The organism is Halomonas campaniensis (genome assembly GCF_002211105.1).
GTDB lineage: Bacteria > Pseudomonadota > Gammaproteobacteria > Pseudomonadales > Halomonadaceae > Vreelandella > Vreelandella campaniensis_A.
Map to the genome: position 1 here is coordinate 1 of NZ_JPUA01000051.1, position 53,696 is coordinate 53,696.

At 52.7% G+C, this 53,696-nt stretch carries 45 protein-coding genes and 1 rRNA gene; 5 read left to right on the forward strand and 41 right to left on the reverse strand.

Annotated elements, in window-relative coordinates:
* The 7 genes from JI62_RS22175 to rluD all read right to left on the reverse strand — a co-directional run.
* Positions 1 to 64: ribosomal RNA gene (locus tag JI62_RS22175) — 16S ribosomal RNA — on the reverse strand; the annotation flags it as partial.
* Positions 65 to 562: 498 nt separating this feature from the next.
* Positions 563 to 1,465, reverse strand: coding sequence for a CDP-diacylglycerol--serine O-phosphatidyltransferase (gene pssA, locus JI62_RS22180; protein ID WP_088702232.1), 903 nt, complete (start codon positions 1,463 to 1,465; stop codon positions 563 to 565).
* A gap of 204 nt (positions 1,466 to 1,669) precedes the next feature.
* A complete protein-coding gene (gene ilvN, locus JI62_RS22185) occupies positions 1,670 to 2,161 on the reverse strand; it encodes an acetolactate synthase small subunit (protein ID WP_007113940.1) in 492 nt (163 codons plus the stop codon).
* Positions 2,161 to 3,885: an acetolactate synthase 3 large subunit gene (locus JI62_RS22190; protein WP_088702233.1), complete on the reverse strand. Its 1,725-nt coding sequence runs from the start codon at positions 3,883 to 3,885 to the stop codon at positions 2,161 to 2,163. Before JI62_RS22190 ends, ilvN begins: the two co-directional genes overlap by 1 nt.
* Before the next feature lie 431 nt (positions 3,886 to 4,316).
* Positions 4,317 to 6,899 (reverse strand): ATP-dependent chaperone ClpB, encoded by a 2,583-nt coding sequence (clpB, locus tag JI62_RS22195; RefSeq protein WP_088702234.1) that lies wholly within the window; start codon positions 6,897 to 6,899, stop codon positions 4,317 to 4,319.
* A gap of 166 nt (positions 6,900 to 7,065) precedes the next feature.
* Positions 7,066 to 7,821 (reverse strand): peptidoglycan editing factor PgeF, encoded by a 756-nt coding sequence (gene pgeF, locus JI62_RS22200; protein WP_088702235.1) that lies wholly within the window; start codon positions 7,819 to 7,821, stop codon positions 7,066 to 7,068.
* On the reverse strand, positions 7,818 to 8,777 hold the full coding sequence (rluD, locus tag JI62_RS22205) for a 23S rRNA pseudouridine(1911/1915/1917) synthase RluD (protein ID WP_088702236.1): 960 nt from the start codon (positions 8,775 to 8,777) through the stop codon (positions 7,818 to 7,820). The genes pgeF and rluD overlap by 4 nt, the downstream gene beginning before the upstream one ends.
* Before the next feature lie 186 nt (positions 8,778 to 8,963).
* Between rluD and JI62_RS22210 the strand changes: the two genes are divergently transcribed.
* Both JI62_RS22210 and JI62_RS22215 read left to right on the forward strand, forming a co-directional pair.
* Positions 8,964 to 9,779 carry an outer membrane protein assembly factor BamD gene (locus JI62_RS22210; RefSeq protein ID WP_088702237.1) on the forward strand — a complete coding sequence of 272 codons (816 nt, stop codon included), beginning with the start codon at positions 8,964 to 8,966 and terminating at the stop codon, positions 9,777 to 9,779.
* A 234-nt stretch (positions 9,780 to 10,013) separates the two neighbouring features.
* A complete protein-coding gene (locus JI62_RS22215) occupies positions 10,014 to 11,717 on the forward strand; it encodes a methyl-accepting chemotaxis protein (protein WP_088702238.1) in 1,704 nt (567 codons plus the stop codon).
* Positions 11,718 to 11,825: 108 nt separating this feature from the next.
* On the opposite strand, the gene JI62_RS22220 is transcribed toward JI62_RS22215, so the two are convergent.
* Positions 11,826 to 13,460, reverse strand: coding sequence for an NAD+ synthase (locus JI62_RS22220; RefSeq protein ID WP_088702239.1), 1,635 nt, complete (start codon positions 13,458 to 13,460; stop codon positions 11,826 to 11,828).
* Positions 13,461 to 13,603: 143 nt separating this feature from the next.
* Here JI62_RS22220 and JI62_RS22225 point away from each other — a divergent pair, with 143 nt between their 5' ends.
* Positions 13,604 to 13,876 carry a PP0621 family protein gene (locus JI62_RS22225; protein ID WP_088702240.1) on the forward strand — a complete coding sequence of 91 codons (273 nt, stop codon included), beginning with the start codon at positions 13,604 to 13,606 and terminating at the stop codon, positions 13,874 to 13,876.
* A 13-nt stretch (positions 13,877 to 13,889) separates the two neighbouring features.
* Here JI62_RS22225 and thiO read toward each other — a convergent pair whose 3' ends face one another.
* Positions 13,890 to 14,993, reverse strand: a complete 1,104-nt coding sequence (gene thiO / locus JI62_RS22230; protein ID WP_088702241.1) for a glycine oxidase ThiO — start codon at positions 14,991 to 14,993, stop codon at positions 13,890 to 13,892.
* A gap of 140 nt (positions 14,994 to 15,133) precedes the next feature.
* Here thiO and JI62_RS22235 point away from each other — a divergent pair, with 140 nt between their 5' ends.
* Positions 15,134 to 15,670 carry a GspH/FimT family pseudopilin gene (locus JI62_RS22235; RefSeq protein ID WP_088702242.1) on the forward strand — a complete coding sequence of 179 codons (537 nt, stop codon included), beginning with the start codon at positions 15,134 to 15,136 and terminating at the stop codon, positions 15,668 to 15,670.
* A gap of 21 nt (positions 15,671 to 15,691) precedes the next feature.
* Here the strand turns inward: JI62_RS22235 and trxB are convergent, their stop codons facing one another.
* Positions 15,692 to 16,645, reverse strand: coding sequence for a thioredoxin-disulfide reductase (gene trxB / locus JI62_RS22240; protein ID WP_088702243.1), 954 nt, complete (start codon positions 16,643 to 16,645; stop codon positions 15,692 to 15,694).
* A 254-nt stretch (positions 16,646 to 16,899) separates the two neighbouring features.
* Here trxB and acnA point away from each other — a divergent pair, with 254 nt between their 5' ends.
* The gene (acnA, locus tag JI62_RS22245; protein ID WP_088702244.1) at positions 16,900 to 19,632 is read left to right on the forward strand and encodes an aconitate hydratase AcnA; all 2,733 of its coding nucleotides are present in this window, start codon (positions 16,900 to 16,902) and stop codon (positions 19,630 to 19,632) included.
* A 63-nt stretch (positions 19,633 to 19,695) separates the two neighbouring features.
* Here the strand turns inward: acnA and JI62_RS22250 are convergent, their stop codons facing one another.
* The 31 genes from JI62_RS22250 to JI62_RS22400 all read right to left on the reverse strand — a co-directional run bounded on the left by JI62_RS22250 (position 19,696) and on the right by JI62_RS22400 (position 53,656).
* Entirely contained in the window at positions 19,696 to 21,375 is a 1,680-nt protein-coding gene (locus JI62_RS22250; RefSeq protein ID WP_088702245.1) for an NAD-dependent malic enzyme, read from the reverse strand.
* A 203-nt stretch (positions 21,376 to 21,578) separates the two neighbouring features.
* Complete coding sequence (locus JI62_RS22255) at positions 21,579 to 22,790, reverse strand: YeeE/YedE family protein (protein ID WP_088702246.1); 1,212 nt, start codon at positions 22,788 to 22,790, stop codon at positions 21,579 to 21,581.
* Between the two features lie 140 nt (positions 22,791 to 22,930).
* Positions 22,931 to 23,953 carry a tryptophan--tRNA ligase gene (locus JI62_RS22260; protein WP_088702247.1) on the reverse strand — a complete coding sequence of 341 codons (1,023 nt, stop codon included), beginning with the start codon at positions 23,951 to 23,953 and terminating at the stop codon, positions 22,931 to 22,933.
* A 72-nt stretch (positions 23,954 to 24,025) separates the two neighbouring features.
* The gene (locus JI62_RS22265) at positions 24,026 to 25,819 is read right to left on the reverse strand and encodes a DUF7305 domain-containing protein (RefSeq protein WP_088702248.1); all 1,794 of its coding nucleotides are present in this window, start codon (positions 25,817 to 25,819) and stop codon (positions 24,026 to 24,028) included.
* Positions 25,816 to 26,301 carry a PilW family protein gene (locus JI62_RS22270; RefSeq protein ID WP_088702249.1) on the reverse strand — a complete coding sequence of 162 codons (486 nt, stop codon included), beginning with the start codon at positions 26,299 to 26,301 and terminating at the stop codon, positions 25,816 to 25,818. The genes JI62_RS22265 and JI62_RS22270 overlap by 4 nt, the downstream gene beginning before the upstream one ends.
* Positions 26,301 to 26,729 (reverse strand): type IV pilus modification protein PilV, encoded by a 429-nt coding sequence (gene pilV / locus JI62_RS22275; protein ID WP_088702250.1) that lies wholly within the window; start codon positions 26,727 to 26,729, stop codon positions 26,301 to 26,303. The genes JI62_RS22270 and pilV overlap by 1 nt, the downstream gene beginning before the upstream one ends.
* Positions 26,726 to 27,292, reverse strand: a complete 567-nt coding sequence (locus JI62_RS22280) for a GspH/FimT family pseudopilin (RefSeq protein ID WP_240513334.1) — start codon at positions 27,290 to 27,292, stop codon at positions 26,726 to 26,728. Before JI62_RS22280 ends, pilV begins: the two co-directional genes overlap by 4 nt.
* Before the next feature lie 4 nt (positions 27,293 to 27,296).
* Positions 27,297 to 27,707 (reverse strand): type IV pilin protein, encoded by a 411-nt coding sequence (locus JI62_RS22285; RefSeq protein ID WP_240513335.1) that lies wholly within the window; start codon positions 27,705 to 27,707, stop codon positions 27,297 to 27,299.
* An 82-nt stretch (positions 27,708 to 27,789) separates the two neighbouring features.
* Complete coding sequence (gene ispH / locus JI62_RS22290; RefSeq protein WP_088702253.1) at positions 27,790 to 28,806, reverse strand: 4-hydroxy-3-methylbut-2-enyl diphosphate reductase; 1,017 nt, start codon at positions 28,804 to 28,806, stop codon at positions 27,790 to 27,792.
* 69 nt (positions 28,807 to 28,875) lie between these two features.
* Positions 28,876 to 29,322, reverse strand: coding sequence for an FKBP-type peptidyl-prolyl cis-trans isomerase (fkpB, locus tag JI62_RS22295; protein WP_088702254.1), 447 nt, complete (start codon positions 29,320 to 29,322; stop codon positions 28,876 to 28,878).
* 36 nt (positions 29,323 to 29,358) lie between these two features.
* On the reverse strand, positions 29,359 to 29,907 hold the full coding sequence (gene lspA, locus JI62_RS22300) for a signal peptidase II (protein ID WP_240513336.1): 549 nt from the start codon (positions 29,905 to 29,907) through the stop codon (positions 29,359 to 29,361).
* On the reverse strand, positions 29,900 to 32,731 hold the full coding sequence (gene ileS, locus JI62_RS22305) for an isoleucine--tRNA ligase (protein ID WP_088702255.1): 2,832 nt from the start codon (positions 32,729 to 32,731) through the stop codon (positions 29,900 to 29,902). Before ileS ends, lspA begins: the two co-directional genes overlap by 8 nt.
* A 6-nt stretch (positions 32,732 to 32,737) precedes the next feature.
* A complete protein-coding gene (ribF, locus tag JI62_RS22310) occupies positions 32,738 to 33,775 on the reverse strand; it encodes a bifunctional riboflavin kinase/FAD synthetase (protein WP_088702256.1) in 1,038 nt (345 codons plus the stop codon).
* Positions 33,776 to 33,839: 64 nt separating this feature from the next.
* Entirely contained in the window at positions 33,840 to 35,423 is a 1,584-nt protein-coding gene (gene murJ / locus JI62_RS22315) for a murein biosynthesis integral membrane protein MurJ (RefSeq protein WP_088702257.1), read from the reverse strand.
* Positions 35,424 to 35,521: 98 nt separating this feature from the next.
* Positions 35,522 to 35,788: a 30S ribosomal protein S20 gene (rpsT, locus tag JI62_RS22320; RefSeq protein ID WP_008959243.1), complete on the reverse strand. Its 267-nt coding sequence runs from the start codon at positions 35,786 to 35,788 to the stop codon at positions 35,522 to 35,524.
* A gap of 269 nt (positions 35,789 to 36,057) precedes the next feature.
* Positions 36,058 to 36,813, reverse strand: coding sequence for an amino acid ABC transporter ATP-binding protein (locus JI62_RS22325; protein WP_088702258.1), 756 nt, complete (start codon positions 36,811 to 36,813; stop codon positions 36,058 to 36,060).
* The gene (locus tag JI62_RS22330) at positions 36,810 to 37,478 is read right to left on the reverse strand and encodes an amino acid ABC transporter permease (RefSeq protein ID WP_088702274.1); all 669 of its coding nucleotides are present in this window, start codon (positions 37,476 to 37,478) and stop codon (positions 36,810 to 36,812) included. The genes JI62_RS22325 and JI62_RS22330 overlap by 4 nt, the downstream gene beginning before the upstream one ends.
* Positions 37,479 to 37,572: 94 nt before the next feature.
* Positions 37,573 to 38,343: an amino acid ABC transporter substrate-binding protein gene (locus JI62_RS22335; protein ID WP_088702259.1), complete on the reverse strand. Its 771-nt coding sequence runs from the start codon at positions 38,341 to 38,343 to the stop codon at positions 37,573 to 37,575.
* A gap of 166 nt (positions 38,344 to 38,509) precedes the next feature.
* On the reverse strand, positions 38,510 to 39,187 hold the full coding sequence (locus JI62_RS22340) for a cell division protein ZipA C-terminal FtsZ-binding domain-containing protein (protein WP_088702260.1): 678 nt from the start codon (positions 39,185 to 39,187) through the stop codon (positions 38,510 to 38,512).
* Positions 39,188 to 39,382: 195 nt separating this feature from the next.
* A complete protein-coding gene (locus JI62_RS23065) occupies positions 39,383 to 40,834 on the reverse strand; it encodes a flagellin (protein WP_088702261.1) in 1,452 nt (483 codons plus the stop codon).
* A 341-nt stretch (positions 40,835 to 41,175) separates the two neighbouring features.
* Positions 41,176 to 41,847 carry a PIG-L deacetylase family protein gene (locus tag JI62_RS22350; RefSeq protein ID WP_088702262.1) on the reverse strand — a complete coding sequence of 224 codons (672 nt, stop codon included), beginning with the start codon at positions 41,845 to 41,847 and terminating at the stop codon, positions 41,176 to 41,178.
* The gene (gene pseI, locus JI62_RS22355; protein WP_088702263.1) at positions 41,840 to 42,886 is read right to left on the reverse strand and encodes a pseudaminic acid synthase; all 1,047 of its coding nucleotides are present in this window, start codon (positions 42,884 to 42,886) and stop codon (positions 41,840 to 41,842) included. Before pseI ends, JI62_RS22350 begins: the two co-directional genes overlap by 8 nt.
* Positions 42,883 to 43,578, reverse strand: coding sequence for a methionyl-tRNA formyltransferase (locus tag JI62_RS22360; protein WP_088702264.1), 696 nt, complete (start codon positions 43,576 to 43,578; stop codon positions 42,883 to 42,885). The genes pseI and JI62_RS22360 overlap by 4 nt, the downstream gene beginning before the upstream one ends.
* A 5-nt stretch (positions 43,579 to 43,583) precedes the next feature.
* Positions 43,584 to 44,129, reverse strand: a complete 546-nt coding sequence (pseH, locus tag JI62_RS22365) for a UDP-4-amino-4,6-dideoxy-N-acetyl-beta-L-altrosamine N-acetyltransferase (protein ID WP_088702265.1) — start codon at positions 44,127 to 44,129, stop codon at positions 43,584 to 43,586.
* Complete coding sequence (gene pseG, locus JI62_RS22370) at positions 44,116 to 45,228, reverse strand: UDP-2,4-diacetamido-2,4,6-trideoxy-beta-L-altropyranose hydrolase (protein ID WP_088702266.1); 1,113 nt, start codon at positions 45,226 to 45,228, stop codon at positions 44,116 to 44,118. Before pseG ends, pseH begins: the two co-directional genes overlap by 14 nt.
* Complete coding sequence (gene pseF, locus JI62_RS22375) at positions 45,225 to 45,929, reverse strand: pseudaminic acid cytidylyltransferase (RefSeq protein WP_088702267.1); 705 nt, start codon at positions 45,927 to 45,929, stop codon at positions 45,225 to 45,227. Before pseF ends, pseG begins: the two co-directional genes overlap by 4 nt.
* The gene (gene pseC / locus JI62_RS22380) at positions 45,926 to 47,098 is read right to left on the reverse strand and encodes a UDP-4-amino-4,6-dideoxy-N-acetyl-beta-L-altrosamine transaminase (protein ID WP_088702268.1); all 1,173 of its coding nucleotides are present in this window, start codon (positions 47,096 to 47,098) and stop codon (positions 45,926 to 45,928) included. Before pseC ends, pseF begins: the two co-directional genes overlap by 4 nt.
* Complete coding sequence (pseB, locus tag JI62_RS22385) at positions 47,098 to 48,096, reverse strand: UDP-N-acetylglucosamine 4,6-dehydratase (inverting) (RefSeq protein WP_088702269.1); 999 nt, start codon at positions 48,094 to 48,096, stop codon at positions 47,098 to 47,100. The genes pseC and pseB overlap by 1 nt, the downstream gene beginning before the upstream one ends.
* Before the next feature lie 15 nt (positions 48,097 to 48,111).
* Positions 48,112 to 50,271: a hypothetical protein gene (locus tag JI62_RS22390; protein ID WP_088702270.1), complete on the reverse strand. Its 2,160-nt coding sequence runs from the start codon at positions 50,269 to 50,271 to the stop codon at positions 48,112 to 48,114.
* A gap of 23 nt (positions 50,272 to 50,294) precedes the next feature.
* A complete protein-coding gene (locus JI62_RS22395) occupies positions 50,295 to 52,502 on the reverse strand; it encodes a glycosyltransferase (protein ID WP_205737560.1) in 2,208 nt (735 codons plus the stop codon).
* 287 nt (positions 52,503 to 52,789) lie between these two features.
* The gene (locus tag JI62_RS22400; protein WP_088702272.1) at positions 52,790 to 53,656 is read right to left on the reverse strand and encodes a flagellin; all 867 of its coding nucleotides are present in this window, start codon (positions 53,654 to 53,656) and stop codon (positions 52,790 to 52,792) included.
* Between the last annotated feature and the right edge of the window lie 40 nt (positions 53,657 to 53,696).

Sequence of the window (53,696 nt, forward strand, 5' to 3'; positions counted from 1 at the left end):
CGACTTGCATGTGTTAGGCCTGCCGCCAGCGTTCAATCTGAGCCATGATCAAACTCTTCAGTTTAAAATCATTGTGATCCTTACTCGCTTACTTACGGACTAGCCGAAAGCAGCAAAAGCGGATCAAACTTGGCTCAAGGTTCAAACGAATTCATTCAAAACAGGTTCCGAAAAACCTTTATTGCTTGAGTCGCTTGCCTTGATATTTGGTGATTTGTCACCAACATCAGCAAGCGCCCACATGAATTACCTGATCAAATTGTTAAAGAGCTGTTTCGCTGCGGTGGCTAACTTACTGAGCCACTTGACTTACCGTTGAACTGGCTTGCCTCAGCGAGGAAGGCGTATTCTACGCATTTCCTGGTGATTGTCAATCGCTGTTTTTTTAGCGACTGAGGCGAGCGATACAACTTGCTCTAACCTCCTGACAAACCAAGGCTTTTACACCTTATGCACCGCTGGTAACGCTTGGCGTCCCCGGCAGCGGATGCGTACTTTACGGATTCGCTGCCGGGTTGGCAAGGGCTTTTTGAAAGAACTGTCAAAAAAGTGGCATAAAGTCCTAGCGGCTAGGTTTTGCCTTGCGCATAACGGCTAAAACAGGCCCTGAAGCCACATAGGCTCCAAACAGCAGTAACAGCATTACCGAAGGTTCAACCGAGATCATAACGAAAGCCAGAACGATAGCCAGCAGTACAACAAACGGTACTGGCTTTTTAAAGTCGAGATCCTTGAAGCTGTAGTAGCGGATATTACTCACCATCAGCACGCCTGCCGCCGCCACCACAACCAGCATCAGTAACTTGAAGCCAAAGGCATCGGCATCAAAGCTATGGAAGGTCCAGACACTGGCCGCTACTAGCGCTGCGGCAGAAGGGCTTGGCAATCCAATAAACCACTTTTTGTCGACGCTACCGATCTGTACATTAAAACGTGCAAGGCGCAGTGCCGCGCAGGCCACGTAAAGAAAGGCCACCACCCAGCCGGTTTTACCTATGTCCTGAAGAATCCAGGTAAAGGCAACTAAAGCAGGTGCCATACCAAAGGAGATCATGTCAGACAAGCTGTCGTACTCAGCGCCGAATTCACTTTGCGTATTGGTCATACGTGCGACACGGCCATCCAAGCCATCCAGCACCATGGCAATAAAGATCGCGACGGCGGCCGAGGTGAACTCGCCATTAATACCAGCAACGACCGCAAAGAAACCTGCAAACAGCGCCGAGGTGGTAAATAAGTTAGGTAGTAAGTAGATACCTCGACGGCGGATCTTTTTACCATCCTCTACGGTTTCCTCAACCACCTCCGTTTCACGCAAGAAGGCGGTCGCCAAATCCTCGTTGCCACCTACCTCTGACGGATCAGTGTCGTTTGGCTGCTCAGTGCCTATCGGGCCTGGTTTAGCCTGATCTGAATTTGCCTGACCTGAGCCTGAGTGCTCTTGATCGCGAGCGTCCTGCGTCATAGGTTTCATCCATTAAAAGTGAAGTCACGGGAACAGTAGTCGCTTTCATTCTACACGGTGAGTGCTACTCAGCCAGCCAATTGCTGTATTGATGCTCCCTGCGCCTCTGTCAGCGAGCGACAATTAAGTGGTCATGAAAAAGCGCCACCCCTGGGAGGGAGCAGCGCTCTATATTTAGCAGTTAATCCTTAACGCTTTTAATGCCTAAAGCGACAACACCTTATCGCCCCGAGCAATCCCAGAGACCCCGGTACGGGCGACCTCTAGAATACCGACTGGCGCCATGGCCTGAAGGAAAGCATCCAGCTTGCCCGCATCGCCGGTGATCTGCACGGTATAGAGGCTCGGCGTTACGTCGACGATCTGGGCGCGGAAGATATCCACCGTGCGCTTCACCTCATCACGCGCCGCACCCAATGCCTTCACTTTCACCAGCATCAGCTCGCGCTCGATATGATTGCCCTCGGTGAGATCCACCAGCTTGACCACATCGATCAGCTTATTGAGGTGCTTGGTGATCTGCTCGATGACCCGGTCATCGCCCACGGTGGTGACCGTTAAGCGCGAGAGCGACGGGTCTTCAGTCGGCGCCACGTTAAGCGTTTCGATGTTGAAGTTACGCTGGGAGAACAACCCGACTACACGTGACAGCGCACCCGGTTCATTTTCTAACAGAATCGAGATGATATGACGCATCAGGTACGCTCCGTTTTAGACAGCAGCATGTCGCGCATAGCGCCTAACGGCACCTGCATCGGATAGACGTGCTCAAAAGGGTCGACCTTCACGTCAAGGAACACCAGCTCATGCTTATCAGCAAAGGCACGCTCTAGCGCAGGTTCCAACTCGTCAAGGGTATTGACGGTAATCGCGGTAAATCCATACGCCTCAATCAGCATATGAAAGTCCGGCAGCGACTCCATATAGGAGTGCGCGTGACGCGATTTATAGTTCAAGTCCTGCCACTGACGCACCATACCCAGCGACGCATTGTTAAGATTGACGATCTTAACGCCCACCCCGTACTGCTTACAGGTGGAGAGCTCCTGCATCATCATCTGGAAGCTGCCTTCACCGGTGACACACACCACGTCATCATCCGGGTAGTTCTGCTTGATACCCATGGCGGCGGGGAAGCCAAAGCCCATGGTGCCCAAACCACCTGAGGTGATCAGTCGGTTGGGTTTATCAAACTTGTAATACTGAGCGGCAAACATCTGATGCTGGCCAACATCAGTGGTCACGTAGGCTTCGCCTCGGGTTACCCGACAAAGCGCTTCGATCACTTCCTGTGGTTTAAGCGCTTCACCCGCCTTGGAAGGCTCATAAAGCTTGCCTTCACGGTCGGCACGCCAGCCATCAATCTTCTCCCACCACTCGGTGAGTGCTTCAGGATGGGCAATTTTATGCCCCTGCACCAAGCTGATCATCTCATTGATAACGCTGGAGGCCGGGCCCACGATCGGCACATCGGCACGCACCGTTTTAGAGATCGAACTTGGGTCTACATCCACATGGATGATTTTGGCGGTGGGGCAGAATTTCGACGTGCTGTTAGTCACCCGGTCATCAAAGCGCGCCCCAATGGCAATAATCAGGTCGGCGTGGTGCATGGCCATGTTGGATTCATAGGAGCCGTGCATACCCAGCCAGCCCAAGCACTGCCGATCACTTTGCGGATACGCCCCAATCCCCATCAGCGTAGTGGTGATCGGGTAGCCCAGCTGCTTGACCAGATCGGTCAGGCCTTCGCTGGCTTTGCCCGTGACCACGCCACCGCCGGTATAAAACACCGGACGTTTGGCCTTTAGCATCATCTCAACGGCTTTTTTGATCTGCCCCGTGTGGCCGCGCGTTACCGGGTTGTAGGAGCGCAGCTTGACCTTTTTCGGGTAGATGTACTCGTAACGCTCGGTGGGCGCGGTCATATCCTTAGGGATATCCACCACCACCGGGCCCGGGCGACCGGTTGAGGCTAAATAGAACGCCTTTTTGAGCACTTCCGGGATTTCCGATGGGTGACGGATCGAGAAGCTGTGCTTCACAATTGGGCGCGTCACACCGACGATATCGGTTTCCTGGAAGGCGTCTTCACCGATCAGATGGCTCGCCACTTGGCCGCACAGCACTACCATGGGGATAGAGTCCATGTAGGCGGTGGCAATACCAGTGACAGCGTTGGTGGCACCGGGGCCTGAGGTGACCAGCACACAGCCGGGCTTGCCTGAGGCACGGGCATAGCCGTCGGCTGCGTGGGTAGCCGCTTGTTCGTGACGCACTAGAATGTGCTTCACTTTGTCCTGACGGAAGAGCGCATCATAGATATGCAGCGCTGCCCCACCGGGATAACCATAAATGTATTCGATGCCCTCATCTTGCAAGAAGCGGGCGATCATATCTGCGCCGGAAAGCAGTTCCACTGTATTTCTCCCCTGGAGGTCTCGAGTGCGATCCGTACCCACCTGGGCACGGTGTCGAGTGCGGCGGTGTGCCGCTGTCGGCCCATGCCGACACCTGATGCCAAACCCTGGCAGGAGGCCCGGTTAGGGCCTGCACTCTTATCACAGCAGTTCGCCGTGTCGGGGCGTTGGCCAGGTTGGGCGGTTAGCCCAAGCCCGGAAGTCCTTCGGCGGGTAGAGGCTTTCGCCTACCCTTCGCGCGGGAATAAGGGGTTGCCCGTTGAGTCCGCGCCCGCAAATCAGGAACCGACAAGATTCCATTAGCGCCCTCAGCCTGTCAACCTCCGATCAGACCAAACGCAACAAAGGTCGCAAGAAGTCATAAAAAAAGCCCCGCCAGCAAAGCTAACGGGGACTTTTCCTTATTCAATTGCGCGAAGTAGCGACATCAATTACGAGCTAAACACCAGCTTGCCGTCTTCCGCGTTGATATGAATGGTATCACCTGGGGAGAATTTGCCCCCCAGCAGATCCTGCGCCAACGGGTTTTCGATACGGCTCTGAATCGCCCGCTTGAGTGGCCGCGCACCATATACTGGGTCGAAGCCAACGACTGCCAATTGCGCCATCGCTTCAGGACTCACCTCAAGTTTCAGGTCGTGTTCGGCAAGGCGCACTCTCAAGCGTTCGAGCTGAATACCCGCAATCGCCTGAATCTGCTCTTGGCCGAGGGCGTGGAACACCACCACTTCATCAATACGGTTGATGAGCTCAGGCCGGAAGTGGTTACCCACCACCTCCATGACCATGTTTTTCATCGTTTCATAATCGCTATCGTCCCCCCCCATACGCTGGATAATGTCCGAACCCATGTTAGAGGTCATCACGATCACGGTATTACGGAAATCCACCGTGCGCCCCTGGCCGTCGGTTAAGCGGCCATCCTCCAGCACCTGCAGCAGAATGTTGAAGACATCCGGGTGGGCTTTTTCCACCTCATCCAACAGCAGCACCGAGTAAGGCTTACGCCGTACGGCCTCTGTTAAGTAGCCGCCCTCTTCATAGCCGACGTAACCTGGGGGCGCACCGATCAAGCGGGCCACGGAGTGTTTCTCCATAAACTCCGACATATCGATACGTACCATGGCCTCTTCGGTATCGAATAGGAAGTTAGCCAGCGACTTACACAGCTCGGTTTTACCCACCCCGGTGGGGCCGAGGAATAGGAATGAGCCGTTGGGCCGATTGGGATCAGAAAGCCCTGCCCGTGAGCGGCGCACCGCGTTGGCGACCGCCTCGACGGCTTCATCCTGCCCAATCACCCGCTGATGCAGCGCTTCTTCCATCCGCAGCAGTTTATCGCGCTCGCCTTCGAGCATTTTGGAAACCGGAATGCCCGTCCAGCGAGAGACCACCTCGGCGATCTCCTCTTCGGTGACGTTGGAGCGCAGCAGTTGATGGCTTGAAGTATCAGCTTCACCTTCGCCACTTTCGGCAATCTTCTTCTCTAGCTCTGGAATTTTGCCGTACTGAATTTCCGACATCCGACCCAAATCACCCTGGCGGCGCGCCTGCTCAAGGTCAATGCGCGCCTGCTCAAGCTCCGCCTTAAACTGCGCGGCCCCCTGGATACTGGCTTTCTCGGCTTTCCAGATCTCATCAAGATCAGCGTACTCGCGCTCTAGCTCGTGAATCTGGGTATTGAGCGCCTCCAGGCGTTTTTTGGTGGCCTCGTCAGTCTCTTTCTTAAGCGCCTCGCGCTCCATTTTGAGCTGAATCAGACGGCGATCAAGGCGATCCATCGCTTCCGGCTTGGAGTCCAGCTCCATACGAATCCTTGATGCTGCCTCATCGATTAAATCAATGGCCTTATCAGGCAACTGACGATCAGTGATATAGCGGGTAGAGAGCTTCGCCGCGGCAATAATGGCGGAGTCGGTAATATCCACCCCGTGGTGCACTTCATAGCGCTCTTTCAGGCCGCGCAGAATGGCCACGGTGTCCTCTTCGGAAGGCTCATCAACCAGCACTTTCTGGAAGCGGCGCTCCAGGGCGGCGTCTTTCTCAATGTACTTGCGGTACTCATCAAGGGTGGTCGCACCCACGCAGTGCAGCTCGCCGCGGGCCAGGGCAGGCTTGAGCATATTGCCCGCGTCCATGGCGCCTTCGGCTTTGCCTGCGCCGACCATGGTGTGCAGCTCATCGATAAACAGAATTACCCGGCCCTCTTCCTGGGAGAGTTCCTTGAGTACCGCTTTCAAGCGCTCTTCAAACTCGCCGCGGAACTTGGCGCCTGCCAATAGCGAGCCCATATCCAGCGAAAGCACGCGCTTCTCTTTCAAGCCTTCCGGCACTTCGCCGTTAACAATGCGCTGGGCCAGCCCTTCGACAATGGCGGTTTTACCCACCCCCGGCTCGCCGATTAACACCGGGTTGTTTTTAGTACGCCGCTGCAGTACTTGAATGGTACGGCGAATTTCATCGTCGCGACCGATCACCGGGTCGAGCTTGCCGTCCAGCGCGCGCTGGGTAAGATCCATGGTGTATTTATTCAGCGCTTCACGCTGATCTTCGGCGTTGGCATCGTCCACGGTAGCACCACCGCGAAGGCTGTTAATGGCGGCTTCGAGAGATTTACGGTTAATCCCCGCGTCTTTAAGCAGCTTGGTAATCGCCGAATTCATTTCCAGCGCCGCCAGTAGTACCAGCTCACTGGCAATAAACTGGTCGCCGCGTTTTTGCGCTTCGCGATCGGTTAAGTTGAATAGCTTGATGAAATCCCGCGACGGCTGCACTTCGCCGTCGAACTGCCCCACCTTGGGCAAGTTATCCAACTGCTGCACCAACCCATCGCGCAGGCGTGAAGGGCTGCCCTCGGCTTTTTCAATCAGGGCTTTAATACCGGTATCTTTGGTGTCAAGCAGGGCCAGCAGCAAGTGCGCTGGGTCTAGCTGATTATGGCCGCGCCCAACGGCCAGCGACTGCGCCTCGGCAATCGCACTTTGAAGCTTGGCGGTAAATTTATCAAAACGCATGGAGTTCCTCCTGGGGTAGCCGTGCGTTTGGACGCACCGCGTGACCCGATAACGTGTCATTAGACGTGCTAAATCACTATTAGCTTGACAAGTTAAATGGCGTCAGTTCCATGCTTTTCAAGAGGTGGCGGTGCAAACCGCTGACTTATGGAAGCTTTAATTCACATTAATTGATCCAGATCACGCTGGCCATTCGTCCGGTTTTACCGCCATCACGGCGGAAGGAGTAGAAACGCGACTCGCAGGCAGTACAGAAGTGGCCGCCACTAATATGGTTGACCCCCAGCGCCTCTAAGCGAAAGCGTGCCAGCCGATAGAGATCGGCCATGTAATGGCCGAGTCGATAGGGACTGTGGTCGAAAGCGTCAGCGGTATCTGGATGAACGGCTACAAAGGCGCCGTAAACCTCCGGCCCAACCTCAAATTGCGCATTGGAAATAGCGGGCCCTAACCACACCAAGATTTCATCGGGATCCGTATTCATGGCGGCAATGGTTGCCTCCAGCACGCCGCCCGCCAGTCCGCGCCAACCAGCATGGGCCACCGCCACCTGGGTACCCGCGCGATTGCAGAACATCACCGGCAGGCAGTCTGCCGTCAGCACTACACAGGCGTACTCATTGGAAGTAGCAATGGATGCATCTGCATCGGCCGCATCAGGCTGATAAAATTGCTGCACGCGAGCCCCGTGGGTCTGGTTCAGCCATAGCAGAGGGCGCTCATCGCCAAGCTCCTTTTGCAGCAAACGCCGACACAACGCCACATGATCAGCATTATCGCCCACATGGGAAGCGGGGTTAAAAGCGGCGAAATCACCCTGGCTAGGCCCCGACTCCCGGGTTGTCACAAAGGCACGCACATTGGATGGCGCAGGCCAGTCGGGCACTAAAAGCGTTGGCCGTAAATTAATGGCATCGCTCATCGCATGGTCTCATTATCTTCCCGTAAGTAATCCAACAACATTAACAAATCATCGGGGAGGTCTGCTTGAAAAGTTAATGTTTCGCCACTCACCGGGTGCTTGAAAATCAACTTACGCGCATGCAGGGCCTGGCGGGGGAATTCGCGCAGAATCTCTTTCAGCGGTTCAGCGGCGCCCGGCGGCAGCTTCGCGCGACCGCCGTACATGGGGTCTCCAATGAGCGGATAGCGGGCATGGGCCATATGCACACGAATTTGGTGAGTGCGCCCGGTTTCCAGCTTGCAACGCACATGGGTGTGGGCACGGAAGCGCTCAACCACGCGGAAATGGGTAATGGCAGGCTTACCCGAAGCGGTAACGGCCTGGCGTTTACGGTCTTTGGGGTGGCGGCCAATGGGCGCATCGATAGTGCTCCCCGACACCGGCTTACCAATCACCACGGCGTCGTACTGGCGTGACACGCTGCGCGCCTGCAGCTGTTCGACCAGGGCCGTTTGGGCAGGCAGCGTTTTCGCCACCATCATCAAGCCTGTCGTGTCTTTATCCAAGCGGTGAACAATGCCTGCCCGAGGCACTTCGGCAAGTGTCGGCTGGTGATGCAGCAACGCATTTAATAGCGTGCCGTCCGGGTTACCGGCAGCGGGATGCACCACCATACCGGCAGCTTTGTTGATCACCATCACCGTGTCGTCTTCGTAAACGATATCCAGCGCGATATCCTGCGCCTCAAAACGGGTATCGTCCTCGATGGTCGCCTGAAGCGCCAACACTTCATGGCCATGTAACTTGGCTTTAGGCTTGGCTTGCGCGCCATCCACCGTCAATTCTCCAGCGTTAATCCACGCTTTTAAGCGCTCACGGGAGTAATCACTGAACAACTCAGCCGCCGCTTGGTCTAACCGTGCACCGGCTAACGTCGCGGGCACGCGCTGCGTGTCTTCAACTATTCGAGACATGAAAATCCTCTTTAAGACGCAAAAAACCTTAGCGGCCACCTTTGACGACACCTAACGAAACGTCGCTAAGCCTGCGTTTTGAGCCGAGGTGTTTTATAGTGGGCGGACTGAGACCTATTCTACCATTTCTACTTATGGCCATCGCCGCTTTTTGGTGATCGAGGCTTGTTTGCAACGAGGATGATGATGCGCGTTTTTTCAGCTGCCAACCGCTTTGGTGCTCTAGCCCTAAGCCTTGCCCTTCTAGCGGGCTGTGCGAGCAATAACTCTAGCGAAGAAGAAGACGATGAATTTGCTGGAGTGCAGGAGCGTGAGCTCTATGAGCTGGCCCGCACAGCCCTAGACAGCAACCGTTACCCGATTGCGATAGAGCGTTTGGAAGCACTCGACACCCGCTATCCGTTTGGTGCCCATGCAGAGCAGGCTCAGCTTGAGCTGATCTATGCCTACTATGAAAACAGCGACTGGGAAGAGGCTCGAGCCGCTGCCAGCCGCTTTATTCGCCTACATCCTGACCACCCGCAAGTGGACTACGCCTACTATTTGCGCGGCCTCTCCGCCTGGCAAGCGGGCCGCTTTAGTCTAGAGCGACTGCGCCTGATCGACATTTCCAAACGCGACTTAGGGGCTTCACGGGATGCTTACAACGACTTCCGCGAACTAATCCAGCGCTACCCCCAGAGCGAATACGCCGCTGACGCCCAGCAGCGAATCGTCTATCTGCGTGAGCTAATGGCTCGCCATGAGCTCCATGTCGCCGATTACTACCTGCGCCGTGGTGCTTACTTAGCAGCCGTTGAACGCGGCCGCTGGGTGATCGAAAACTACCCCGAATCCAGCGCCACCCGGGATGCCTTGGCCACCATGGTGGAAGGTTATCAAGGCCTTGACATGGAGGATCGCGCCAATGAAGTCCTCGCCGTACTGCGAGAAAACGCGCCTGATCACGAGCAGTTGCAGGGTAGTCGCTTTGTTCCTAAGCATCTAGGCCAAAATGATTAAACCACTGCGAGCTATCATTCGCTGAAAGCTGTACAACATGTACCTAGAAAACCACGCCACGGCGTGGTTTTTTTATTCAAAAATCAACAAGCACATGATTCCAAAAGAGAAACAAAAAGTAACCGAAAATACTATACATGTAGTCATTATTTCCTATACAAAAACTATACACACATATATGATGAGTCCGTCTAGCATAATAAAGTGCCTTAACGGCACCTAAGGGAGCACTCAATGTCACTTCTTAACGCCCGTTCCAGCAACACCAAAATTAGTACGCGTTTAACGCTCGGATTTTCTGCCCTGCTTGGGCTGCTGATTCTGTTAACTGCCGTCGGTATTTATCAGGTCAATCAAATTGACCGCGATTTATCGACAATCAACGACGTCAATGGAACCAAACAACGCTTTGCAGTGGACTGGCGAGGTAGCGTACATGATCGCGCTATCGTGCTTCGTGACATTGTGATCACCGCCGGGAATGGCAACCTCAGCTCCTTAGAGAGTGAAATGGAACGTCTGCGCAGCGCTTACAGCACAGCCACGACAGGCATGGAGCAAGTGTCCAACGAATACGCTGGCACTGCTCAAGAGCAAACTATTATTAACAGTATCAATGACCAAGCCATACTGACACGGGAACTAACAGAGCAAGTAATAGCCGCCCGTCAAGCAGACGAGTATGCAGAGGCGCAAACGCTGCTACTTGAACAGGCAGGCCCCGCTTACACCGAGTGGCTTAACCGCATAAATCAATTTATCAATCTTCAGCAGCAGTTGAACGACGCTACTACAGCGACAGCCCGCGATACCGCCTCGGGTTTTCAAATGCAAATGCTGGGGCTAACACTGTTTGCGTTGCTGGTAGGCGGTTTGATCGCGGTGTTTCTATCCCGCCAGCTGCTACGTGAATTGGGTGCCGAGCCCTACGAAGTCAAAGCCTTCGCAGAAGCCATTGGTCGCGGCGAATTAAACAGCCAGGGTAAGCTTAAGAAGGGAGATACCCGCAGCATTATGGCGTCACAGGTAGCCATGGCGCAGCAGTTACAAACCATTGTGACCCAGGTGCGCGCCTCGGCAGAAGCGGTGGCCAGCAACAGCGAGCAAATCGCTGAAGGCAATAACGACCTCTCCTCGCGTACTGAGCAGCAAGCCAGCGCACTAGCCGAAACCGCCTCGGCAATGGAGCAGCTTAACAGCACCGTCAAGCTCAACGCCGATAACTCCGAGCAGGCAAGCAAAGAGGCCTCCAGCGCCTCTAACACAGCCAAACAAGGCGGCGCAGCGGTCAATCAGGTGGTTGCCACCATGAACGATCTTAATAAGAGCTCTCAGGAAATTGCCGGTATTATCTCTACTATTGATGCAATTGCCTTTCAAACCAACATTCTGGCACTTAATGCCTCGGTCGAAGCTGCCCGGGCTGGGGAGCATGGCCGTGGCTTTGCGGTAGTCGCAGAAGAAGTGCGTAAACTTGCCCAGCGCAGTGCCGATGCCGCAAAAGAGATCAACGACCTTATCTCTAGCAACCTGGAACGGGTCACCCATGGCAACGAGCGCGCCGAAGAAGCCAGCAAGTCGACCGAGCAGATCGTCGCGGCTATCGAGCGGGTAACCAGCATTATGCAGGAGATCAGCCACGCCAGCGCCGAGCAGAGCACCGGTGTGCAGGAAGTGGGTCGAGCAGTGACCGAGATGGATCAGGTCACCCAGCAGAACGCAGCCCTAGTTCATGAAAGCGCTACCGCAGCTAACAGTCTGCGTCAAAACGCTCACTCGTTGCTGCACTCCATGGAGGTCTTCAAATTACCCAACGGTGCCAAAAACGCCCAGCCGTCGCAGGCTCCCTTGGCACCGGCAAGCAGTCATTCTGCCAACACCCACGCCCTCCCCGCCGTTAAACGTCAGCAGGAAGCTCCCGAGTGGGAAAGCTTCTAAACTAAAACGGCCAGGGTTTGACTACCGTGGATGCACAATGAAAAAAACTCCCCTTTTCAGGGGAGTTTTTTTATCTGGCCGTCAAAGCAGCGTTAAGAGATGTTCCGCTTACTCGCCGGGCTGCCAACCATTGACGATGGGGTAGCGGCGGTCGCGGCCAAAACCCCGCGGCGTCACCCGCACACCAATGGGCGCCTGGCGGCGCTTATACTCGCAGCGGTCGACCAGCTTCACTACTTTGTAAACGTCTTCAGCGTCAAAGCCACCGGCAATGATCGCTTCAGCGCTCATATCGCCCTCGATATAGCTTAATAGGATTGCATCGAGCACGTCGTAATCAGGCAGCGAGTCGCTATCCTGCTGATCAGGCGCCAGCTCCGCGCTGGGTGGCCGCTCAATGACACGCTCGGGTATTGCCGGCGATTGGGTATTGCGCCAGCGAGCCAAGCGGTACACCCAGGTTTTATACACATCTTTAATGGCATTAAACCCGCCCACCATATCGCCATACAGCGTGGCATAGCCCACCGCCATTTCGCTCTTGTTACCGGTCGTCAGTACCATTAAGCCTTTTTTATTGGAGATCGCCATTAGCAGTACACCGCGACAGCGGGACTGCAGATTCTCTTCGGTAGTATCTCGCTCAGTGCCCGCGAAACTCTCAGCCAGTGTGCCCATAAAGGCTTCTACCATGGGCTCGATCGGCATGATTTCGTAATGCACACCGAGCATCTTGGCCTGCTCCGCAGCGTCCTGTTTGGAAATATCCGCGGTGTAGTGGTAAGGCATCATCACCGCCTGCACCCGCTGGGGGCCCAGTGCGTCAACCGCAATGGCCAGCGAAAGCGCCGAATCGATACCGCCGGAAAGCCCCAACACCACGCCCTCAAAACCGCTCTTGTTGACGTAATCGCGCAGTCCGGTGACTAATGCACAATACAGGCTCTCTTCCGGTTCTACCTCGGGGTCAATCTCGCCGGGCTGGGGCTCCCAAACCGTGGCGCTGGTTTGGAGTAGCTGAACTGGCATCAGGCCCGCCTGCCAATACGGCGCCAGCACCTGCAACTCACCGCTGGCGTTAACGCAGCAAGAGCCGCCATCAAACACCAGCTCATCCTGACCACCGATAGTGTTCACATACACAATCGGACGATTGACGTCTTGGGCGTGCTGCTCCAATAAGCTCAGTCGCTCAGTGGGTTTATCCTGGTGATAGGGCGAGGCGTTCAAGGTGATCAGCACTTCAGCCCCCGCTTCCTTGGCAGCCCTAACCGGCGCGCCATCCCATAGATCCTCACAGATCACGATGCCCAGCTTGGCGCCCTTATGCTCATAAACGAGTGTCTCTGTGCCTGGCGTAAAGTAGCGCTGCTCGTCAAACACTTGGTAGTTAGGCAACGCCTGCTTGGCGTACTCAGCTTCCCACTGACCGTTGTAGAGTAGGCCTGCTAAGTTGTAACAGCGGCCTTCACGCACGCCGGGATAGCCAATGATCACCAGCACATCACTGGCGACCTTCGATGCCATTAGCCCCCGGGCTTCGCGCAGGCGGGTTTCCATTGAGGGGCGCAACAGCAGATCTTCAGGCGGGTAGCCCGACAAAAAAAGCTCAGGAAAGACAACAATATCCGCCCCATGCTCAATCCGGGCTTCGCGCACGGCTTCAATCGCGCGTGCGGCGTTGCCGGGAATATCCCCGACCAGAGGATCGAGTTGGGCCATTACCAGCGTTAAGTCTTGCATGGGCGTCAAAATCTCTTGAGAATCTTTAAAATCGGATTACACCGTCATAGTCGTATTGTCCCGCAAGGGCCGCCAACTGGCAAAGGCTGCGGGTCTATCCTAACGCCTTGTGCCTAGATTCCCACTTTGGGAGACACAAAAGGATGAACCTCTTGATCATTCGGCTGATTATCTTCGCCGTTGTATTCTATGCCGGTTTAAAACTCTACGGCATCTACCGGCAACGTAAGCTTGAGCATGAAGCGCAGCATAGCAAAGTGAACCGTCACGAGGGTGGCAAAATGGTGCGCTGCCGCTGGTGTGAAGTACACGTTCCTGAAGACGAAGCACTGCGTGACCAGGAGCAGTGGTTCTGCTCTAGCGCCCATCGTGACCGCTTTCTGCAGGAGCAGCAGGACAAGGGCGGCACACCTTAACCTTGTACTGGTCTTAAGCGTGTATTAGCCGCTCTGGCGTAAGTTGGTATGGCGCGGGGTCAATCAGAGGCTCGCGCCCCAATAGTTGATCTACCAGCAAATGGGTCGAGGCAGGCGCCAACACCAAGCCGTTGCGATAGTGCCCGGCATTGACGAATACATTAGGCCATTCAGGCAGCGCGCCGATAAAGGGGAGGCCCGTTGGGGATCCAGGCCGCAGGCCGGCCCATTGGTGCGCTACCGGGCACGTTGCCAATGCGGGCAGGATGGCTTCAGCACTCTGTTTTAGTGACGCCAATGCCACCTCATCGGTGCGCTTGTCAAAACCCACCTCTTCCAGCGTAGAACCCACCAATAGCAGGCCATCTGCACGCGGAATAATATAGCGCCCATCTTTCAATACCACGCGCTGCACCAACCCTTTGGGTGCTTGGTAAGCGATCATCTGCCCTTTTACGGGCCTTACCGGCAACTGCACATTCAACAGCGACAAGAGCTGTGCCGCCCAGGCACCGCCGCAAACAATAATGCGTTCAGCCGTCAACGGCCCTTGAGAGGTCTCTACGCCTTTTACTTGTCCACTCTGTTGAATAAAACCACTGACCTCGCACTGCTCTTTCATCTTGACCTGGGACATCGCGGCTAACCGCGCCTTAAGCGCCTTGGCTAAGCGCGGATTGCGCACGCTACCCAGTGTCGGCATCCACAGTGCGCTGTCGTCCGCCATGGCCACACCAGGCTCTTTAGCATGGACAAAGTCTGCCCCCACCCGCTCCAGGGGTTTACCCAACTGGCGCGCCCATTGCAGCGCTTTGTCGGCATCGTCCACATTTAGGTAGAGCAGCCCCTTTTGGCGATATTCGGGGTCGATACCGGTCTCTTCCAGCAAGCGCAGAGCCAAAGAGGGGTAAACGCCTTCCGACCAGCGGGAGAGTTGCGACACTGCGGTGTCGTAGCGCCAGGGATAGAGCGGCGAAACGATTCCACCCCCCGCCCAGGAGGCCTCTTTACCGCACTCACCACGATCAACCAGCGTGACCTGCTGGCCAGCATCGGCCAGTTGCAGCGCGGTCATCATACCGATCACGCCGCCGCCAATAATTAAGAAATCTCTCACAACATTGTCCGTTTTGGCTTACATAAAAAAAGCGTAGCGTCGCTTAGGATGTCTTCTTAACAACGATGTGCTCGCTGCCAGGGTTTATAAGCAAAGTGAGCATAGCGCGGGCAATAACGTGGTCAAGTGAGGAGAAGCGGATGGTCGGTTTCCACAACCAGGCACGCACCACACCCGAAAGCGGATTTACGCTACTTGAGCTACTGGTCACGCTGCTATTGGTGGGCATTATCGCTGTTTTGGGGCTGCCTAATTTTCAAGCGCTTGGGGAGCGAACCGCACGGAGCAGCGAAATAAACCGCTTACAAAGCGCTTTTGCGTTCGCGCGAAATACAGCGATTAGTCAACGCCAACAGATTACCCTTTGCCCTGCCAACAAGAGCCGCAAGGCCTGCGCCAACGACTGGAGTAGTGAGCTAATGATTGTGCGCGGGGATAAAACCAACAGTATCACCAAAGACGATATTCTGCGCATCGTCCCCGCGCAACAGGACACACAGGTTACTTATAGCCGGGGCTGGTCGCGCATCCGTTACAGCCCGTTAGGCTATACCAGCGGTTACAATGGCAGTTTTTCCGTTTGTTCAAGCAGCGGCGCTCAAGGCTCCCAAGGTAAAAAGTTGGTACTCAGCCAATTGGGCCGCTTGCGGATTGATGGAACGCCTATCGATTGCTAGGCACTCCATGCTAGCCAATGTTTACCCGGCAATACCGTCTAAATAGCGCTCAGCATCCAGCGCTGCCATGCAGCCGCTGCCCGCCGAGGTAATCGCCTGCCGATAGATGTGATCCATCACATCGCCGCAGGCAAAAACGCCGGGGACGCTGGTGGCGGTTGCATTGCCTTCAAGGCCGGAGTGCACTTTGATATAGCCGCCGTTCATGTCCAACTGGCCAGCAAAGATTCCCGTGTTGGGACTATGACCAATGGCAATAAACAGCCCAGGCGCATGGATCTCTTTGCTGGAACCATCTTTAGTGGATTTAACCCGCACGCCCGTAACGCCGGAGTTATCGCCGAGCACTTCTTCGACTTCCTGGAACCACTCAAGGGCGATTTTGCCCGCCTCGACTTTCTCGAATAGCTTATCCTGGAGGATTTTTTCCGCCCGCAGCGTGTCACGGCGGTGTACCAGGGTCACCTTGGAGGCGATGTTAGAGAGATAGAGCGCCTCTTCCACGGCGGTATTACCGCCGCCCACCACAATAACTTCCTGATTGCGGTAGAAAAACCCGTCGCAGGTAGCGCAGGCCGATACCCCTTGGCCCATAAACTGCTGCTCAGTAGGCAGCCCCAGGTAACGCGCACTGGCGCCGGTAGCCACAATCAGCGCATCGCAGGTATAAATGCCGCCATCGCCTTTTAAAGTGAAGGGTTTTTCGCCTAAGCTAACCTCGTTAATGTGGTCAAACAGCACTTCGGTATTGAAACGCTCGGCGTGCTGTTTCATGCGCTCCATCAACTCCGGCCCCTGGACGCCTTGCGCGTCACCTGGCCAGTTATCCACATCGGTTGTGGTGGTCAGTTGGCCACCCGCCTGAATACCGGTAATCAGTAGCGGCTTCAGGTTGGCCCGTGCGGCGTACACCGCCGCCGTATAGCCCGCGGGGCCGGATCCAAGAATAATCAAACGCTCATGACGAGTTTCCATGACACCACCTTGTAAATATCTGACTGATAGCTTTGTCGATAGCCGTGATTTGGCAAAGAGTCTGCCTGAAATGGCGCCAAGTACAAGCGATTGCAAGGTTTCGTCTACGCTATTAGGTGAAGAAACCTTGAAAGACCCTCATCAAACACCCATGTGTTATTACTAAATAAACGCCATACTGGGGGTAACTCATACTAAAGGAAGATCGTGACCGTCACGCCGAGACCAGCGCTCAGCAACCAGAGGAGAGACATATGAGCAAGATACCCGATACGCAAAGCACCCTAGAGGTTGGCAGTAAAACCTATCACTACTACAGCCTGCCTCAAGCGGCCGAGACCCTGGGCAGCATTGACCGCCTTCCCAAGACGCTCAAGATTCTACTCGAAAACCAGCTGCGCTTCGCCGATGACGAAAGCGTAGATCAAGAAGATCTGCAGGCCCTGGTCGACTGGCAGGCCGAGGGCAAATCCAGCCGTGAAATCGGCTATCGCCCGGCACGGGTACTCATGCAGGACTTTACCGGCGTGCCCGGCGTGGTGGATTTAGCCTCCATGCGCGCCGCGGTCGAAAGCCTCGGCGAAGACCCGGCGAAGATCAATCCGCTCTCCCCCGTTGATCTGGTGATTGACCACTCGGTAATGGTCGATAAGTTCGGCAACCCGGCGGCATTCCAACAGAACGTCGATATCGAAATGCAGCGCAACCGCGAGCGCTATGAGTTTCTGCGCTGGGGTCAACAGGCGTTTGATAACTTTAGCGTGGTACCCCCTGGCACCGGTATTTGCCATCAGGTCAACCTGGAGTACCTGGGCAGAACGGTATGGACGAAGGATGAAGACGGTAAGACCTTTGCCTACCCCGACACCCTCGTTGGCACTGACTCACACACCACCATGATCAACGGCCTGGGCGTACTGGGCTGGGGCGTGGGCGGCATCGAAGCCGAAGCGGCCATGCTCGGCCAGCCGGTTTCAATGCTAATCCCCGAAGTGATTGGCTTTAAACTAACCGGCAAGCTACGCGAAGGTATTACCGCCACGGATCTAGTACTTACCGTTACCGAGATGCTGCGTAAAAAAGGCGTAGTGGGTAAGTTTGTCGAGTTCTACGGCGACGGTTTGAAAGACCTGCCGCTGGCGGATCGCGCCACGATCGCCAATATGGCGCCTGAATATGGCGCTACCTGCGGCTTTTTCCCGGTAGATGAAGAAACGCTGAACTATATGCGCCTAACCGGGCGTGAGGACGAGCAAGTCGCGCTGGTGGAAGCCTATAGCAAAGCCCAAGGGCTGTGGCGTGAACCCAGTGATGAGCCGATCTTTACCGACGCCCTGGAACTGGACATGACCGAGGTAGAGGCCAGCCTTGCCGGCCCCAAACGCCCCCAGGATCGCGTGGCGCTGAAAGACATGGCGGCGGCCTTTGACAAGTTCATGCAGGAAGACGTCAACGCGGATGCCAGCGCCAAGGGGAAACTCTCCTCTGAAGGCGGCCAAACCGCCGTGGGCGTGGCGCGCAGCTTCGAACATGACACCAGCCAGGCCGTGAAGCTTGATGACCAGGACTTCAGCCTTGACCCCGGCGCGGTGGTGATTGCAGCGATTACCTCGTGCACCAACACCTCTAACCCCAGCGTAATGATGGCCGCCGGGTTGCTGGCGCGTAAAGCGCGTGAAAAGGGGTTAACCACTAAGCCCTGGGTGAAAACCTCCTTAGCACCGGGTTCCAAAGTGGTCACCGATTATCTGGAAGCCGCTGAATTAAACGACGACTTGGATGCACTGGGCTTCAACCTGGTCGGCTACGGCTGCACCACCTGTATCGGTAACTCCGGCCCGCTGCCCGATGAGATCGAAAAAGCGATCAACAGCGGCGACCTCGCCGTGGCCTCTGTGCTCTCCGGTAACCGTAACTTTGAAGGCCGCGTACACCCCCTGGTCAAAACCAACTGGCTGGCTTCACCGCCCCTGGTGGTGGCTTACGCCCTGGCCGGTAATGTCCAGCTTGACCTTACCCAGGAACCACTGGGCAAAGACAGTAACGGCGAGCCGGTCTACCTCAAAGATATCTGGCCCAGTCAGGCCGAAATTGCCAGCGCCGTCGAGCAGGTCAACACCGCGATGTTCCGTAAAGAGTACGGCGCAGTGTTTGAGGGTGATGACGTCTGGAAAGCCATCGACGTGTCAGAAAGCAAAGTGTACCAGTGGCCTGAATCCACCTACATTCAGCACCCGCCCTTCTTTGAAGGCATGGGCCGGGAGCCGGACGCCATCGAAGATGTGCACAGTGCCCGCGTGCTCGCCATGCTGGGGGATTCGGTGACCACCGACCATATCTCCCCTGCCGGTGCCATCAAGCCTGACAGCCCCGCCGGGCGTTATCTACAGGAGCACGGCGTCAAGCCGGTGGACTTCAACTCCTACGGCTCACGCCGGGGTAACCATGAAGTCATGATGCGCGGCACCTTCGCCAACGTGCGGATCAAAAACGAGATGCTCGACGGCGTGGTCGGCGGTGAGACACGCCACGTACCCAGCGGCGAGCAGATGGCTATTTACGATGCGGCCATGAAGTACAAAGAGGAAGGCAAACCGCTGGTAGTCATCGCCGGTAAAGAGTACGGCACCGGCTCCTCGCGTGATTGGGCGGCCAAAGGTACCCGCTTGCTGGGCGTGCGCGCCGTGATTGCCGAATCCTTCGAGCGTATTCACCGCTCTAACCTGATCGGCATGGGCGTTGTACCGCTGCAGTTTGCCGAAGGCGAAAGCCGTCAAACGTTGGGATTAACCGGCGATGAGGAGATTTCGATTGCCGGTTTAAGCGACCTGACGCCAGGTGGCAACGTCAAAATCGTGATCAAAAATGCCGACGGGGAACGTAGCGTTGATGCCAAGTGCCGAATTGATACGGTAAACGAGCTGGCTTACTACCGTCACGGTGGTATCCTTCACTACGTGTTGCGCAAGATGATCGGCGCAGCCTAAAGGGTAAAACCTACCAATGCTTGCATGCCCCCACCTCGGTGGGGGCTTTTTTTAGCCCAATGCTTAAAAAGCGCGGCGACGATAGGTGCGGTAATCCGGCGACCAGGATGCTTTTTCGATCAGCTCCCTCAGCGTTGTGCCACTGGTTTTTAACGCCACGCCGTTCTGCTGTGCCTGGGCTGCCACTTCAAAGGCAATCGACTTGCTGATATCGCGAATACGCGATAGCGGCGGTAGCAAAGCGCCCTTGCCCTCTTTCACCAGCGGCGCTTCACGGGCCAGCGCCCGCGAGGCACTCATCAGCATCTCGTCGGTGACGCGGCTGGCACTAGCGGCAATCACGCCCAACCCAATGCCTGGGAAGATATAAGCATTGTTGCACTGGGCAATCGGATAAGTGCGGCCATTGTAAACCACCGGTGCGAAAGGACTTCCCGTAGCCACTAACGCCTGGCCATCGGTCCAGCGAATAACATCCTCTGGCACCGCCTCTGCCTGGGAAGTGGGGTTAGAGAGCGGCATGATGACAGGGTGCTCACAGCCCGCGTGCATGGTGCGAACCACCTGCTCGGTGAAGATACCGCGCTGACCACAGACGCCGATCATTACAGTGGGTTTGATTTGCGCGATCGTCTCTTCCAGGCCCTGGCCATTCCACCCTACCACTAGCGAAGGGTCGTGGGCTAACCGGCGCTGGAAGTCGCGCTGCCACGCTTGATCGCTGGTCATCAAGCCGTCGCGATCGACAATGTAAATACGCGACCGCGCTTCGCTTTCGGTCAAGCCCTCCGCTTCCATCGCTACGACCACCTGTTCGGCGATTCCACAACCCGCCGAACCGCCACCCACAAACACTACCCGCTGCTGGGCAATGGTCTCTTCCCGGGCCTGACAAGCGGCCATCAAGGTGCCGACTACCACAGAAGCGGTGCCCTGCACATCGTCATTGAAGCAGCAAAGCTCGTTGCGATAGCGCTCTAACAGCGGTACCGCATTGGCCTGGGCAAAATCCTCAAACTGCAACAGCACGTTCGGCCAGCGACGCTTCACAGCAGAAATAAATTCCGCCATGAAGGCATCGTACTCTTCCTGGCCTACCCGCTCGTGGCGCCAGCCCATGTACATGGGGTCATCCAGCAGCGCTTTGTTATTAGTGCCCACATCAATCATGATCGGCAGCGTGTAGGCTGGGCTAATACCGCCACAAGCGGTATATAGCGCCAATTTACCAATCGGGATGCCCATACCCCCGATCCCCTGGTCGCCAAGGCCAAGAATACGCTCACCGTCCGTCACCACGATGACTTTAACGTTATCTTTGGTGGCGCTGCGCAGAATGTCATCCATATGTTCGCGGTCAGGGTAGCTAATAAACAGGCCGCGGTGATTACGGTAAATGTTGGAGAACTCCTGACACGCCTGCCCCACCGTGGGGGTATAAATAATCGGCAGCATCTCTTCAAGATGCTGGGAGACCAAGCGGAAGTAGAGCGTTTCGTTGTCGTCTTGAATAGCGCGCAGATGAATATGCTTTTCAAGATCACTATGGCACTGCTGGTACTGGCGATAGACCCGCTCAAGCTGATCCTCAATGGTTTCCACCTTTTGAGGTAGCAAACCAATCAGGTTGAACGCCAAGCGTTCCTCCTGAGTAAACGCGCTGCCTTTGTTCAATAGCGGCATTTCGAGCAAAGAAGGACCGGCGTAAGGAAGGTATAGGGGGCGTCTACTCTGGGTAGTCATAAGCACTCTCTTTTTTATGTCAATCACTGCTGCAATGCAGCAACATCGGGCGTTCGCGGCGTTTGAGCGTAATGTAACATGGTCCTGCGACAAAGGTGGAAGAGAGCGACCATGAAGATATAAAAACGCCTCGATTTAGGGCGACTAAACCGAGGCGTAATGACGCTATTCGCTACTCTGCAAACAATGCTATTAATGATGTGTTAGCACGTTTTAGCGGTGGGTTTGCGCCCCTCTACGCCAGCGAAGAAGAATGGCCGCAACTTAACGCCAACCATGTTGCCCGCAAATGCCGCTACCAGCCATACCCAGCCGTGCAGGCTGCCAGACGCAATACCGCTGAAGTAAGCGCCAATGTTGCAGCCATACGCCAGCCGCGCGCCGTAACCTAGCAAGATGCCGCCGATGACCGCGGCCAAGATAGATTTCAAAGGGATTTTGAAGTTAGGTGCAAAGCGCCCCGCCAAGCTGGCGGCAGCCAGCGCGCCCAGCATAATGCCGACGTTCATTACCGTAGTGATATCGCTCCATACGCTGGCCTCAAGAGCCGCTGCGTTACCTGGGGACTGCCAATACCCCCACTGGCTGACATCGCCTCCCACCAGCTCAAAGCCTTTAGCGCCCCACAGTGCAAACGCAGAGGTAATTCCCCACGGGCGACCTGCCAGTGCCAAAGTGGCAAAGTTGAGCAGCGCCAGCGCCACCGCGCCCGCCACTAGCGGCCAAGGCCCCGTCAGCCAGCGCTCATAGCCATGCTTATCGACCATGGGCGCCTGCTCTAATTGACCGTGACGACGTTTCTCCATCACCCAGGTAAACGCCGCAATAGCAGCAAACAGCACCAGGCTAATGGCGATCCCCCCACTAACCCCGGCGACGTTAACCAGCGATACCGGCTGAAAGGCAGGCAAGCTCTGCCACCAGGCAAAGTGCGCGGAGCCAATCACCGAGCCGACAATAAAGAACACCAGCGTAATCAACATACGCGCGTTACCGCCACCCGCGGTAAACAGCGTGCCAGAGGCACAGCCGCCGCCCAGCTGCATGCCCACACCGAACAGGAATGCCCCCACCAGCACTGAGATACCAATCGGCGCCACAAAGCCTGACACCTCGTTACCAAACAGCGTGCCCGCCCCCAGGGCAGGGAAAAACAGCACCACGGCGATGGCCAGCATCACCATCTGCGCGCGCAGGCCACGCCCCCGCCGCTCAGTAATAAACACCCGCCACGCTGAGGTAAAACCAAACGCCGCGTGATACAGCACCATGCCAAACAGCCCACCGACAATCATCAGCAGACCAATATTGGCGTCAAAGACAACCCCAATAAGCAGCGCGCCTAACACAATCGCCGCCGTAGCGATCAGCGGCACGCGATAACTCTGCGGCGCAGCAACCGTCGTTGTAGACATACATTCACCTTTAGCAGCACCAAAAGCGCCTGTTAACAAACAGGCGCTTTTGGAAGACATGGACAATAGTTATAAGCCTAACGATAGCTGTAGAGTGCGGGAAATTCTTAGTTGAAAGGTTCTTATGTCTTTATGGAATATCAAACAAACCGTCCCAAGCCAACAGCCGCACGTAAACGATCCATCGTTACAGCGGCTTCTTCACGGGCACGCTCAGCGCCTTTCTGCAGTACCGCCTCAATATGAGCGGGGTCTTCCATTAGTGCGTTATAGTGTTCACGCGGCGCGCTCAAGTGGGCGTTCAAGTACTCAAACACTTGATCCTTAGCTGCACCCCAACCAATACCGTTCGCGTACTGCTCACGCAGGCTGGCGGTCTCTTCCGCTGTCGCAAAGGCTGAATAGATCTGGTACAGCGTGCAGGTGTCAGGATCCTTGGGCTCACCGGGTTCCAACGAGTTGGTCTTAATCTTGCGCACCAGCTTTTGCAGCTTCTTCTCGCTCACAAACAGTGGAATGGTATTGTCGTAGCTTTTGGACATCTTGCGCCCATCCAAGCCATTCAGCAGCTGTACTTTATCGTCTACCACAGCTTCAGGGAGAGTGAAGTGCTGGCCTTTGTAGAGGTGGTTAAAACGCCCGGCGATATCGCGGGCCATTTCGATATGCTGAATCTGGTCACGCCCGACCGGTACTTTATTGGCGTTAAACATTAGGATGTCGGCCGCCATCAGCACGGGGTAACCAAACAGCCCCATGGTGATACCTTTATCAGGATCCTGGTTTTCCGCCTCTTCGTTCTCTGCCACCGCTGCTTTGTAGGCATGGGCTCGATTCATCAGGCCTTTGGCACAAACGCAGGAGAGCATCCACATCAGCTCAGGAATCTCTTGAATATCCGACTGGCGGTAGAAAATCGCATTATCAGTATCTAACCCTAGCGCAAGCCAAGTCGCAGCAATCTCCAGGCGAGACTGCTGCACACGCTTGGGATCTTGGCACTTGATCAGGGAGTGATAGTCGGCCAGAAAATAGAACGACTGCACGTTGGAATCCTGGCTTGCCTCAATGGCGGGCTTGATAGCTCCAACGTAGTTGCCCAAATGGGGCGTGCCGGTGGTGTTGATACCGGTGAGAACGCGGGTTTTGGCGGTTTGACTCATGTTTTTCAGACTCTTAGTTTTCAGGCTCTTAGGCAAGTAGGACTATCATAACGCGCAGCATAGCGAATGGCATCATTGCCATCCTACGAGACGCCAGCCACTAACGCCCCCACTACCCGGCGTGCCATTTGATGGCTCTCCAAAAGCCCCCGCAAGTATTTCATCGTAAACGATACTACCGCTACCGCTCACACTGACACTCCGCCCCTTTACACTACCAAAAAAGCCCGAACCAGAATTAACCGAAACATTTGCGTACGGAGCATACACATTTGCAACCACCCGATTACTTGAGCTGAAACTCACCCCGGAGTCTGAACCTGTGTAGCCTGAAAACAGCGAAAACGTTGCCTTGCCATTGCTGTTAACCGAATTTGCCTCGGGCATATTCAGTACGCTCCCGAAATCCGTTTTGCCCGCGACAAAGACCGTCAAGCTGCTGTCGGCATCAATAACCAACCCTGGCCCACCTCCTCCCATCGTAAAGTTCCCATCCACTACAATAACCACGTCACCGCCACTGACCCTCAAAGACGGGGAGCTAGTTAGCGTCAGGTTATTTGTTCGGTAGATAGAAGCTTGCTCGCCAAAAAGTGTATTTAGCTCGGGTGATGCATGGTTAATCCAGCGATTAACGTTCCAAGTTTGGTCATAGCGCTCCATTTTCTCTGGGGTAAATCGCCACTCCACATTAGGGTAAGCGCCCACCGTTATATCTCCAAGTGAAGTAAGCGTTTCTTGATAGCGAGAAATTTCTTCATTCAATGAGTTCCCAGCAAAGTCGGCTGTATCACAAGGCTGTTCTTCAGCTCTATTTAGAGTTACATCGCTACGTTGAGAGAAATTAGCTCTATTAATGTCATCTATGTGATCAGAGGCAGGGATCCGTTGAGAAATGATTTCTCCCCCTGCGTAGATGCCCTCACCTACGCTGGCTGACCAGTTACTCAAACGCACATCCCCCATGGCCCTTACGGTGCCGTCTACTCGTGTACTACTGCCAAATATGACATCGCCAAGGCTCTCGGCGTCACCACGTACGCGTCCCCCGCCAGCATTCAGATATATTGTACGGTTAGCCATTATGCTACCAAATACTTGTGAAGAGCCGCTGAGAGTAACGGAGCCAAGGGCTTCTATGCCGCCATGAATCTTTTCATTACCACCAAGTACCACGTTCGCGCTATCGGAGGTGGTGCGAAGAAGAGGGATATCGTTCTCAGAAAAACTGCCTGGCTGCCCACTCCAATCGCCTTCGCTTGAACGATAACTGCTGATAGTCGAGCCTCCGCCTGAAGACACCCCTTCACAACCCACTATCGGATGTTGGAAAGGTGCCGGACTTCCGCTGTTACCCTCACCGAAGGCATAAATCAGCCTCGACTGACCTCGCGCACTTCGTCTCAAGCCATCGTCCTTCGCACTAATGGCAATTTTGTCTTTTTCTAAGCGTTCAAACTCCAATACGAAATTTTTCATCACCGCATTTCGCACCTCGGTTTGCTCCTCTTGGCTTAACTCCTCATAGTTGCTGGGAAGCAGCTGTTTAAAAAAGTCATCTAGTGCATCCACATCAAGCAACTCCTCTAGTTCTCGCCCGCGCAAGCTTTTGATGTCGCCTATGGAAGCAAATTCATCATCATTGAATAGGCTAGAAAGATATTCATTGCGACGCTCCGAATTCTGAAAATCAGCCAGCGATGAAGACGTGCTCTCTGCGGTCATTTGTGCCTGGACAGAGGCACGATAATTACCCGCCAGCCGCTCATCAATCAACGCACTCTGCATACCCGACATGCCTAACATTAGCGCGCCAGCGAGCAGTGCCATAACAATTACTAACGCTGCGCCTTGCTGCTGTTTCATGACGTAGGCTCTTCTGGTGAGATCGCTTTATTTCGCTCGCTGATGGTAAAAGTAATTTGATCGCACGTGGCATCCACACCTTCTCGGCAATCACCAATGGGCAATGTGACTGTATGAGACACACCATCACCACTGGCTTCAGAAAGCGTCGGACAGGCTGTCTCTTCATCAACTTGGGCAAGATCAACTATTGGCTGGCTTTTATCCTCATTCTGCAAAACACAGTAATGACGCGTACCGCTTTCAGAGCTTCGCTCATCTGAGATGATAGCGTAGTCGCCAATCTTTCCTTTGCGACCTGCTTCAGTCAGGGTGCTTACCGCAAAAATTAAGGTCTCTTGCTTACGACTGACCTTGTCAACGGTTTGAAACGTTTGAAAGGTCGTTAAAAAAAGCTGGCCAGCCCCCAGAATAATCACCGTGCCGATGGCCATTGCGACCATTAGCTCCACTAGGGTAAACCCGCCTTGGCGCTGTTGCATTATTGCACCTCAAGCCTTGGGAGGCGGAAGGTGTAGTCGAGCTCATCATTCTCGTCATCGCCAAGTACCAGAATCACATTAAAGCGGCACTTATCTTCGCCGCTGTCTCTGACGATGCTGCTTTCGCCTTTTTTGGCATTGCGAAGCGGGTTTTGGTCGCTATCCGTGAACCAATCATCTTTCCACTCTTCCTCAACAGCTGAGCTGTCGATATCTTCACAGGTTTCGCCAGTGTTTAGTGTCACCAGCTGCGCCCAAAGCCGTTCCTGTGCATCCACAGCCGTCACGCTAGCCAACGAACGCTGGTAGCCAGCATTTGCACTTTGCAGCGCTTTAAGCTGCATGGCGGCTACGCCGATCAGGCCAATCGAGAGAACCACCAGTGCGATTAGCGCTTCTATTAAGCTAAAGCCACGCTGAGAGTTCATGACTCACTCTCCTTCCTACGAATGCTGCCCGTTGCACGAATCATAAGCGTTACAGAAGGAGTTGAAGCACTTTCCCCGGTCGTATTTAACGTCATTTCGCAGGGTGAGCCAGGGCAGTTGGCAATATCGGCGTCGCCCAAACTTTGAAAGGTAAGCGAGAACGCCTGGGTCGGCGAGGCTATATTAGCGGACTGCCCGACTCTTAGTATCTGACTACCTACACCGCTTTCCACCACCCAATAGCAGCCTCCCGAGTAACGGTAACGGATACTCTCTTCACTGTTTTCCCCCAAATCTTCCTCGATTTCATTATTTCTACAGGATTCAGGGCGGCGGTTTGAATTGGAGGCATCAGGTGGTGAAAAGATGACCGTCATATCGCTGCGTTGCTTTATCGCCTCGCTACGAGCAAAGCTCAAAACAGAGATCATTTCATTGACGTCGCTGGCTAGCTGCTGACGGGCAAGAAAGCCCGTAAAAGCGGGAACCGCCATAGTCGCAACGATCGTTACTATAACCAGCGTGACTAACAGCTCAATCAAGGTAAAGCCACGTTGAGGCATAAGCCTACCAGCACTCATCGGGTGATTGCGTCCCTTGCGCATCCAGAGTCAACGGCTCGTCACAACCATCGTCTTGACCACTCTTAGTCGTGGCCTTCAGCGTATAACCTCCATTTTGATCGCCGGTAGCTACCTCAATGGTATAGTGCTTTTCTGGCGAAGTAGTTGGCACATTATCGCAATTGGCGTAGGAGTATGTGCGTGTGTTGCAGCGCTCAAGCTCTGAAGCAGCCCGCATTAGACCTGTATGTGCGTCGGTTCGAACTGATTTTTGTACGTAGCGGGTATAGCTGGGGTAGGCAATAGAAGCGACGATACCGATGATCACCAGCACAATCATCAATTCAATGAGGGTGAAGCCGCGCTGACCATTCAGTAAAGAACGGCCAGTGGAAAGATTAGAGACGTAAGACACGCGGCTTCGCTCCCGTATTAGTTGGCTCATACTGTTTCAGTATGTCGCAAACCAATACGCATTGCATTACGAATACCTCTGATCAGCTGCTGGCGATTACCTTTTCACGCAGCTCTTTCGGCATAGAGAAGGTAATGGTCTCTTCGCGGCCCTGTAGCTCTTCAGGTAATGCAGCGCCCATGGTCTGCAGCTTGGCAATCACACCTTTTACCAATACTTCAGGGGCACTGGCGCCAGCGGTTACCCCGACACGCGCTACGTTCTCAAGCCACTGGGGATCGATTTGATCAGCGTTATCGATCAAGTAGGCAGGCGTTCCCATACGCTCAGAAAGCTCACGCAAGCGGTTAGAGTTTGAGCTATTAGGGCTACCTACCACGAGTAATAAATCACTCTGGGCGGCTAGCTCGCGCACCGCATCTTGGCGGTTCTGCGTAGCGTAGCAAATGTCGTCATTGCGCGGCCCCTGGATGTCAGAAAACTTCTCGCGCAGCGCATCGATCACCTTGGCGGTATCATCCATTGACAGCGTGGTTTGGGTTACAAAGGCCAGCTTCGAGGGGTCATTCACCTCCAGCTTAGCAACGTCTTTTTCGTCCTCTACCAGGTAGATACGCCCGCCGTGTGAGGTGTCATAACGCCCCATGGTACCTTCGACTTCCGGGTGGCCTTCATGGCCGATGAGAATGCACTCCTGACCACGCTTGGCGTAGCGCAATACTTCCAGGTGCACTTTCGTGACCAGCGGGCAGGTAGCATCGAACACCTTCAACCCCCGCCGCTCAGCATCGGCTTGCACCGCGCGGGAGACGCCGTGGGCGGAGAAGATAACGATGACATCGTCCGGCACTTCATCCAGCTCTTCAACAAACACCGCCCCACGGGCACGCAGGGTTTCGACCACAAAGCGGTTGTGGACAACCTCGTGGCGCACATAGATAGGCGGGCCAAATACATCCAGCGCGCGATTAACGATATCGATGGCGCGATCTACGCCGGCACAAAAACCACGCGGATTGGCTAGTTTGATTTGTATGGGCTGTGCTTGCTGCGCGTTTGCTGACTGCGTACTTGTTGACTGAGTACTGGGTAAATTCATAGTAGTGCCTTGATGCCCGAGGCATCTGCTTAGTAAATTCGATCGCCGCCCACGCATGCTAGGCTGAGCTTAGTGAGTGGTCACCGGCTTAACCTCCAACACTTCCACCTCAAAGGTGAGCGTGCGACCTGCTAACGGGTGATTGAAGTCCACTTCAATGCGATCACCGTCAATGGTTTTGACCACGCCTGGCAATTCCGTTCCCGCTTTGTCGGCAAACGACATCACCATACCAATTTCTGGCGCTTCATCGCCAAAATCGGCGCGCTTCAGGGTCTGAATATTTTGCGGGTTATGCTGTCCGAACGCATGCTCTGGGGTTATCTGGAACGTCCCCTCCTGCCCCGCGGCCAACCCTTTAATAGGATGTTCAAAACCAGGCGGCAGGTTACCATCACCAAACTCGAAGGTGGCGGGCGCCTTATCTTTGGTGGAGTCCACCAAAGTGCCATCTTCCAGCTTTAAGGTGAAGTGCAGCGTCACTTCCATGCCTTCATCGATCTGGTAGTCGCTCATCGCAGTTCTCAATAGTCAGTTGTTCTCAACGTTCGATTAATGGGAAGCGTTGGCTGCTTTTTTGCGCCGCCGCTCACCCATAATGGATTCCCAGATTAACGCGACCGCGCCCAGGGTAATCGCAATATCTGCCACGTTAAACGCTGGGTAGTACCAACCGGCAACGTGAAACGATAAAAAGTCGACCACATAACCATGCACCAGGCGGTCGTAAAGATTTCCCAACGCACCGCCAATAATTAACGGCAGCGCTATCGCCAATAGCTTTTCGTCGTTTTTAATCCGCGAAAGCCACATCGTCAGCGCCACGCTGGCCCCTACGGCAATCAAAGCGAAGAACCAGCGCTGCCAGCCGGGATGCGTGGCTAAAAAGCTGAACGCCGCGCCGGTATTGTGCAACAGAGTCAAATTAAAGAACGGCAGCACCTCTACCGGCTGTGCATACCCCAGTTGGCTACTGGCGATGTACTTGGTGGCAAGATCCAAGGCAATCACCGCCACTGCCAGCCATAGCCAGCGCAGCGGCCGCTGCATTTTCGGCCGCACGCTTTTATCGGTATCACTAGGCGTGTTGTTATCAAGCATAGTAACGAATCTCGCCACTGCCTTCGGGAAGGTTGCTGATACAGCGACCACACAGATCCGGATGACCAGCATGAGTCCCAACATCAGGGCGGTGGTGCCAGCAGCGCTCGCACTTGGTATTGTCGCTGGCTTTGACGGCGACTTTAAGACCCTCTAGCTCCGTCGCTTCTGCATCGCCTGCACCAGTCAGGGGCTTCAGCGTGACTTCGCTGGTCAGCATCACAAAGCGCAGTTCATCGCCCAGTTTGGCCAACGTCGCCTGCAACTCATCGCTGACATACAGGGTGACTTCAGCTGCCAGGCTACCCTTAATGACTTTGGCATTTCGGGCGTCTTCCAGGCACTTGTTGACTGAGTGCTTGACCTCCAGCACCTGCTCCCAGAAGGCACGACCCAGCTCAGCGTTGTCGTCCAGGCTGCCAAGGCCAGTGTAGTAGGTCTCCAGCAGCACGCTGTCGCCGCGCTTACCGGGGATATTCTCGTGAATCTCCTCAGCGGTGAAGGAGAGGATCGGTGCGATCCAACGGCTCAGCGCTTCCACCACATGGTAGAGCGCGGTTTGCGCACTGCGCCGCGCCAGGGAATCGGTTTGCGTGGTGTACTGGCGATCCTTGATGACATCTAAGTAGAAGCCACCCAGCTCCCGGGCACAGAAACCGTGCACCTGTTGGTAAACATCCAGGAAGCGGTACTCTTCGTAGGCTTTTTCGATCCGCGCCTGTAGTTGGTGAGCGCGATCCACCACCCACTGATCCAGCGCCAGCATATCGCCAAACGCTACCTGGTTTTTCTCTGGATCAAAGCCGTTAAGGTTCGAAAGCAGGAAGCGCGCGGTATTGCGAATCCGGCGATACACATCGGAGGTGCGCTTCAAAATCTCGTCCGAGACGGCCATTTCGCCAGAGTAATCGGTGGAGGCGACCCATAGGCGCAGAATATCGCCACCCAGCTTGTCCATCACTTCCTGAGGTGCAACGACGTTGCCCAGCGACTTGGACTGCTTGCGGCCCTGAGAATCAACGGTAAAGCCGTGGGTCAGGAGTTGCCGGTACGGCGGATGCCCGTCAATCGCCGACCCCGTCAGCAGCGACGAGTGGAACCAGCCACGGTGCTGATCAGAGCCTTCCAGGTACAGGTCAGCCCGCGGGCCGTTTTCGTGGCCATGGGGGTGCGAGCCGCGCAGCACGTGGCGGTGGGTAGTGCCGGAGTCGAACCAGACATCCAGGGTGTCGGTGACCTTGTCGTAATCCGCTGCTTCGGCGCCTAACAGCTCTGCCGGGTCGAGTTTGAACCAGGCGTCGATGCCTTCCTGCTCAACGCGCTTGGCCGCCTCTTCCATCAGCCCAACGGTGCGCGGGTGCAGCTCACCGGTTTGCTTGTGCAAGAAGAACGGAATCGGCACGCCCCAGTTACGCTGACGGGAGATACACCAGTCTGGACGATTGGCGATCATACTATGTAAGCGCGCCTGGCCCCAGGCAGGTGTAAACGCCGTGGCTTCGATGCCTTCAAGGGCACGTTCACGCAGGGTTTTGCCGTCTTTGCCTTTGATATCCATGCCCACAAACCACTGCGCCGTGGCACGGTAGATCACCGGCGTTTTGTGGCGCCAGCAGTGCATGTAGCTATGTTTGATCGGGATATGCGCCATCAGCGCCCCCACTTCGCGCAGCTTTTCGACGATATGGGGATTAGCTTTCCAAATCATCTGACCGCCGAAGAACGGCAGGTCGTCAACGTAAACACCGTTGCCCTGCACCGGGTTGAGCATGTCGTCGAACTCCATGCCATGCTCGCGGCAGGTGATAAAGTCATCCATGCCGTAAGAGGGTGCGGAGTGAACGATACCGGTGCTGCCCACTTCTGACTCGACGTACTCTGCCAGATAGACTGGCGAGAGCCGGTCATAAAACGGGTGGCGGAAATTGATCAGGTCAAGATTCTTGCCTTGAGTGGTAGCAATCACCTCGCCTTGCAGGCCAAAGCGCTCTAAGCAGCTTTCCACCAACTCTTCTGCCAGCAGCAGCAAGCGCTCGCCAGTATCGACTAGCGCATAGGTGAACTCAGGGTGAACGTTGAGCGCCTGGTTGGCCGGAATTGTCCACGGTGTGGTTGTCCAGATAACCACTGCCGCAGGCTTGGCCAATTCACTTAAACCAAAGGCGGCGGCGAGCTTGTCGGCATCATCTACCGGGAAGGCGACATCGATGGCGTCGGACTTTTTATCAGCGTACTCAACTTCGGCTTCCGCCAGCGCCGAACCACAGTCAAAGCACCAGTTGACCGGCTTCAAGCCTTTAAATACGTAACCCGCGTCGACCATTTCGGCCAGGGCACGAATTTCGCCCGCTTCGTTGGCGAAATCCATGGTGCGGTACGGGTGATCCCAGTCGCCAATAATGCCCAAACGAACAAAGTCGGCCAGCTGTGTTTCTACTTGCGCACCAGCGTATTCGCGGCAAAGCTCACGGGCGTGTTCCGGTGCCAGGTGCTTGCCGTGAGTCGTTTCTACTTTGTGCTCGATGGGCAAGCCGTGGCAGTCCCAGCCAGGCACATAAGGCGCATCAAAACCGGCTAAATTCTTCGACTTAACGATAATATCTTTAAGGATTTTATTAACGGCGTGACCAATATGAATACTGCCGTTGGCGTAGGGAGGGCCATCGTGCAGCACAAACAGCGGCGCACCCGCGCGCGCTTCGCGCAGGCGCTGGTAAATGTTCATATCCTGCCACTGGGAAACCCGCCCTGGCTCCTGCTTCGGTAGCATGCCGCGCATGGGGAAATCAGTTTCAGGCAAATTCAGCGTGTGCTTGTAATCCATGGTCTGTCAGCCGTTGTCAGTATCGACGGCGTCATCCGCCGAAGAAGAATCATAAGAAATCGTATCACGCCCAAGAGGGGCCGAGGCCAGCGGAAGAGAGTAGTCTTGCTTACCCTCCATCGCCGCAAAATAGTGGCGAGCGCGGGCCTGGTCACGCTCAATTTGCGCTTTCAGCGCTTCAAGGCCGTCAAACTTCATTTCGCCCCGCAGGCGTGCGCAGGGAAACACCGTCATGCGTTGGCCGTAGAGGTCAGCGTAAAAATCCAGCAGGTGCACCTCCAGCGTTGGCCGTTTCGACCCTACCGTGGGGCGGAAGCCCACATTTGCCACCGCCGGGTAACGCTGGCCATCTTCTAGTTCAGCCGCTACTGCGAAGACCCCCCGCAACGTTAACGGCTGAGGCATCAACGGCAAATTGGCAGTCGGTACACCAATGGTGCGCCCCAACTGCTGGTCACGCACCACGCAGCCATGTAACGAATAGGCGCGGCCCAGCAAACGCGCAGCGGCAGAAAAATTACCGCTCGCCAGCAACGTACGCACCCGCGAACTGGAAACCCGCTCGTCATCCACGGTAAAGGTGCGGGTGTGCTCGACGCCGAAGCCCTGCTCTAGCCCGACCTCCGCCAGCAGCGCAAAATCACCGCGGCGATCACAGCCAAAGCGAAAATCATCGCCCACCACCAAGTGCTTAACGCCTAACCCATCAATCAATACCTGATCGATAAACTCGCGACCGGTAAGGCTGCGCAGCGCATCGTTAAACGGTAGAACCAGCACTTGCTCGGCGCCAAAATCGCGCAGTAACCGCACCTTCTCGCGCAGCCGGGTTAACCGCGGTGGCGCTTGCTCACCGGCAAAAAACTCCCGCGGCTGGGGCTCAAAAACGACCACTGTCAGCGGCACACTCCAGCGTGCTGCATGTTCACGGCACTGCTGCAGAATGGCTTGATGACCGCGATGCACACCATCGAAATTACCGATGGTGGCAACGCAGCCTCGATGAGCCGCTTTCAAATTGTGCAGACCTCGAATGACGCGCATGGCACCTCAGCCGTTAGAGGACATAAAGCCTCTGATTATAACGAACACGCCCGACGGGGTGCAGTTACGATTGCATTTTAAAATGACGAACACGCAAACCCAGTGCCGCCAGCCACGCAAAATAGAGCGAGCCGCCCAGCATGACTAACCCAGTGACCCAGCTTATCCGCTGCCAAAGCCCAAAGGTAAGCCACGCCTGCCAGTCGGGCGCGACAAAGTAGAGTGCCGCACACATCAATCCACTACCACCTATCAGTTGCACCGAATAACGCTTCCAACCCGGCTGAAAGACCAATACTTGCTGCTTATAGAGCAGGTAGCCCAGCAAGCCCGCGTTTAAGAACGCAGAAAGCGCTGTGGCTAACGCCAACCCGGCATGGGCCAGTGGCCAAATCAGCAGTAGGTTAAACACCATATTAGCGACCATGGCGATAATGCCTACCTTCACCGGGGTTTTGGTGTCTTGGCGAGCAAAAAAGCCCGGCGCCAATACTTTGATCAACATGAAGGCTACCAAACCGAAGGCATAAGCGCGCAGGCTCATCGCGGCCATCTGGATGTCGTTATCGGTCATCGCCCCGTAATGGAACAGCGTGATCAATAGCGGCTCAGCCAATACTGCCAGCGCCAGCGCTGCGGGTAAGCCTAACAGCAATACAATACGGATAGCCCAATCGAGCATCGCCGCAAAGTGCTCTTTGGATTGGTCAGCATGGCGTTTAGAGAGCGCAGGCAGAATCACCGTCCCAATGGCCACCCCGAACACGCCGAGGGGTAGCTCGACCAAACGATCCGAGTAGTAGAGCCACGACACGCTGCCCGCCGCCAGCAGTGATGCCAAAACAGTATCCAGCAGTAGGTTAATTTGCGATACCGATACCCCAAACAGCGCAGGCCCCATAAGCTTTAGTATGCGCCGCACTCCCTCATGGGCAAAATTAGGCCAGGGTGTGGGCATCAAGCCCAAGCGCAGTAAAAACGGCACCTGAAAAACCAACTGGGCGGCCCCGGCGATCAGAACACCCCAAGCCAGCGCCATGGCGGGCTCTTCCATTAGCGGCATTAAAAACAGCGCCGCACCAATCAGCGAAAGATTCAGCAGCACCGGGGTAAACGCGGGTACCGCAAAGCGGTTCCAGGTATTCAGTACGCTGCCAGAAAACGCGGTGAGCGAGATCAGCAATAAATAGGGAAACGTTAAGCGCAGCATGTCTGCGGTCAGCGCCAGTTTCTCCGGGTCACTGCCAAAACCGGGGGCAAACACCCAAATCAGCCACGGCGCACAAAGCATGGCCACGGCGGTCATCAACGCCAGCACCGCTGTTAGGCTACCGGCAGTGGCATTCAGCAGTGCGCGTATCTCCTCCCGGCTGCGCTGGGTGGAGTACTCTGAAAGTACCGGCACAAAGGCTTGATTGAAGGCCCCCTCGGCAAACAGACGGCGCAGAAAATTGGGAATTTTAAACGCCACAAAGAACGCATCGGCGCCATCCCCTGCCCCCAGCAAGGTTGCAACGACAACATCGCGCGCCAGCCCCATCACCCTCGACAGCATGGTCATGGCACTCACCACAAGGCCCGAGCGCATTAGCCCACGACGGGCTATTGCGGTATCAGGGGAGGTACTGGGTGCTTTCTTCGCCGTCATAAGCTATCCAGAAAAGGCCATCCAAAGAAACCATCCAAAGAGAATATCCAGACACAAAAAAACCGGCCGCAGCCGGTTTTTTTATGGCGCCTGCCGGCTTACGCCGCCAGTGCCTTAATACGCTTGTTCAAACGGCTCTTCAGGCGAGCTGCTTTCTTCTTAGACAGCACGTCTTTGTCTGCAATACGGTCAACGACCGGTTGCATTGCCTTGAACTCTTCCATTGCCTTGGCGTGGTCGCCGGTGCTGATCGCTTTCACTACACGCTTGATGTAGGTGCGAACCATGCTGCGCTGGCTGGATTTCAGGACGCGACGGTTCTCGGCCTGGCGGGCGCGCTTGCGAGCTTGCTTGCTGTTCGCCACAGGGTATCTCCTTGGAGAATAAAGGTTGCCGATAAAACGGCAACGAAATTAAATATGTATTCGTCGGCTGCGCTGTCACAGCACGACGTTTCCGCAACAACCAATTGATTTGGCAGGCGTATCATCCTACCAAAATGTGCAGCAGGCAGTCTAAATAAGCTGCCCGCCCACGGGACTTGTCTGAGAGGATGGCGTAGTCTATCACGCGCTAGGCCCGCTTGCTAGCAGTTGTCAATGAGTGCAAGGTGCTCAATGGCTCTCGGCCTGCCTTAGGGCACCGCCTGCCCCGTGGGCGCTAAAATTTTGCGCAAGAAGTGTCGCGTTCGCTCGTCTTTTGGTGCGGTGAACAGCTCCTCAGGCGGGGCTTGCTCGACGATACCGCCGTCATCCATAAAGACAACTTGATCGGCTACTTCCCGAGCGAACTGCATTTCGTGGGTGACCACGATCATCGTTTGGCGTTCTACTGCTAATTGCTTCATCAGGCTCAGCACCTCCTCGACCCACTGAGGATCAAGGGATGAGGTCGGCTCATCAAACAGAATCACATCGGCGTTGGCCGCCATCGCCCGGCCGATTCCCACCCGCTGCTGCTGGCCGCCGGAGAGTGACGCCGGATAAGCATCCGCTTTATCCGCCAAGCCGATGCGTTCGAGAATCTCTCTAGCGCGGGCGTGGGCCTTGGCTTTGGGCATTTTGTCCACCACGATCATACCCTCGCTGATATTCTCCAGCGCGGTTTTGTTAGCGAACAAGCCGTAGTTCTGAAACACAAACGCAGTACGCCGACGCAGCGCGAGAATATCCGCCCGGCTGGCATGCTGGGTATCGACACTCAGATCCCCTACCTGCAAACGGCCTGCATCAGGGCGTTCAAGGAAGTTAATACAGCGCAGCAGCGTCGACTTACCTGTACCGGAAGGGCCGATGATGACAATGATTTCGCCTTGGGAAAGGCTCAAATTGATATCGTTAAACACCGTATGGCCATTAAAACGCTTGGTAATGCCTTGCAGCGAAATCATCGTTGATAGGCCTTATTCAGGTAAATTTCTAACCGACGCTGCCCCCAGGAGAGCACTTCCACAATCGCCCAATAAATCAGCGCCACCAGCAGGAATGCTTCTAAATAGAGGAAGCTCCCCGCAGCCTCTTTTTGGGTAGCGCCCATCAACTCGGTCACCCCCAGCGTAAAGGCCAGTGAGGTCGCCTTGATCATGTCGATGAAGTAGTTCATCAGTGTCGGCGTTGCCACACGGGTCGCCTGGGGCAGAATGATGCGGCGCATCAGTTGCGACTGTGTCATGCCGATGGAGAGTGCGGCTTCCGTCTGGCTACGGTCAATGCCCACAATGGCAGCGCGGATAGACTCGGCCATGTAGGCAGAGAAGTGTAACGTTAGCCCTAACACCGCAGCAGTCACACCATTAATGGAAATGAGCGCATTAATCAGTTGGGGCAAGCCGTAATAAAACAAAAACAGCTGTACCAACAGCGGCGTACCACGAAAAAAAGAGATAAACAGCAGCGCTAAGCCATTCATCACAGGCACTTGCGATACCCGCACCACAGCCAACAGGCAGGCGATAACCAGCGCAAAGAACATGGCGATTGTCGCCATCTGAATTGTGAGCGGCAGATAGCGCAGCAAAACCGGCAACAGCCCCCACATATACTCAAGGTTAAGCATGGTCATTCAACATGGTCATAAAGCATAGCCAAATTGCAGATAAGCAAACGGCCATGGCAATGCCACGGCCGCCTGAAGCGAATAGTTCCAACGGTTACGGCTGAGTGATATCAGTATCGAACCACTTTGCGGATATCTCACTCAGTTCACCGCTTTCACGCAGCTCAGCCAGGGCTGCATCAACGCGGTCACGCTGTTCACGGCCCGCCTCATCATCACGAAACGGCAGCGCATTCTCAATGGTTGAGAACGGCTGGCCAGCCAGTTCCAATGGTAAGCCTTTCTCTTTAATCACCTGCGTAGCGCTGACGCGATCCATTACAAATGCCTCAACACGGCCTAGCGCCACATCTTGCTCAATGTTGGACTCGTAGGTGCGAATGTCGATTTCATCTGCGTTCGGTTGTTCACGCAGTAGCTGCTCGTAGTTGGAGCCCAGGTTTACCGCAACGCTTTTGCCGGATAAATCCTCCACACCCTGAACAGAATCATTACCCGCCCGCACCACGACCTGAGCACCGTCGTACACGTAAGGCGAAGTGAACACATACTTCGCTTCACGCTCCGGGGTGATCGTAATCTGGTTAGCAATGGTATCGATACGCCCTGACTCCAGCATCCCCGCCAAGCCCGAGAAGCTCGCGGTGACAAACTCAATGTCATCACCGGTGATCTCACCCACGGCATTCATGACATCAACTTCAAAGCCTTTTAGCTCGTCTTGCTCCACAAACGTAAAAGGGAAATAACCACCGGACATACCGACTCGAAGCGTGTCGGCTTGGGCAGAGGCGGCTAACAGTCCACTAGCAACGCTCAACGAAAGGGCGGCCAGGGTTAGGTTAAGCTTACGGGGTAGTGGCATAAGTCTGTTTCCTCGTTGGTCGGTAGTGCGACGATACGAATAACCACACGAATAGTCATGAGGCATTGATGGCAGCTATTTTACCCCTACGAAAAAAGCATACAAAAGAATATTAAAATTAATTTTTATTCTTTTATTGAATATGTAGCTGCAGAGGGGTGTCGGGCTACTTCTGCCGGATTGCCAGGAACGTTTTAGGGGTAGCCATTTGGCGCTCGGCATCTAGCACGCTTCCACCTAACGCAGCCAACTCCTGTGTAAACGTCACGAGCTTCTCCAACTGCACCTTATCAAACCCACGCCTGCGCTTGGGCTTTTTGAGGATCACGCTCACGCCCCCAATTAAGTGCTCATCTTGCAGGAAAGTCTCTGGGGAGGGCATTACGCCAGGCGGGTAGGCATTGGCAATCCGCAATGGGTTTTGCGGTGTAACACCTGGCACGCTGTAAACCTGGAATGCGGCATCGTAGTGCGCTTCCCACTTTTGTAGGCTAGAGAGCAGCTTTTTGTTGAGTGCAATATCCGGCTGGTCAAACATCACAAACAGTACATGAGTGCTCTCCTCTACCGCCACAGGTGCTACCTCCTCTACGCTATCTTCACTCTCGGGTAACGTAGAGGAGGTATTCATCTGTTTAGCAACAGCAGGGGGCTCAGCGGGGATTTCACTGCTCTCATCAGCTGGCGCTGTCTGCCCAAGCCTTAGCCACTCTCCGCCACGCCACATTCCCCCTTCGAGTACACCTCTTCCCCCTAATAGAAAATACATGTAAATGATCAGGCTGTTGAAACTCAACCAGCCTGCAGCAATCGCTAAGGTTACCGCCAGTTTTTGCGGATCCATGGGGTGTCTTCCCGCCCAATGACGAACGTAAAATTTGAGCACCCGCAAGGTGGCGAGTGCCGAAGATAACTATTCATTATCGAGCAAACGCCGGGAAGATCAATTTTAGTGAGCTAAGTCATTAGTGGTAGACGTTTTAGAAGAAGCGAGCCCGCAGGTGTCGAGACTTGCACAATAAAAAAACCAATAGACTAATTAATCCAGCAAAGAAAGAACGCTTTGCGGATTCTGGTTGGCTTGAGCTAGCATCGAGGTACCAGCTTGCTGCAAAATCTGTGCGCGCATCATATTAGATGTCTCTACGGCATAATCCGCATCCTCGATTCGCGACTTGGCCGTTCCCAAGCTCACTTGCTCCTGGCTCAAGGTGCCAATGGCAGATTCAAAGCGGTTATTGAGCGCCCCGTACTGACTCCGATAGCCATCAACTTGCCCCATTGCCTGCTCAAGCTTCTGCATTGCTTCCAAGGCCTTCTCGATAGGATCCAGAGCAACCCCTTCAAGCCCCAGTGATTGCGTATCAGAAGGCGTGGGAGCGATCGTGATGGAATCCATTTCCTGACCAACCCCCGCACTAACCACTATCTTGGTAGGAGTACTAACGGGAGTTGATACTGGCTCGGGGTCGTCATACTCAACTGGCATGTCATCCCAAGTAGCCCTGGCATTAAATGAACCTTGGCCTACCACGAAAACAATCAGGTTTTCGGTGACTTTATCGAAAGTTACTCGCTCCAGCATATTTTCCGACAGGTTGCCGTTGTTAAACTCGGTACCGTCATCATCAGCCGATGCCTCATCAAGCCGATCACCGTCGCCGCTATAAGTAATTTTCATGTCGTTATAATCAAGTGCAACAGGTGGCGAGTTAAGGTCATAACTTCCCACCGCATCTTGTAGCAGGCTAGCATCGTAACTTGCCCCAGGTTCAAATCCATTTTCAGACGTGAGTAGTGAAGCATTAAGATCGGTAGCGTCCCGGGACTGCCATACATGGTCAGGATGAGCCCCATCAATAGGCGTTCCTATTAGATGCTTCCCATCTTGCGTGAAGATCTGAATGTCATCATCTAAACCAAAAGAGTCGATCTCCAACGTGACGTTAGTGGCCCCCTCAGGTATGTAAGCCAATGACACTGTACCGGAGATAAAACCCTTAAAACCAGGCTCAAGAAGCTCAGTAATATGAGGTGCCTCGCCGAGCTTAACTGGCAAGGGACGCGGTTCAGCAGGAGCGAGTGGTGTCTTACCAAACGCCTCTGTACTGAAGGCCAATCGGTCGATCTCCTCTGCAAGCTGCTGATACTCGGCATTGACCGAGGAGCGATCAGCATCAGAAAGGGTGCCATTGGCGGATTGAATAGCCAGCTCCCGCGCTCTTTGCAAAATATCATTAATACTATCAAGACCACCTTCAGCAGTTTGCATCAGTGAGATGCCATCGTTGATGCCTTGGGTTACCGTCTTTCCTGCTTGAAGGTTGGACTCCATGCGGTTAGCAATAGCCTGCCCGGCAGCGTCGTCCTTCGCCCCGTTAATACGCAACCCCGAAGAAAGGCGTTCGATTGCAGTCTCCATAGCAGAGTGTGAGCGCTTGAGCTGGTTTTGACCGTTTAAAGAGAGCAGATTCGTATTAATCACCGTCATTCAGGACATCCTTGTAAACAGCTTATTACATTGAGTAACGGCAGAAAGGATAGCTACTTTAGGGCTTGATGGAGAAAGACACTAAGATTTCAATGTTCTCTGGGACTCTATCTCTGCTATCTAATAGGTTACTACAACCAGCAGCGACCTCATTCATTTAACGGTGGCGTGTCTCACGTTGGAGCTGAGGAAAATCTTAAATTACTGTCCGATATTAGTTGATCACTACAAACCCACATCATCAAGCGCTTGTCAAGCCATTTTAATGTCACAGCATAATGCTGCTAGCTCACGGGTTCGAGTGAGAAGCTATCGTCAAAACCTCCACCACTTCGATATACTCACTTAACTCTTCTTATTAACATTAACCCCTCAGCTGCTCTAACTCCTACTGAAGCTCCTCTATATTCGCTTTGCCTTTTAGCATTAATAATAGAGCGAGAGTGAGGCACTTCTCGCATTTCAAGTCCATATGCTTCAAGAGCTTTAATTTTCGTTTCAAGATGCGCTGAAATATCAACAAACACATTAGGAACAAATGAGAGGCTGCCCGGGGAATTCCATTCTGTGCTGGAAAGCACTTCAAACGCATAAATTTCTCTAAAACTACTTCCAGGTACTGGGCGACAGACAGTCATCACGGCCTGATGAGCAATTCGATGATCAACATTCAAGTCACCGTAATGGTGCGTATATATCACTTCAGGACGAATTTCTTGAATAACTTTTTCTAACGCCTGAACAACCTCAAGAAATGGCACGCTATCGGTGCGTTGATCCGGGAAACCCAGCATATAGGTACGACGAATGCCAAGCACTTTCTGCGCTTTAGCTGCAGCTTCATAGCGTTCTTCGATATCGTTAGTGCTAGCTTTCGGCCGTGAGGTTACCCCGTCAGCAAGAAAGACGGCATGAACGCTATCACCCTCGGCCACGTGACGTGCAATGGTACCGCCACAGCCCAAGGCTTCGTCATCGGTATGCGCAGCTACAACAAGAACAATTTTAGTCATTGAATTGTTCCCAGCTTGTAGGCGTGCCATGTTTTACATCAACCTGCAGCGTTTTACCGATTAGGGTATTGAAATGCTTTGGCTCTATGCCAACCCCAGGTCTGATTCGGCGAATATCTGTTTCAGAGACTGATTCTCCAGCCTTCATATCTCGCATGAAGTAAATCGATCTGCGGAACATCTTATTAGACTGCTCAGCCTCCTGGCGATTGTACCCGGCTTTACCAACAGCGGCCCAGGCGTCATAAGCGTCAGTGCATAACCTTTCAAGTTCTTGCGGTTCAATCGAAAAACCACTATCGGGCCCGCCATCATTACGGTCCAAAATAAAATGCTTTTCAATAAGACACGCACCTAGCGATACGGCAGCAACCGAGGCTGTGGTGCCCAACGTATGATCTGACAAGCCTGGTACGGCATTAAAACGACGCCCTAATTCTACCAGCTGGGCGACATTTGCCTGTTCCATAGGAGCCGGATAGCTGCTAACACAATGCAGTAAAACCAGTTCCTTACAGCCTGCGTTACGAGCGGCTGTAACCGCCTCTTCGATTTCATATTCTGTAGCCATTCCGGTAGACATAATCATCGGCTTTCCGGTTTTAGCAACATACTCCACTAGCGGGAGATCCGTAAGCTCAAATGAGGCAATCTTATATGCTGGAGCGTTCAGCTCTTCCAACAGATCTACAGCACTCTCGTCGAATGGTGTCGAGAAAACAGTGATTCCAAGCTCACGAGCATAATCGAACATGGCTTTATGCCACTCGAAAGGAGTTTGTGCCCACTTGTAAAGGTCGTAAAGCTTATAGCCGCCCCATGGCCCACCTTTAATCAGGAACTCAGGGCGGTCGCTGTCGATAGTCATCGTATCCGCTGTATAAGTTTGTAGTTTTATTGCGGAAGCACCTCGTCGTTTTGCTTCCTTGATAGTTTCAAGGGCTCTATCTAAGGAACCATTATGGTTAGCCGAGAGTTCGGCAATAATGTAAGGCGGGTGTTCCGGACCAATTTTTACACCATCAATACTTATTTTCATGTTGTCTCCTGCTTTTTTTTGCGAATCTTTACGGTAGCTGTAAGCTCGCCTTCACAAGTATTAGCACCAGAGAACTCAAGAATAAATTCACCATGCTCCAAATAGGCCTTCGGATAAGTTGGAGCATCTAACATACGGATATGATTATAAAGATTTTTGATAGAGCCAAATACTGGCAGCAAGCTTTGCTCAGGTGTCCTGCGTTTGAATATCACCGGTTCGCCTTTCTGGGGTTCTGGTTGAGGCTCATTCTTTATTATCCATCGGATCAACTCGAAACTCAGCTCACCCGCCCGTAGATAAACTTCATGGGCCGTTCCTTCCAACAGGAAACGACGTTTTGCATACACTGGCCCCGCATCCATTTCTTCAACCATACGCAGAGCTGTAAGCATAGTTTCTGTATGGCCTCGAACTATTAAATTTTGAAGTGGGCTTCCACCTCGACCATATGGTACGTCAGTCATATGAAAACAAACGCATTCGTAGTTTTTCCAAATAGTTTCGGGGACTAACCAGTTCCAATGGAGGAAAAAGATATAGCGAACGGCCGGATTAGATTCAAGCAGCTGTTCTAGCTCAGAAGGCCTTTCAGCCCACAAGACTCGATCGCCGCTCGATAGTTTGCTGGCAGCGAGTTGCGTTTTATGCCAAGGCTTAGATGAAGCCAAAATATAAGTATTTGTGTGCAAGGTATCTACTCGCGGCCTGAAAAAGTTTTCAAAAATCTAAAAAGCTCTTTTCGGTGTGCGGGCCACTCTCGCGCCAACAGAGCAAACCGCGTCACACTCTCATAACCACCAGATCCAAAGTAGTGGTCACAAAAGGTTCCTTCAGTCCGAAAACCTAACTTCCTATGAAACTTGTAACTTCGTGCGTTGCTTTCCAGAACCTCAGCATTGATTTTATGGAATTGCTCCTCATTAAAAATATAATCCAATGCCTCAACACCCATCTGGGTACCTGTACCTTGTGGAGCATCAGGAGCTGCATAAAATCCCCAAAAAGCATGATTCGCTATGCGATCCATCTCTGTAAAATAAACCACTCCAGCAGGTTTTTCATTCATGTCAACAAACAAAAACCAAGCTGAATCCTTCTTTTGGGATTCACGTCTAAACCACGCTTTGTGCTGATGCAACTCGATAACGCCCTGAGAAAACATACCGGCTCGAACAATTGGGTGGTTCCGCCAGCTCAACATTAATTCCAAGTCTGGCTCATCAAGTTTACGAAGAGACACGATCTTGAATATCCTTTAGGTGTTGCAATACATATTGTGTACCACGACCATCTACGATAGATCTCATAGAATTTGACTGGCTCCGATTGTATTCTGGATATTCCAATGCAAATTTTATGGCTTTGTGAATTCCGCAGGTGTTCAGGATTTCTGCATCACCCAGAAACTGTATAAGACCTTGAACTTCGAGCTCACGGTTTATTTCAGTTTGATTGCTGGCAATACTCGCAACAATGGAGTTCAAGCCGACACACATTCTCTCCCAGTTCGTCGTCCCACCAGCACCCAACATTAGGTCAGCCCTAATCATCAATGCAGCCAGACTTGGCAACCCATAGTGAATGCGTGTTTTTCTTCGATTTACCACCAGCTGTTCCACAGCTTTTGGGGATGGATGGTTCTTGCCAAGCACAACATCTACGAATAGATGTTTAAATGGCTCAGCTTGAAGCGTTTCCAAATAGCGTTCTGTAAGATGACCGTGGTCGCTTCCACCGACAAATACCAAAACTCTCGATATGTTACCATCACGTTCAGGCAGGGCATTGGCCAGCAACTCATACTCTTGTCGCAGCAGTGCATAGCGTGGACCCAGTAAAAGATCACACTCGTTATTGACCTTCACTTTGTAACGTTGTTTTGCATTGCTATCCAACATATTTTGATCCAACAACACCGCACACTCATGTGCCCGGTCTGCCAAGTCGTCAATCACCATAATCTGTCCAACGACCTCGGCCAAAGAGCGTTCCCAATGGGCATCGAGTGCGTAATGATCGACAATCAGCCAATCAGCATTGTAAACAGCAAGCACTTCATGCGTTTGCATTGCATCGGTTTGCCATGGAACACCCAGCCAATCGGAATGAGCAAGCGGTGGTTCATCTTTTTCCAACGTTTCTAATTGTTCTGGTGACTGCAGCAGGTGAAGATCAACCCCCTTTTGCGAGATCAAGTCGGCCAGATGGCCTTCATGATTTCTGCAAATAAACAGGCACTGATGGCCCTGTCGACGCAGCTCTTCAGCCAGGGTCAGGCAGCGCATGACATGGCCGGTGCCGATCTGAATGGATGCATCAGCGCGGAAAGCAATTTTCATTGAGTCTCCATTTCTGCCTGCATGGCTTTAAATAGCCACTCAGCACGAGCCCAGTCTTCAGGAGTATCGATATCCTGAACGCGGTTGCGGGGTAGTTTCACCAGCACCGAGTCTTCGCCAAAGATCATTTTCTCTTCCAACCAGGAGTCCGCTGTACCCCAATAAAATTGACCTGCATCGTGCCAAGCCTCTTCTAGATCCTGGGATCGCGTCTGAAAGTGCTCTGGGTTAAACATAGCAACCCGGCCATTCTCAGTAATCCGGATAGCCCGCTGAATCGGAAAAGCGTAGCTGGTTACCGAAAAGACAAAGCTGGCTACGCTTTGTTGCATTAATTCCCAACCACGCTGAATATCTTCTGGGGTGACAAAAGGTGCCGTTGCGTAGACGCAACAGGCATAACCCACCATCATTTCATGATCATTTAGCCATTCGACCGCATGACGAATCACCGGGAGCGTACCCGTGTAGTCATCAGCCAAATCGTTTGGGCGAAGAAATGGCGCTTCTGCACCCCATTGTTCGGCTACTTTGGCGATTTCACGATCGTCTGTGGACACGATAATTCTGTCGAAACAACCGCTGGCTTTTGCAGCTTCAATCGACCAGGCCACCATCGGTTTGCCACAAAAGTCTTTAATGTTTTTACGGGGGATACGTTTGCTGCCGCCGCGAGCGGGAATGATCGCAATTCGGTTCATAAATAGCTTCCAACTTCCAAAGCGATTTTCAGTGCCTGCACTACGTCATCCTGCTGTTCATCCGTCAGCCCCTGGAACATCGGCAAACTAATCGCTTCACGGTAGTACTGCATCGCTTGCGGGAAGGCTTCCGGTTCAAATCCCATTTCCTGGTAATACGGCTGGATATGAACGGGAATATAGTGCAGATTCACAATGATGCCCTGCTCTCTCAGAGACTCAAACACTTGGCGATGTTTTTTGTTGATTGCGTCCAGCTTCAAACGAATCACATACAAATGTAGCCCGGAATAGCTGTCCGGGTGTTGACACGGCGTTGTTACCGGCAGATCCTTTAAGAGTTCATCATACCGCTTGGCTAGCTCATGCCTGCGGGCAACAAACGCAACTAGCCGACCCATCTGGCTGATGCCTAACGCAGCCTGCAGCTCGGTCATGCGATAGTTATAGCCCAGCTCCACCTGCTGGTAATACCAGGGGCCGTCCGACTCATGCGTCATTAAGTTCAGATCACGGGTAACGCCGTGGCTGCGTAATAAGTTCATGCGGCTGGCCAATTTGTCATTATTGGTCACCGCTATGCCACCTTCGGCAGTAGTAATGATTTTTACAGGATGAAAGCTAAATACAGTAACATCACTGTACCGACCACTGCCTATGAACTCGCCTTGGTACTTACCGCCAATGGCGTGCGAAGCATCTTCAATAAGGCGAAAACCATAGCGTTGGCTAAGCACACTAATCTCTTGCATGTCGCACGATTGACCACATAGATGCACAGCAACGACGACTTTTGGTAAGCGCCTTTCTGTTTCTGCTTGCTCTAGCTTAGCCGCTAGCGCTTTGGGGCAGAGGTTATAGGTGCGTGGATCAATATCAACAAAGTCAACTTGTGCACCGCAATAAAGCCCGCAGTTAGCTGAAGCAACAAAGGTGATCGGTGAAGTCCACAGCCAATCGCCTTCTCCGAGGCCTAGTGACAAGCAGGCAATATGTAATGCAGAGGTAGCACTATTGACTGCTAAGGCATACTTTGCTCCTACATGTGCGGCTACTGCCTGCTCGAAGCGAGGTACTTGCGGCCCCTGGGTGAGGAAGTCGGACTTCAGCACAGAGACCACTGCATCTATATCAGCTTGAGTAATCTCTTGGCGACCGTAAGGGATCATTATATAGCTCCGATTTTCTTTTGATTCTGAGTGATCCAGGCCTGCAGCTCAGAATCTGTCATCCATTCGCTGTTATTATTACTTGAATAGACAAAACCGTCTGGCACACGCTTACCGTTTTTGATGCGGTTAGCGTCTTTATCCCAATTATTGATCTGCGGCAAAATCTTAAAGTGTTCAGGGTATTCGTAAGTGTAGTAGGAATCTTCGGCGCTGATCATTTGCTCGTGTAGCTTTTCACCAGGGCGAATGCCCACCACTTCCAGCTTGGCCTTTGGAGCAATGACTCGTGCCAAGTCGGTGACTTTCATCGAAGGAATTTTCTTAACGTAGATCTCGCCTCCTTCCATATCCTCAAAGGCGTGCCATACCAGTTCGACCCCTTCCTCCAAGGAGATCATAAAGCGTGTCATACGTTCGTCGGTAATTGGTAACACTCCTTTGTCCATAATCGACATAAAGAACGGAATTACCGAGCCACGCGACCCCATCACATTTCCATAGCGCACCACAGAAAAACGTGTCGGGTTTGGGCCAGCATAATGATTACCTGCTACAAATAGTTTGTCAGAAGTCAACTTCGTGGCCCCGTAAAGGTTAATAGGGCTACTCGCTTTGTCAGTTGAGAGCGCCACGAGTTTTTTTACACCTTTATCAATACAAGCATCTACCAAGTTCATTGCACCCAAAACATTAGTTTTGATGCACTCAAATGGGTTGTATTCAGCAGTCGGTACAATCTTAGTCGCCGCAGCATGAACAACATAATCCACCCCATCTAGTGCTCGATAGAGGCGTTCGCGATCGCGAACATCACCAATAAAAAAACGTACGCGGGAGTCTCCTTCAAACTTTTTGGCCATTTCCCACTGCTTCATTTCATCACGTGAGAAAATGATGACTTTCATAGGGTTATAGCGTGCCAGCAACATGGGAATAAAAGTGTGGCCGAAGGAGCCTGTGCCACCAGTAACAAGAATACTTGCACCATTAAACATAATTAACCCCCATATTTATCTAATATTCATAACGGCAACTGCACGACGGTGCCCTTTATTCTGTGGAAAGCCACGATGAAATCCGCTTTGGTCAGAGATCACAAGTGCACCTTTTTTAGCCATAACAGGAGTTATTTTTTCTTTTTCAACAAAGGGAGCTTCGGTTCTGTTCGGCAGAACACTCGAGACATCTATATTGAAACGACGATATTTACTATCCTTGTGACTTTCTTGCACATACGTATAAGGCCCATCCTCAAGAGAGATACAATCAGTTAAGTATATAAATGCTTTTAACTGAGGCCGATATGAATCGGCATGAAAACCTCGGGTTTCGGTAACACCTTCATTTAGATAAAAATTTAAATTTTTACAACTAGCGAATGTATCTCCAATAGAGACAACTCGAAGCAGGTTTGAATCTTCATAGATCTTTCTTAATTTTTTAAGGCTAGGATAAGCTAGATCAACATTAAATATATCAATCATACCTCTATCTTGCCCAACTTTACCCAGCCTCACCTGCGCAACTGCTTTCCCATAGCTAGACAACTGGTCATAACCTGAAAGCTTAGCAACATCTTTTTGGATAAGCATCTTTTCAGACTCTTCCAAGTTTTTACCTGAAGAGAAAAAACACTGCATCCTTTCATTCAGATCATTAATCACTTTTTCTATATCACTAAAAACCTCTTTAGTTATAAATTCAGGTATAATAACAATACCTGTCTTATCTAAACAAGCACTAACTTTCTCAACATCATCCAAGTTAGCAAAAGTAATTTCACTGCACCTCTCCTTAATATCCAAAAAAGAGAGCCCCCTAATATAATCGACCGTCTCATTATTAATTTCAACAATATCGGTCATATCAATTTTTTTATTTTTCAATACATACCCCCACCTCCCTGCATTTACGTCATGACCTGACAAAACCTCTTCTTTTTGGTTCAGAAGCAACTTAATACCAACACCTATTTTTTCCGCATTTCCAAAACTATAATCAACTCTCTTACTCGGCGATGGGAACATATTTTTTTTATTTATTTCATCCAACTTAAAAAGAAGACCGGTAGCAAATTCTTTTTCAACATCACCGATATAGTCATGACAATAAACTGAAGGAATACCGAAGTTCAATGCATCCAATGCGCATGTTGAAGAATAAGTTATATGGACACTCGATTGACTCAAAGAGTCGTTGATAGTAATTTTATTTGGATCCTCTATCTTTGCTTTTACACCCTCTTTTTTGAGTAAATCAAAAACTTCTTTTGCCTCATTTACGTGCAATGGATGAGGTCTGATAACCACTTCTCTTTTTTTAATCTCAGCAACACGTTTAATCTCCTCAATGGGAATAGGAATTCCTTTCGATTGTGGCTGATGAGTATATAGAACTTTCTTCCCTTTTCCGTGAAGATGAGTAGAAAAGATAGGGTTCCCCCCCTCAACAATGGAAGCTCCGGCAGCAATATGACTATCTTTTATTAGCATTTCTGTTGCCATATCACTCCATGTCCAAAAGACATCTGGAAGTAATGGACTGCCAACCTCATTTTTTTTAAACCTTGAATAACAAGGGTGCTTAAACCCATTAATTCCATGCTGGACATCAATAACTGTAATACCCAGCATTTTACAAGCGAGAATAATAGGAAAATAATACAGGCCATAATAAACTCGAAAAATCAAGGCATCGACGCCTGAATTTTTCAACAGATTATAGTAGTCAGCCACCATCCCATTCATTAAGTAAAATCTCTCTTCTAAGCTTGATCGAATACTGGTACCAAAACACTCCTGAAGCATAGAGTCAAAAAAATCGATTTCTTCTTTCTGCTTATTACTTAACACTTTTTTAAATTTAGCGGGGAGAAGCTCCAACTTTTCAACTTCCAAGCCCTTGCTCTCAAAACCTTTGATGATATTTTTCAAAAACTCTTCATCAAAAAAATAACCAACTTTTTTGATAACTTTTTTTTCTGGATAGCTATTAGGCTTCACTCCTGAGAGTGTCATACTACCCTTAAAAGCAACCACTTCCTTTCGATTAACTTCTTTAAGGCAGAACAGAAAACTTTCTCTTATAAGTGGAGAATAAGTCAACTCATAACTATCAGGAACACTAGAAACAATCTCATCAAAAACAGCAAACTTTTCATCAGCAAACATAAAGCTTGTCCTCTCTAAATAAATCAACTAAGCAATTCAAAAAGATTATCATCTTGACCCAAAAACGCAGTTTTAGCTGAATCAATCTTTGGAGGCATTGCATTGTTGTTTTGCTCAACGGCAGCGGGAAGTAGCTTCTTAGCTTCCAGAAACTCCAGCGCTCTATCCTGGCTAACGTCTGCTATCAACTCAAAAGCCATGTCATGCGCTGCAAAAACTGCACTTAGAATGAAGGCAAGTTTAATTCTTTCTTTCTCGCTCAGCTTAGCCATACGCTCATGGCTTGGCAGCAATAGCATATCGGCGCTTTCCTGCTCAGTGGCGCAAGGTGTGCGGTCGTTTAGCTCTTCTGGCAAATGGCTATATTGACTGACGTTATGGAAGCGGTAGAAACGAAAGCCATTACGGCTGGCCCAGTGCTGTAGCTCTGCGAAATTTGGTTGGTGTTGATGCGTAGGCTGGAAGACAACACGTGCCTGAACCAGCAGTGTATTTATGAGTGACTTTTTACCATTTTCTAGCACGCTCATGGCATCACTAAGTTCATCTAGAATCAACCAGTCAAGGTTACCCAGGCCTTCAATACTATCTAATGCCACGGTATTAATAGGCAGTTCAGCTAAAGATTTAGCACCCAGCTGGTGGCGTTTAGGGAGTTGTTCGGCCGGTAGAGGTACAAGAATACTGGTCATTTCCGGGGCGACACAGGCATGCAGCTTTGCTGGTTCCCCATTACCGAGCAGTGCGTGCTGGAATAGCTGTATATACTCACTGCCTTCGTATTGCTTGACCTCCTTTATTTCACTGGCGGGGTCAAAGGCGACAATACCAAAGGCTTCCGTAGCCGCCATCTGGTCGGCAAGGCCACTTTTGAGCAGGCTGGCGCGATTATCAAGCACCATAATTTTACCTTTGATTTGCCAGGTAAAATTATCTGTCAATGACAAACGGCTAGTTTGTTGCTCGTTGTTTTCCGGTTTCTCACCTGACTTAGCACCAACCAACTGCTGCAAAGAGCTATCGACCTTAAAGTCAGGCTTGGTCGCTCGGCTGGCTAAGCGCTGGCGGTGACGCTTCCTCTGGGCAATAGTGAAGTCTTTATTGCCCGCTCGCTGCCCCACCAGGGGTGTTAGAGCACCAATCAGTCTATCAGTAGCGCGGTCAAGGTGATGCTTCTCTTTGCCTACTTGCCAGGCACGAGCTACGTAGTCTTGGTAAAGGTCTTCGTCATCGAAAAAGCTGATGACTGCATCAACGAGAGGTTGCAGCTCTTCATCATTGAGTAAGTGATGGTAGGGTTCTTCATAGCAGGCATCCGGAAAATCAAAGGCAATACCAGCATTGCCTATCATTTCAGGCATGCCTCCCCGGTTGGTAATCAGTGCAGGAATTCCGTTAAGCATGGCCTCCGCAAGCACTCTTCCAGAGCTTTCCCACCATAGGCTAGGAGCCATCACCACACGAGCACGCCTGTATGGGCCGCGCATATCGTTGGTATTGGCAGTAATGGTTACATTGCTCAACGAGTTACGCAGCTCACCCATTCGGCGCGTGGTTTCTCGCAGCACAGCGGGCCAGTCAGACCGCGCTTCCACCACTTCAAGCTCAATATCGGGCCTTTCTCTTTCTAGCTTTTCTGCCAGTTGCACAAATACACTGACCCCTTTTTGCCAACTGGGGTTAACAAACAGCAACCGATTTCGTTCATGGCGTTCAGCGATAAAGTTTTCCGGGGCAATGAACTTACCTACAGGTTTGGCTGAATAACCAACCGTTTTACGGTACATATCCGCCGTTGCTTGGCTATCAGTGAGGATCAAGTCGACATCACGACACCAGCGTGGTGACTTATAGTTACCATTGGCCAAGTAGAAAGCGACAGGGATATCGCGATCACGCGCTTCATCGGCAATAAGCATGTCCAAGGTTTGACCACCGTAGAACCAAACAATATCCGGCTTAAATGAATCCAGCATGTAGAGATACTGGCTGTACCACAGCCCTTCTTCGTGGGTCGTAAAGTGATTCCGGTTATGGCTATAGCTCACTACCAGCTGATGAGTCAGCGGGCCATCTTCAGCTTCGATTAGTTGGTGCAAGTGAGCGTTCAGGTCTGGAAATTGCTCTTTGAGTTTTCCCATCCCCTTAGGATTATCAAATACGGTCGCGCCCAATATTTGGACTTCATACCCATGAGCTACCAGCTGCAACAGCATTTGCCGCACGGTCATGCTGGCCCCACTAGAGGAATCTAGTAAGCAGAATGGGTTAGCCCATAATATGCGGGGCTTGCGTTTTTGATTAGTAGATGAAGAAGTCTTAACCATGAAGCAGCTCACACAGAAAAATGGCAATTTACCTAGCTTACCGTGGTAGCGCGGTGACCAAAGGCGCGAATGCAGAGGTATTTAAGTAGATGTTCTCGCAATCAGTCCCCCTCAGACATTGCAGCAAGCAAAAAAACGGGGCCAATTGGCCCCGTTCTTTATTTTCTAGCTTATCACTACCAGCTTAAATATTAGCCCAACAGAGACAGTACAGACTGAGGCGTCTGGTTAGCCTGTGCCAGCATGGAGGTACCGGCCTGCTGGAGAATGTTAGCGCGCGTCATGTTAGACACTTCCACTGCGTAGTCGGCATCTTCGATACGCGAGCGAGCTTCAGAAAGGTTGGTAGACGTCGTCGCCAGGTTATCGATTACCGAGTCAAAGCGGTTAAGCGTTGCACCCAGGGTAGCGCGGTTGGTATCAAGGGTTTCAGTTGCAGTATCAACAGAGTCAACCAAGTCTTGAAATTCTTGGTGAACGACACCCGCAGCACCACCGGAAGTAATGGCAAATGTGCTGCCAGTAACAGCACCACCTGACAGCCCAAGACCATCTACGGTGGCGTCAAGCGTAGTAACAGAAATAACGTCTTCAGCTTCAGTATTAGAACCAACCTGAATATTGAGGGTACCGCCACCGCTGACGTTCAGCAGGTTAGTGCCGTTAAAGTTATTGCTGCCAGCTACACGATCAATTTCAGCTAGGCGCTCGTTGATCTCGGTAACGATTGCATCACGGTCTTCTGTAGCGTTGGTGTCGTTGGCACCTTGTACCGCTAGCTCACGAATACGCTGGAGGTTGTCATTGATTTGATCAAGACCACCTTCCATAGTTTGTACTAAGGAGATACCGTCGCTAGCGTTACGGCTAGCTTGATCCATGCCTTTGATCTGAGCCGTCATTTTGTTGGCAATGGCTTGACCAGCAGCGTCATCAGAAGCGCTGTTGATACGCAGACCCGATGACAGACGCTCTTGCGCCTTGGCCAACATAGACTGAGAGTTGGAAAGATTGTTCTGGCCGATCAGGGCAGTAATGTTAGTGTTGATTACAGACATGTGAGTGCTCCTTGGAGATTAACTGGCCTAGTGGCCTGCT

Coding starts and splice junctions, on each gene's coding strand:
- pssA (WP_088702232.1), bottom strand. CDS start 1,465: ATGACGCAGGACGCTCGCGATCAAGAGCACTCAGGCTCAGGTCAGGCA.
- ilvN (WP_007113940.1), bottom strand. CDS start 2,161: ATGCGTCATATCATCTCGATTCTGTTAGAAAATGAACCGGGTGCGCTG.
- clpB (WP_088702234.1), bottom strand. CDS start 6,899: ATGCGTTTTGATAAATTTACCGCCAAGCTTCAAAGTGCGATTGCCGAG.
- pgeF (WP_088702235.1), bottom strand. CDS start 7,821: ATGAGCGATGCCATTAATTTACGGCCAACGCTTTTAGTGCCCGACTGG.
- rluD (WP_088702236.1), bottom strand. CDS start 8,777: ATGTCTCGAATAGTTGAAGACACGCAGCGCGTGCCCGCGACGTTAGCC.
- JI62_RS22210 (WP_088702237.1), top strand. CDS start 8,964: ATGCGCGTTTTTTCAGCTGCCAACCGCTTTGGTGCTCTAGCCCTAAGC.
- JI62_RS22215 (WP_088702238.1), top strand. CDS start 10,014: ATGTCACTTCTTAACGCCCGTTCCAGCAACACCAAAATTAGTACGCGT.
- JI62_RS22220 (WP_088702239.1), bottom strand. CDS start 13,460: ATGCAAGACTTAACGCTGGTAATGGCCCAACTCGATCCTCTGGTCGGG.
- JI62_RS22225 (WP_088702240.1), top strand. CDS start 13,604: ATGAACCTCTTGATCATTCGGCTGATTATCTTCGCCGTTGTATTCTAT.
- JI62_RS22235 (WP_088702242.1), top strand. CDS start 15,134: ATGGTCGGTTTCCACAACCAGGCACGCACCACACCCGAAAGCGGATTT.
- trxB (WP_088702243.1), bottom strand. CDS start 16,645: ATGGAAACTCGTCATGAGCGTTTGATTATTCTTGGATCCGGCCCCGCG.
- acnA (WP_088702244.1), top strand. CDS start 16,900: ATGAGCAAGATACCCGATACGCAAAGCACCCTAGAGGTTGGCAGTAAA.
- JI62_RS22250 (WP_088702245.1), bottom strand. CDS start 21,375: ATGACTACCCAGAGTAGACGCCCCCTATACCTTCCTTACGCCGGTCCT.
- JI62_RS22255 (WP_088702246.1), bottom strand. CDS start 22,790: ATGTCTACAACGACGGTTGCTGCGCCGCAGAGTTATCGCGTGCCGCTG.
- JI62_RS22260 (WP_088702247.1), bottom strand. CDS start 23,953: ATGAGTCAAACCGCCAAAACCCGCGTTCTCACCGGTATCAACACCACC.
- JI62_RS22265 (WP_088702248.1), bottom strand. CDS start 25,819: ATGAAACAGCAGCAAGGCGCAGCGTTAGTAATTGTTATGGCACTGCTC.
- JI62_RS22270 (WP_088702249.1), bottom strand. CDS start 26,301: ATGCAACAGCGCCAAGGCGGGTTTACCCTAGTGGAGCTAATGGTCGCA.
- pilV (WP_088702250.1), bottom strand. CDS start 26,729: ATGAACTCTCAGCGTGGCTTTAGCTTAATAGAAGCGCTAATCGCACTG.
- JI62_RS22280 (WP_240513334.1), bottom strand. CDS start 27,292: ATGCCTCAACGTGGCTTTACCTTGATTGAGCTGTTAGTCACGCTGGTT.
- ispH (WP_088702253.1), bottom strand. CDS start 28,806: ATGAATTTACCCAGTACTCAGTCAACAAGTACGCAGTCAGCAAACGCG.
- fkpB (WP_088702254.1), bottom strand. CDS start 29,322: ATGAGCGACTACCAGATCGATGAAGGCATGGAAGTGACGCTGCACTTC.
- lspA (WP_240513336.1), bottom strand. CDS start 29,907: ATGCTTGATAACAACACGCCTAGTGATACCGATAAAAGCGTGCGGCCG.
- ileS (WP_088702255.1), bottom strand. CDS start 32,731: ATGGATTACAAGCACACGCTGAATTTGCCTGAAACTGATTTCCCCATG.
- ribF (WP_088702256.1), bottom strand. CDS start 33,775: ATGCGCGTCATTCGAGGTCTGCACAATTTGAAAGCGGCTCATCGAGGC.
- murJ (WP_088702257.1), bottom strand. CDS start 35,423: ATGACGGCGAAGAAAGCACCCAGTACCTCCCCTGATACCGCAATAGCC.
- JI62_RS22325 (WP_088702258.1), bottom strand. CDS start 36,813: ATGATTTCGCTGCAAGGCATTACCAAGCGTTTTAATGGCCATACGGTG.
- JI62_RS22330 (WP_088702274.1), bottom strand. CDS start 37,478: ATGCTTAACCTTGAGTATATGTGGGGGCTGTTGCCGGTTTTGCTGCGC.
- JI62_RS22335 (WP_088702259.1), bottom strand. CDS start 38,343: ATGCCACTACCCCGTAAGCTTAACCTAACCCTGGCCGCCCTTTCGTTG.
- JI62_RS22340 (WP_088702260.1), bottom strand. CDS start 39,187: ATGGATCCGCAAAAACTGGCGGTAACCTTAGCGATTGCTGCAGGCTGG.
- JI62_RS23065 (WP_088702261.1), bottom strand. CDS start 40,834: ATGACGGTGATTAATACGAATCTGCTCTCTTTAAACGGTCAAAACCAG.
- JI62_RS22350 (WP_088702262.1), bottom strand. CDS start 41,847: ATGACTAAAATTGTTCTTGTTGTAGCTGCGCATACCGATGACGAAGCC.
- pseI (WP_088702263.1), bottom strand. CDS start 42,886: ATGAAAATAAGTATTGATGGTGTAAAAATTGGTCCGGAACACCCGCCT.
- pseG (WP_088702266.1), bottom strand. CDS start 45,228: ATGAAAATTGCTTTCCGCGCTGATGCATCCATTCAGATCGGCACCGGC.
- pseF (WP_088702267.1), bottom strand. CDS start 45,929: ATGAACCGAATTGCGATCATTCCCGCTCGCGGCGGCAGCAAACGTATC.
- pseC (WP_088702268.1), bottom strand. CDS start 47,098: ATGATCCCTTACGGTCGCCAAGAGATTACTCAAGCTGATATAGATGCA.
- pseB (WP_088702269.1), bottom strand. CDS start 48,096: ATGTTTAATGGTGCAAGTATTCTTGTTACTGGTGGCACAGGCTCCTTC.
- JI62_RS22390 (WP_088702270.1), bottom strand. CDS start 50,271: ATGTTTGCTGATGAAAAGTTTGCTGTTTTTGATGAGATTGTTTCTAGT.
- JI62_RS22395 (WP_205737560.1), bottom strand. CDS start 52,502: ATGACCGTGCGGCAAATGCTGTTGCAGCTGGTAGCTCATGGGTATGAA.
- JI62_RS22400 (WP_088702272.1), bottom strand. CDS start 53,656: ATGTCTGTAATCAACACTAACATTACTGCCCTGATCGGCCAGAACAAT.